The sequence below is a fragment of the Plantibacter lichenum genome (genome assembly GCF_050587525.1).
In the GTDB taxonomy this organism is placed as follows: Bacteria; Actinomycetota; Actinomycetes; order Actinomycetales; family Microbacteriaceae; genus Plantibacter.
In genome coordinates this window covers 113,957-161,500 of the sequence record NZ_JBOBFT010000011.1, presented here as the reverse complement: position 1 = coordinate 161,500, position 47,544 = coordinate 113,957, and the positions used below count along the sequence as shown (strand labels likewise).

44 protein-coding genes are annotated in these 47,544 nt (G+C 68.4%); 18 read left to right on the top strand and 26 right to left on the bottom strand.

All coding sequences use genetic code 11. The features are described 5' to 3' along the window. A partial coding sequence (locus ACQ3HB_RS15710) for an HNH endonuclease signature motif containing protein (protein ID WP_430921191.1) occupies positions 1-1,285 on the top strand: 1,285 nt, incomplete at its 5' end. Between the two features lie 113 nt (positions 1,286-1,398). On the opposite strand, the gene ACQ3HB_RS15705 is transcribed toward ACQ3HB_RS15710, so the two are convergent. Then, positions 1,399-1,704: an ArsR/SmtB family transcription factor gene (locus ACQ3HB_RS15705; protein ID WP_430921189.1), complete on the bottom strand. Its 306-nt coding sequence runs from the start codon at positions 1,702-1,704 to the stop codon at positions 1,399-1,401. A 156-nt stretch (positions 1,705-1,860) separates the two neighbouring features. Here ACQ3HB_RS15705 and ACQ3HB_RS15700 point away from each other — a divergent pair, with 156 nt between their 5' ends. Further along, positions 1,861-3,114 (top strand): MFS transporter, encoded by a 1,254-nt coding sequence (locus tag ACQ3HB_RS15700; RefSeq protein WP_430921187.1) that lies wholly within the window; start codon positions 1,861-1,863, stop codon positions 3,112-3,114. A gap of 48 nt (positions 3,115-3,162) precedes the next feature. Here the strand turns inward: ACQ3HB_RS15700 and ACQ3HB_RS15695 are convergent, their stop codons facing one another. Further along, the gene (locus tag ACQ3HB_RS15695; RefSeq protein ID WP_430921185.1) at positions 3,163-3,600 is read right to left on the bottom strand and encodes a GNAT family N-acetyltransferase; all 438 of its coding nucleotides are present in this window, start codon (positions 3,598-3,600) and stop codon (positions 3,163-3,165) included. Between the two features lie 151 nt (positions 3,601-3,751). Between ACQ3HB_RS15695 and ACQ3HB_RS15690 the strand changes: the two genes are divergently transcribed. Beyond that, positions 3,752-4,438, top strand: coding sequence for a TMEM175 family protein (locus ACQ3HB_RS15690; protein ID WP_430921183.1), 687 nt, complete (start codon positions 3,752-3,754; stop codon positions 4,436-4,438). Between the two features lie 28 nt (positions 4,439-4,466). On the opposite strand, the gene ACQ3HB_RS15685 is transcribed toward ACQ3HB_RS15690, so the two are convergent. After that, on the bottom strand, positions 4,467-4,847 hold the full coding sequence (locus tag ACQ3HB_RS15685) for a DUF4406 domain-containing protein (RefSeq protein ID WP_430921182.1): 381 nt from the start codon (positions 4,845-4,847) through the stop codon (positions 4,467-4,469). A gap of 47 nt (positions 4,848-4,894) precedes the next feature. Here ACQ3HB_RS15685 and ACQ3HB_RS15680 point away from each other — a divergent pair, with 47 nt between their 5' ends. Continuing rightward, a complete protein-coding gene (locus ACQ3HB_RS15680) occupies positions 4,895-5,653 on the top strand; it encodes a DeoR/GlpR family DNA-binding transcription regulator (protein ID WP_430921180.1) in 759 nt (252 codons plus the stop codon). Between the two features lie 46 nt (positions 5,654-5,699). On the opposite strand, the gene ACQ3HB_RS15675 is transcribed toward ACQ3HB_RS15680, so the two are convergent. Next, entirely contained in the window at positions 5,700-6,302 is a 603-nt protein-coding gene (locus ACQ3HB_RS15675) for a dihydrofolate reductase family protein (RefSeq protein ID WP_430921178.1), read from the bottom strand. Next, on the bottom strand, positions 6,299-7,138 hold the full coding sequence (locus tag ACQ3HB_RS15670; RefSeq protein WP_430921176.1) for an NAD-dependent epimerase/dehydratase family protein: 840 nt from the start codon (positions 7,136-7,138) through the stop codon (positions 6,299-6,301). The genes ACQ3HB_RS15675 and ACQ3HB_RS15670 overlap by 4 nt, the downstream gene beginning before the upstream one ends. A gap of 172 nt (positions 7,139-7,310) precedes the next feature. On the opposite strand from ACQ3HB_RS15670, the gene ACQ3HB_RS15665 reads away from it, so the two are divergent. The 6 genes from ACQ3HB_RS15665 (at position 7,311) to ACQ3HB_RS15640 (ending at position 14,202) form a co-directional block, all read left to right on the top strand. Continuing rightward, a complete protein-coding gene (locus ACQ3HB_RS15665) occupies positions 7,311-8,480 on the top strand; it encodes an ROK family transcriptional regulator (protein ID WP_430921174.1) in 1,170 nt (389 codons plus the stop codon). 157 nt (positions 8,481-8,637) lie between these two features. After that, positions 8,638-9,963, top strand: a complete 1,326-nt coding sequence (locus ACQ3HB_RS15660; protein ID WP_430921173.1) for an ABC transporter substrate-binding protein — start codon at positions 8,638-8,640, stop codon at positions 9,961-9,963. After that, the gene (locus ACQ3HB_RS15655) at positions 9,960-10,979 is read left to right on the top strand and encodes a carbohydrate ABC transporter permease (protein ID WP_430921171.1); all 1,020 of its coding nucleotides are present in this window, start codon (positions 9,960-9,962) and stop codon (positions 10,977-10,979) included. The genes ACQ3HB_RS15660 and ACQ3HB_RS15655 overlap by 4 nt, the downstream gene beginning before the upstream one ends. Positions 10,980-10,982: 3 nt before the next feature. Continuing rightward, complete coding sequence (locus ACQ3HB_RS15650; RefSeq protein ID WP_430921169.1) at positions 10,983-11,882, top strand: carbohydrate ABC transporter permease; 900 nt, start codon at positions 10,983-10,985, stop codon at positions 11,880-11,882. Then, on the top strand, positions 11,879-13,135 hold the full coding sequence (locus tag ACQ3HB_RS15645; protein WP_430921168.1) for a 6-phospho-beta-glucosidase: 1,257 nt from the start codon (positions 11,879-11,881) through the stop codon (positions 13,133-13,135). The genes ACQ3HB_RS15650 and ACQ3HB_RS15645 overlap by 4 nt, the downstream gene beginning before the upstream one ends. Continuing rightward, positions 13,126-14,202: an N-acetylglucosamine kinase gene (locus ACQ3HB_RS15640; RefSeq protein WP_430921167.1), complete on the top strand. Its 1,077-nt coding sequence runs from the start codon at positions 13,126-13,128 to the stop codon at positions 14,200-14,202. The genes ACQ3HB_RS15645 and ACQ3HB_RS15640 overlap by 10 nt, the downstream gene beginning before the upstream one ends. Here the strand turns inward: ACQ3HB_RS15640 and ACQ3HB_RS15635 are convergent. Both ACQ3HB_RS15635 and ACQ3HB_RS15630 read right to left on the bottom strand, forming a co-directional pair. Continuing rightward, entirely contained in the window at positions 14,183-15,121 is a 939-nt protein-coding gene (locus ACQ3HB_RS15635) for a hypothetical protein (protein WP_430921166.1), read from the bottom strand. The two genes, ACQ3HB_RS15640 and ACQ3HB_RS15635, sit on opposite strands and share 20 nt — an antisense overlap. A gap of 77 nt (positions 15,122-15,198) precedes the next feature. After that, on the bottom strand, positions 15,199-16,218 hold the full coding sequence (locus ACQ3HB_RS15630) for an alpha/beta fold hydrolase (RefSeq protein ID WP_430921164.1): 1,020 nt from the start codon (positions 16,216-16,218) through the stop codon (positions 15,199-15,201). 200 nt (positions 16,219-16,418) lie between these two features. On the opposite strand from ACQ3HB_RS15630, the gene ACQ3HB_RS15625 reads away from it, so the two are divergent. Then, on the top strand, positions 16,419-18,227 hold the full coding sequence (locus ACQ3HB_RS15625; RefSeq protein WP_430921163.1) for a DEAD/DEAH box helicase: 1,809 nt from the start codon (positions 16,419-16,421) through the stop codon (positions 18,225-18,227). 107 nt (positions 18,228-18,334) lie between these two features. Here ACQ3HB_RS15625 and sigJ read toward each other — a convergent pair whose 3' ends face one another. Both sigJ and ACQ3HB_RS15615 read right to left on the bottom strand, forming a co-directional pair. Continuing rightward, positions 18,335-19,315: an RNA polymerase sigma factor SigJ gene (gene sigJ / locus ACQ3HB_RS15620; protein ID WP_430921161.1), complete on the bottom strand. Its 981-nt coding sequence runs from the start codon at positions 19,313-19,315 to the stop codon at positions 18,335-18,337. Between the two features lie 14 nt (positions 19,316-19,329). Then, positions 19,330-20,070, bottom strand: a complete 741-nt coding sequence (locus tag ACQ3HB_RS15615) for an SDR family oxidoreductase (protein WP_430921159.1) — start codon at positions 20,068-20,070, stop codon at positions 19,330-19,332. A gap of 157 nt (positions 20,071-20,227) precedes the next feature. Here ACQ3HB_RS15615 and ACQ3HB_RS15610 point away from each other — a divergent pair, with 157 nt between their 5' ends. Next, positions 20,228-21,859 carry an amidohydrolase gene (locus tag ACQ3HB_RS15610; protein WP_430921157.1) on the top strand — a complete coding sequence of 544 codons (1,632 nt, stop codon included), beginning with the start codon at positions 20,228-20,230 and terminating at the stop codon, positions 21,857-21,859. Between the two features lie 4 nt (positions 21,860-21,863). On the opposite strand, the gene ACQ3HB_RS15605 is transcribed toward ACQ3HB_RS15610, so the two are convergent. Beyond that, a complete protein-coding gene (locus ACQ3HB_RS15605) occupies positions 21,864-22,763 on the bottom strand; it encodes an Lrp/AsnC family transcriptional regulator (RefSeq protein ID WP_430921156.1) in 900 nt (299 codons plus the stop codon). A 272-nt stretch (positions 22,764-23,035) separates the two neighbouring features. On the opposite strand from ACQ3HB_RS15605, the gene ACQ3HB_RS15600 reads away from it, so the two are divergent. The 4 genes from ACQ3HB_RS15600 (at position 23,036) to ACQ3HB_RS15585 (ending at position 27,708) form a co-directional block, all read left to right on the top strand. Beyond that, entirely contained in the window at positions 23,036-24,709 is a 1,674-nt protein-coding gene (locus tag ACQ3HB_RS15600) for an amidohydrolase (RefSeq protein WP_430921155.1), read from the top strand. A 139-nt stretch (positions 24,710-24,848) separates the two neighbouring features. Beyond that, positions 24,849-26,201 (top strand): MFS transporter, encoded by a 1,353-nt coding sequence (locus ACQ3HB_RS15595; protein WP_430921154.1) that lies wholly within the window; start codon positions 24,849-24,851, stop codon positions 26,199-26,201. A 2-nt stretch (positions 26,202-26,203) separates the two neighbouring features. Continuing rightward, positions 26,204-27,190: an agmatinase gene (gene speB / locus ACQ3HB_RS15590; RefSeq protein WP_430921201.1), complete on the top strand. Its 987-nt coding sequence runs from the start codon at positions 26,204-26,206 to the stop codon at positions 27,188-27,190. Between the two features lie 77 nt (positions 27,191-27,267). Continuing rightward, positions 27,268-27,708, top strand: coding sequence for a hypothetical protein (locus tag ACQ3HB_RS15585; RefSeq protein ID WP_430921152.1), 441 nt, complete (start codon positions 27,268-27,270; stop codon positions 27,706-27,708). A gap of 55 nt (positions 27,709-27,763) precedes the next feature. On the opposite strand, the gene ACQ3HB_RS15580 is transcribed toward ACQ3HB_RS15585, so the two are convergent. The 3 genes from ACQ3HB_RS15580 to ACQ3HB_RS15570 all read right to left on the bottom strand — a co-directional run bounded on the left by ACQ3HB_RS15580 (position 27,764) and on the right by ACQ3HB_RS15570 (position 31,092). Continuing rightward, positions 27,764-29,539, bottom strand: a complete 1,776-nt coding sequence (locus ACQ3HB_RS15580) for a ParB-like protein (protein WP_430921150.1) — start codon at positions 29,537-29,539, stop codon at positions 27,764-27,766. A 160-nt stretch (positions 29,540-29,699) separates the two neighbouring features. Continuing rightward, positions 29,700-30,098 carry a phage holin family protein gene (locus ACQ3HB_RS15575; RefSeq protein WP_430921149.1) on the bottom strand — a complete coding sequence of 133 codons (399 nt, stop codon included), beginning with the start codon at positions 30,096-30,098 and terminating at the stop codon, positions 29,700-29,702. A 163-nt stretch (positions 30,099-30,261) separates the two neighbouring features. After that, positions 30,262-31,092 (bottom strand): SDR family NAD(P)-dependent oxidoreductase, encoded by an 831-nt coding sequence (locus ACQ3HB_RS15570; RefSeq protein ID WP_430921148.1) that lies wholly within the window; start codon positions 31,090-31,092, stop codon positions 30,262-30,264. Positions 31,093-31,432: 340 nt separating this feature from the next. Between ACQ3HB_RS15570 and ACQ3HB_RS15565 the strand changes: the two genes are divergently transcribed. After that, positions 31,433-31,918 (top strand): SRPBCC family protein, encoded by a 486-nt coding sequence (locus ACQ3HB_RS15565; protein ID WP_430921147.1) that lies wholly within the window; start codon positions 31,433-31,435, stop codon positions 31,916-31,918. A gap of 91 nt (positions 31,919-32,009) precedes the next feature. On the opposite strand, the gene ACQ3HB_RS15560 is transcribed toward ACQ3HB_RS15565, so the two are convergent. The 3 genes from ACQ3HB_RS15560 to ACQ3HB_RS15550 are packed head-to-tail and all read right to left on the bottom strand — an operon-like array spanning position 32,010 to position 34,830. Further along, positions 32,010-32,852, bottom strand: a complete 843-nt coding sequence (locus tag ACQ3HB_RS15560; protein ID WP_430921146.1) for a siderophore-interacting protein — start codon at positions 32,850-32,852, stop codon at positions 32,010-32,012. Then, on the bottom strand, positions 32,852-33,781 hold the full coding sequence (locus ACQ3HB_RS15555) for a helix-turn-helix domain-containing protein (protein WP_430921145.1): 930 nt from the start codon (positions 33,779-33,781) through the stop codon (positions 32,852-32,854). Before ACQ3HB_RS15555 ends, ACQ3HB_RS15560 begins: the two co-directional genes overlap by 1 nt. Positions 33,782-33,831: 50 nt before the next feature. Then, positions 33,832-34,830, bottom strand: a complete 999-nt coding sequence (locus ACQ3HB_RS15550) for an ABC transporter substrate-binding protein (protein WP_430921143.1) — start codon at positions 34,828-34,830, stop codon at positions 33,832-33,834. 409 nt (positions 34,831-35,239) lie between these two features. On the opposite strand from ACQ3HB_RS15550, the gene ACQ3HB_RS15545 reads away from it, so the two are divergent. Continuing rightward, on the top strand, positions 35,240-36,208 hold the full coding sequence (locus ACQ3HB_RS15545; RefSeq protein WP_430921142.1) for an alpha/beta fold hydrolase: 969 nt from the start codon (positions 35,240-35,242) through the stop codon (positions 36,206-36,208). A 20-nt stretch (positions 36,209-36,228) separates the two neighbouring features. Here the strand turns inward: ACQ3HB_RS15545 and ACQ3HB_RS15540 are convergent, their stop codons facing one another. The 10 genes from ACQ3HB_RS15540 to ACQ3HB_RS15495 form a co-directional block, all read right to left on the bottom strand. Next, entirely contained in the window at positions 36,229-36,768 is a 540-nt protein-coding gene (locus tag ACQ3HB_RS15540) for a hypothetical protein (protein WP_430921140.1), read from the bottom strand. 10 nt (positions 36,769-36,778) lie between these two features. Next, positions 36,779-37,945 carry a C45 family autoproteolytic acyltransferase/hydrolase gene (locus ACQ3HB_RS15535; protein WP_430921139.1) on the bottom strand — a complete coding sequence of 389 codons (1,167 nt, stop codon included), beginning with the start codon at positions 37,943-37,945 and terminating at the stop codon, positions 36,779-36,781. Next, positions 37,942-38,613 carry an FMN-binding negative transcriptional regulator gene (locus tag ACQ3HB_RS15530; RefSeq protein WP_430921137.1) on the bottom strand — a complete coding sequence of 224 codons (672 nt, stop codon included), beginning with the start codon at positions 38,611-38,613 and terminating at the stop codon, positions 37,942-37,944. Before ACQ3HB_RS15530 ends, ACQ3HB_RS15535 begins: the two co-directional genes overlap by 4 nt. Before the next feature lie 2 nt (positions 38,614-38,615). Then, a complete protein-coding gene (locus tag ACQ3HB_RS15525; RefSeq protein WP_430921199.1) occupies positions 38,616-39,632 on the bottom strand; it encodes a P1 family peptidase in 1,017 nt (338 codons plus the stop codon). Positions 39,633-39,705: 73 nt separating this feature from the next. Next, positions 39,706-40,338 carry an ATP-binding cassette domain-containing protein gene (locus tag ACQ3HB_RS15520; protein ID WP_430921197.1) on the bottom strand — a complete coding sequence of 211 codons (633 nt, stop codon included), beginning with the start codon at positions 40,336-40,338 and terminating at the stop codon, positions 39,706-39,708. Next, positions 40,247-41,545, bottom strand: coding sequence for an ABC transporter ATP-binding protein (locus tag ACQ3HB_RS15515; RefSeq protein ID WP_430921135.1), 1,299 nt, complete (start codon positions 41,543-41,545; stop codon positions 40,247-40,249). Before ACQ3HB_RS15515 ends, ACQ3HB_RS15520 begins: the two co-directional genes overlap by 92 nt. Further along, complete coding sequence (locus ACQ3HB_RS15510) at positions 41,542-42,420, bottom strand: ABC transporter permease (protein ID WP_430921133.1); 879 nt, start codon at positions 42,418-42,420, stop codon at positions 41,542-41,544. Before ACQ3HB_RS15510 ends, ACQ3HB_RS15515 begins: the two co-directional genes overlap by 4 nt. Then, positions 42,417-43,382 (bottom strand): ABC transporter permease, encoded by a 966-nt coding sequence (locus tag ACQ3HB_RS15505; RefSeq protein WP_430921131.1) that lies wholly within the window; start codon positions 43,380-43,382, stop codon positions 42,417-42,419. Before ACQ3HB_RS15505 ends, ACQ3HB_RS15510 begins: the two co-directional genes overlap by 4 nt. A gap of 43 nt (positions 43,383-43,425) precedes the next feature. Next, positions 43,426-45,036, bottom strand: coding sequence for an ABC transporter substrate-binding protein (locus ACQ3HB_RS15500; RefSeq protein WP_430921130.1), 1,611 nt, complete (start codon positions 45,034-45,036; stop codon positions 43,426-43,428). A gap of 241 nt (positions 45,037-45,277) precedes the next feature. Continuing rightward, on the bottom strand, positions 45,278-47,299 hold the full coding sequence (locus ACQ3HB_RS15495) for a primary-amine oxidase (RefSeq protein WP_430921128.1): 2,022 nt from the start codon (positions 47,297-47,299) through the stop codon (positions 45,278-45,280). Between the last annotated feature and the right edge of the window lie 245 nt (positions 47,300-47,544).

Genomic DNA, 47,544 nt, shown 5'->3' with positions numbered 1-47,544 from the left:
GACTGCCGCCTACAACCGCCTCGCCGCCCTCACTGCGAACACCCAGCGCCGTGGTGATGTTCGGACGCGTGCGCAGTTGATGGTCGACAACGCCCAGAGCCTCCTCCTCTACGGTGTCACGGCGTCCTCCGGCCCTCCAGCCACGGTCGCGGCACCCGAGTCGGCTTCCTCCACCGCGGCGGATGATGAGGTCCCGACCTGGGCGGCACGGTCAGTACCAGCCCGTGGAGCCGCATCCATGGACGACGGGGCAACCACACCGACACAGAGCATGGACCGTCTGAACCGTCGCCCCCAGCCCATCCAACCGACCCAGCCAGTCCAGACGACCCAGCCAGTCCAGACGACCCAGCCAGTCCAGGCGACCCACCCAGTCCAGACGACCGAGCCGGTCCAGGCGTCCGAGCCGGTCCAGATGATCGAGCCGACCCAGGTGACCGAGCCGACCCAGGTGACCGAGCTGGCCCGGATGACCGCGCCTGTCCGAACGGGCGGGCTCCTGCAGAGCGCCGATCCCGTCCAAGCAGCCGAGTCGTCCCCGAGCATCAAGCCCCGCACCGCGACCCGTCCACTGCCGAGCATTGAGGACATCACGGAAGGCATCATCCCCACCGTGCATGTCACGGTCCCGGTGATGACGATCCTTGGCCACGAGCACCAACCAGGTTCCCTCGAAGGCTACGGTCCCATCGACCCGGAGACCGCGGTCAGGCTGAGCGTGCACGCGAAGTCCTTCACCCGGATCCTCACCCACCCTGAGACCGGGGCGGTCCTCTCGGTGAGTCGAGAACGATACGTGCCACCCGCGGACATGAAACGAGCCCTCGCGATCCGAGACACCCACTGCCGAGCACCGGGCTGCAACCGCCTCGCGAAGGGATGCGAACTCGACCACACGGTCCCGTGGTCGGAGGGAGGTGAAACGAACGTGGGCAACCTTGCGCACCTGTGTCCGAAGCATCACCACCTCAAACACGACACCAACTGGTCCCTCAAGCCGGGTCCGGATGGTGCGCTCACCTGGATCAGTCCGAGCGGCCAGGTATTCACCACGGAACCCGATCCTCCGGACTGGTACCCCCTCGAACCCGACCGGAAGCTGACGAAGACGCAGCCGGTCACTGAGCCTGTCGAAGTGTGGACGCTCCGGATCCGTGAACCCTTCCCTTCGACAAGCTCAGGGGCCGGCCCCACCCGGTCACTGAGCTTGTCGAAGTGCGGACGACCCGGATCCGTGGGGTCAACCCTTCGACAGACTCAGGGACCGGACGGCCCCGGTCACTGAGCCTGTCGAAGTGGAGACAGTCAGGATCCGTGGCTCCCGCCCTTCGACAGGCCCAGAGACCCGACCACCATCTCGGCGTTCCCGGTCGGGAAAACTCCGTCAGATCAAGGCACTCACGGCAGCAGCAGGACGTCGATGAGCCCGGGGAAGCGTTCGTCGAGTTCCGCACGACGCAACTGGATCGCATGCGTCCGCCCGGACACGATCGTCCGCGTCACACCGACCTCACGCAGCGTCTTGAAATGGTAGGCGAGCGCGGATTTCTGCAGCTCGAACCCCCACTCCGCCGTGCCCTTGGCGTGCGGTTGGCCGTCGGCGAGCACACGAACGATCTCCAAACGGACGGGATCGGCCACGGCGCGGAGGATGGTCACCAGTTCGACATCGGCCATGTCCGGAACGGGATACGTGTCAGTCATGGTGCACCGCGCTTTCGTCGGAGTCGGAGTGGAGGATCGGGACAGGGTGGGGGCGGGATCACGACGGGAAGGAACAGAACCCGCAGCAACGGCGTTCAGGAACATCGAACGTCACAAACAGTTCAAATTACTTTGAACAGTGCTAGGTTCAATCGTATGAGATCTGTTGAACAATCGTACTCCGCTCCGCGGCTGTACCCCCGATTGGCCGTTCTGGCCGCTGGACTCTTCGTCGTCGGGACCAACGCCTTCGTGATCGCAGGACTTCTGCCCTCGATCGCAGCGACGCTCGGCGTGCACGCGGGCGACGTCAGCTACTCGATCACCTTCTACTCCATCGTCGTCGCGGTCGCAGCACCGGCGATCTCGATCCTCCTCCCGCGCCTCTCGCGCACGACGCTCATGGCGACCGGCATGGTGCTCGTCGCCATCGGCACTCTGATCGCCGCAGCGGCGCCCGATCTCCTCGCATTCACGGTGGGCCGGATCCTTGCCGCTCTCGGTGGCGCAGCGATCGTGCCCGCAGCGACCGCCGCAGCAGCAGCACTCGCACCCGCGGAACGACGAGGGAAAGCGATGGCCTTCGTGGCGATCGGCTTCGCTGCCTCGACTGCATTCGGCGCACCGCTCGGCACGGCCATCGCCGGCGTCGGCAGCTGGCGCCTGCCGCTCTTCGCCCTCGCGGGACTCGCAGCACTCGTGGCGGTCACCGTGAGCCTCTTCGTCCGGAACGTCCCACTCGGCGAGCCCATCTCCATCCGCCGACGCTTCGCGATCCTCCGCGACCCCCGGATGCTCCTGACGCTCGCATCGACGACGCTCGTCGTCTGCGGCTTCAACACCGTCTACATCTTCAGTTCGACCGTGACGCACACGACGACGGGCGGTTCCGCCTCGCTCCTCGCGATCCTGCTGCTCGCATTCGGCGTCGCAGGCATCGGTGGCAATCTCATCGCCGGCCCCCTGATCGACCGCTTCGGCAACCGGATCGTCGCAACGGTGTTCCACGGAGCCCAGGTGGTACTGCTCGCCGTCCTGCCGTTCGTACTCGGCAGTTTCGTGGACACCGTTATCCTGTTCGCACTGTGGGGCGTGACCGCGAACGCGGCCCAGCTGCCGATCCAACACCGACTCGTCGAGATCGATCCACTGACATCCGGCATCGCGCTCTCCTGGAACTCGACGGCGATGTACATCGGTATCGCCCTGGCACCGCCACTCGGGTCCGTCGCGGTCGGTTTCGGTGGCGGCGGGTTCCTCGTGCCGATCTTCGGAGCGATCGCCCTGGCCCTCGCGCTAGCAGCGTTCCACATCGGCGCGTGGCGGCGGCCAGCGCCGCGGGCGATCGCAGGAGTCGCGATTGCGGGAGCGCCGGTCGCCGCCGCGGAGTCGACTACCCCAGTGCTCTGACCATCACATCAGGCCGTTGCCCTGGCCATCAGCCCAGTGCCCTGACCATCAGGAGCGTGGGTCCCTCCCAGTCGAGGCCCTCGAACTCCTGCACGGGCACGAACCCGACCCGGCGGTAGAAGGCTCGGGTCGCCGCGTAGGCCTCGTCCTGTAGCTCGGTCCGACCGTGTGCACGCTGAGCAGTTGGATGCCGTCACGAGTTACGGCTTCGACGATGGCCTCGATGAGGACCCGACCGGCGCCGCGACCCCGATGGTCCGCGTGGACGGCGAGGAGCTCGATCTCAGCAGACTCGGGGAACCGGCGCACGACGAGCCCGACACCGACAACGACATCACCGGCCAGCACGAGGTACGACTCCTGGGTTCGTGCACTCTCGACGTACTCGAGGAGGGACTCCTCGATGCCGAACCACGCGGGCAACGACCGCAGGATGCGCTCGACGGCGCCGGCATCGTTTCGATGCTCGATGCGATAGTCGACCATGCATTCGAGTCAAGCAGTCACCGACGCGAGGACCGTCCGCGACACCCGGATGTGCGATCCGCGGGACTCGGCCGCGCGATCTGCGAGACTCGGCCGCGCGATCTGCGAGACTCGGGCCTGACGAACACTCGTCAGTCAGGAGGCATCAGGCATGTCGACGAACGACGACACGGCAGCACAGGCGGGACCTGCAGAACGTGCAGGATCTGCCGGACCACACCACCAGAGCATCGGGAGACTGATCGGCTTCACCGACGCCGTCGTGGCCATCGCGATCACCCTGATCGTGCTGCCGCTCGTGGATTCAGCGCGATCCTCGACATCGGGAACAGCCCTCGACTTCCTGATCGACAACGCCCTGAACCTGTTCGCAGCCGCTCTCAGCTTCGTGGTGATCGCCTCGTTCTGGAGGGATCACCACCGCCTCTACCGCTACGTGACAGGATCGAACGCCCTGCTCGTCAACGCGAACCTGCTGTGGCTCGCGGGCATCGTCTTCCTTCCGCTGCCGACGATCCTGATCGTCGACTCCCCCGGCCACGACCCCGTCGCGGCGGGCCTCTACATCGGCACCATCCTGCTCACGGAGATCGCCGTCCGTCTGCAGGAGCTCGTCATCGTGCGCTGCGAACTCCTGCCGCCGGAACGGCAGCCGGACCGTCGATCGGTGCGAGCGGACTGGATCACGGTCGGCCTGACGTTCGCAGCATTGCTCGTCACGCTCTTCATCCCGCAGACGGGGCTCTACCCGCTCCTGATCGTGCTGCTCGCGCGCCCGATCAACTGGCTCGTCCGCCGGCGCACCCCTGCGGAGGACGAGCGCCGGCGGATCCTGTGAGCGAACGGATGGCGGGCTGACGCGCGCCCTACGCGACGGGCGCCGTCACACCGGGAACATCCTCGAGCGCCGTGTACACCGGGATGCCGCGCTTCCGGGCGATCTCGACGTCCTGATCCGCTCCCTTCGACGCACCTGGCAGCCGCAGTACGGCATCGCATCGCTCGAGGAGTCGCTCGGCCGTCGGGTACATCACGTCCGCCGCGAGCGGGTCCGACAGTTCGGTCACGCCAGCGCTCGACAGGACGGGCAACGCCACCCACTCGCCGATCATCGGGAGGTGCCCGGCACGGAAGAGTGGCCACGCGGCCTCCTCGAGACGGGACAGGTTCTTCTGCAGGCGTTCGGGTTCGTCGTTGGTTCCGGAACGGTACGGGCCGGCGATCAGGATCATGAGTGAAGTGGTCATATTCAGCAGACTAGGGCATAATCATGCATGACTCGGAAGGAACGTGAATGTTCACTACGGAACGACACGCACTACTGCTCGAACGACTCCGCCGCGACGGCAAGCTCGTCGCGAAGGACGTCGCACGCGAACTCGACGTCTCGGAAGACACCATCCGCCGTGACCTCCGGGAGCTGGCGTCCGCTGGACTCTGCCAGCGCGTCTACGGGGGCGCCGTTCCCGCCTCGCCCGCGACCTCGCCCTACGAGGTGCGGACAACGCTCGAACCGGAGAGCAAGGCCCGGGTCGCGAAACGAGCCGCCGAACTCATCGAGCCGGGCAGCACCGTGATCCTCGACGGCGGGACGACGACACTCGCCGTCGTCGCAGCTCTCGACCCGGGACTGCAGTGCACGATCATCACCCACAGCCCCACGATCGCCGTCGCACTCATGCCTCACGAGCTCATCGACGTCTACCTCATCGGCGGGACACTCTTCAGACACTCGGCCGTCACGAGCGGCGCCGCAGCGCTCGAAGCGACAGCAGGCCTCTCAGCGGACCTGTTCCTGCTCGGCGTCACGGGCATCCACCCGACAGAGGGGCTGACCACCGGCGATGCCGACGAAGCCGCGATGAAACGAGCCCTCGCACGACGCGCAGCCGATACCTACGTCCTCGGCAGCCGGGAGAAGATCGGCGCGGCATCGAGGTATCTCGTGCTGCCGCTCGACGGTGTCACGGGAATCGTGACGGACGCGTCGGCTGATGATCCGACGATCACAGAACTCGTCGAACGATCGGCGCCACTCCTGTTCGCGCCGTGACGCGCGTCAGCACGTGGTGACGCGCGTCAGCGACCCGTGACACGCGTCAACGCACGACGTCGTATCGGGCGTGCGTGAGGCCGTTCGCCGAGACGCCCGTCGCCTGCAAGGAGAGCTGGCGGTCATGGTCGAGGGCGCCGAAGAGCGGCAGACCGGCGCCGAGCAGCACGGGCACATGCGTGATCGTCAGCTCGTCGATGAGATCGGCGGCGAGGAACGACTGGATCACGCGTCCGCCATCGATGTACGCACCTCGGGACCCTGCGTCAGTGAGCGCGCGAACGGCACCGGCGACGGATCGAACGACGCTCACCCGCTCGTCGACGTCCTCGGCGAGCGTCGTGCTGAGCACGACGACGCGGTGATCCGGGTAGGGCCAGCCGTCGAAGCCGAGCACGGTCTCGTACGTCGTCCGCCCCATGACGATGTGATCGACGCTCGCCATGAACGATTCGTAGCCGCCCACCTCCTCGCCGTGCAGCGGAGCGGGATGCGTCACGTCCTCGCGCGGGTTCGTGAGCCAGGCGATGTCGCCGTCGGGCCGGGCGATGAAGCCGTCGAGGCTCGTAGCGATGAAGACGCGTCCGCGCCACGTTCGCTCGGTCTGGAAGCGGGACGGGTCTGTGTCGATGCGAGAGGGGTCGGTCATGGTGCGGTGGCTCCAGGGGTGTTGTGCGATTGCATGCGGTCGAGGGAATATGCGGGTGACGCGAAGACGCCGCCCTGAGGAACGCCTGCCGGGACGGTGCCGAGATCTCCGAAGTCGGCAGCGTCGTCGACCGGCACGAAACCGATCGCCTCGCCCTCGGCGAGGCTCCACCAGCGGTCGCGATTGCGCGAGACCGCATAGAAGACGGCGTGCTGCACGGCCGTGGACATCGCAGCGTCGAACGCCCGGAGGGCGTCGCCATGGCTCAGCCAGGTGTGCGATTCGCGCGCGGTGGTGGGCCGCTCCTCGTAGCTGCCGATGCGGAGGCCGATCGTGCTGAGCCCGAACTTGTCCGTGTACACCTGACAGAGCGCCTCGCCCGCCACCTTCGAGACGCCGTAGAAACCGTCAGGGCGTGGGGGCATGGACGGGTCCACCGTCACGGACTCCGGGTACGAACCAGTCAACCGATTGCTGCTCGCGAAGACGACGCGGCCGACGCCTGCACGACGAGCAGCTTCGAGCACGTGGTAGGTCCCGACGATGTTGACCTCGGCCAAATCGTGGAAGTCGGCTTCATCGGCGAAGCCGCCCAGATGGATGACGCCGACGCAGCCGGCGAAGGCTGCTTCGAGTGCAGCGAGGTCGCGGACGTCGGCTCGGACGGTGCGATCGTTCGGACCGGCGGGATTCGCGTCGACGAGGTCGAGTGAGACGAGCGGCACCCCTCTGCTCGCGAGATGCGCCCGAAGCGCCCGGCCGATGCTTCCCGCGGCACCCGTGACGCACCACGTGCCCGCGCTGTCAGGTGTTCTCCCGGCTGTGTCGTTCCCCATGCCATCAACCCTATGGGGTGCCTCTGACATCGGTCGTTCGCGCGGATTTCGAGCGAATCCGGCTCCATCCCTTGACTCCACCCGAGGACGCTTCTACAGTCTCGTTAATCGATAGGTAACTTCCTAGTCGATTCGACGAGAGCATCGTCCCCCGAAACACAGAGGAGCGACCATGGCCGCATCAGGCAGTCCGAGCGTCCTGCGGGTCATCAACGACCGCGCAGCCCTCGAAGCGCTCGTGCAGCAGCCCGTCGTGTCCCGATCGCAACTCGAAACGCTCGTCGGGCTCTCGAAGCCCGCGACCGCACAACTCCTCACCCGCCTCGAACAGGTCGGCCTCGTGGAACGCGCCGGGCTCCGCGATGAGGGTCCTGGACCCCGCGCCCAGCTGTGGCAGCTGAAAGCGGATGCCGCCTACACGGCCGGCGTCGACGTGACTCGCAGCGGCATCGACGTCGGCATCGCAGACCTCCGCGGCACGATCGTCGCAGAGTCCTTCGTCCACACGAGCGACGCCCTCGACCGACCCGCAGACGCACTCCTGGAGGCGCTCACGACGGCGTGCGGCGCACTCGGCATCGATCCGGCAGCACTCGCGCACATCTCGATCGGCCTGCCCGGAGCCGTCGACACCGTGTCAGGCGAACTCCGCTACGCCTCGGAACTGCCGGCCTGGAATGGCTTCGACCTCCGCACGTTCCTCGACGGACGTCTGGACGTCCCGGTCACGGTCGAGAACGACGTCAACCTCGTCGCCCTCAACGAGATGTCCCAGGGCGTCGCACAGGGGATCGACGACTTCGTCCTGCTCTGGATGTCGGAACGAGGGCTCGGCTCGTCGGTCATCGTGGGCGGCGAACTCGTCCGTGGAGCAACCAGGGGTGCCGGCGAGATCGGCTTCGCCCTCGTCCCCGACCTCGCGCAGACCGGTTCCATCGGCCCTGGGCGCTTCGGTGATCTCCTCTCGAACGCGGCCATCGTCGCTCTCGCCGAGTCGCACGGGATCGAAGCGACCGGGCCGATCGATGCGCTCGAACAGAGCCTCGCGGATCCCACGAGCGGGTTCGCCACAGACCTCGCGCGCCGCGTCTCCGGCGGACTCGCGGCAGTCGTCAGCATCCTCGATCCGGAGCTCATCGTGATCGACGGCGACATCGGCGTCGCTGGCGGAGAACCGTTCTGCCGACTCGTGAGCGAAGCGCTCGCCCTCATCGTGGAACCGCGTGTGCCGCTCGTCCCAGGGCGAGCCGACGTGAGTTCAGTCCGCGCAGGGGCAGTTCAAGCTGCCCTCGTGCCCGCCCGCGAGCGCTCGTTCGCGGCCGGCTCAGTCCTCGAACACTGACCTCGACCCGCACCGACCCCGACCCGCACTCAGCTGCATCCCCACGACCGTGGTCTCCGACCACAGGCCGTCATCAGTCGTACCACAGCCCCACCAGCACCAGCCCCACCCGCACGATCCGACAGAGAGCATTCCAACACCCCCGACTGGAGTACCGATGAAGAGACTCATTCCCACCATCGCCCTCGTGGCGACAGCCACCATCGCCCTGAGCGCCTGTTCCGGAGGAGCCGCGTCGTCGACATCGTTGTCGCCAGCGCCCGGCGACGACGAGAAGATCACCCTGACCGTCTGGAGCGGCTTCGCCGACAAGGAGCTCGACGTGATCGACGGCGCCCTCGCAGGCTTCCACAAACTGCACCCCAACATCACGATCACGAGCGAGGGCAGCCAGGACGACGACAAGATATCGCAGGCGATCCGGGGTGGAACGGCACCGGACGTCGCCATCTCGAGCAACGCCAACGCACTCGGCCAGTACTGCAAGTCCGGCGCGTTCCAGGACCTCGGCGGCTACGTCAAGCGCGACGACGTGGACCTCAAACAGATCCCGCAGGCCGTCCTCGACTACACCGAGTACCAGGGCGTGCGCTGTTCGATGCCGCTCCTCGCCGACGACTACGGCCTGTACTACAACAAGGACCTCTTCGCCAAGGCAGGCATCACCGATCCGCCGAAGACAATGAGCGAGCTCAAGGACGCGGCCGAGAAGCTCACCGAGTTCAACGCAGACGGCACCATCAAGGTCGCAGGGTTCGTCCCGACGATCGGCTTCTACAACAACCGCCTCGACGTCTGGGCGCCGCAGTTCGGCGCGGATTGGCAGGACAAGGACGGGACGTCGAGTCTCGCGACGAGCACCGGATGGAAGGACCTCTTCACCTGGCAGAAGGACATGACGGACTTCTACGGTCAGGACAAGCTCACGGCCTTCACCGCGGCGGCCGGCCAGAAGTACTCGGCCGACAACGCCTTCCAGACCGGACAGGTCGCGATGATGTTCGACGGCGAGTTCCGGACCGGATTCATCGACTCGCAAGCGCCGGACATCGAGTACGGTACCGCTCCCCTGCCCGTCACCGACGACCTCGTCGACGCCTACGGCGGCAGCAACATCGGCGGCAACGTCATCGGGATCCCGAAGGGCGCCAAGAACGCCGGGGCCGCCTGGGAGCTCATCAAATACCTGACGACGGAGACGGCACCGCTCGTCGAGCTCGCCAACGGCCTGAAGAACGTCCCGACGACCCTCGACGCCCTGAAGTCCCCCGACCTCGCATTCACTGGAACGCTCGCACCGTTCCTCGACATCTTCAGCAATGAGCACTCCTCGTCGCTCCCGACGACGGCGAACGGCGGGGCCTTCCTCAAGACTGCGAGCGACTTCGCGGTGAAGTGGCAGACGGGCGGCGTCAGCGATCTGAAGGCCGGCCTCGCGGAGGTCGACACACAGATCACCAACGGGAACGCGCTCAAACAATGACCACGTCACTCTCCGCAGCACCCGGAACGTCGGCGCCCCACCTCGGGGCGCCGGCGGGCCGGCCCCGCGTCCCCGCCAAGCGCCGCTCAGGTGCAGCAGCTCGTCGCAACCGGTGGGTCGTCCTCGCGTTCATGTCACCGTGGGTCATCGGCTTCGGCGTCTTCTTCGCCTACCCGCTCCTCGCGACAGTGTTCTACTCCTTCACGAGCTACGACCTCATCAACGAACCGGTCTTCGTCGGAATCCAGAACTACGTGTTCATGTTCACGCAGGATCCACTCATCTGGGTATCGATCCGGAACACCGTGTACCTCGTGGTCGCGATCACGGTCGGTCGGGTGGTCTACGGGCTCCTGACCGCGATGGTGCTCACCAAGATCAAGCGGGGCTCCGGCGTCTTCCGGACCCTCTTCTACCTCCCGGCACTCGCTCCGCCGGTCGCTGCGGCCCTCGCGTTCGTCTTCCTCTTCAACCCAGGCACCGGACCCGTCAACCAGTTCCTCGCGGTCTTCGGCATCAAGGGGCCGCTGTGGTTCAACGATCCGGCACTCGCGAAGCCGGCGCTGACCGTCCTGGCGCTCTGGGCGTCCGGCGAGATCATGGTCATTCTCCTGGCCGCACTGCTCGACGTGCCAGCCGACTACTACGAGGCCGCCGCGCTCGACGGGGCAGGAGCGTTCACCCGGTTCTGGCACATCACGCTGCCTTCCATCTCGCCCGTGCTGCTCTTCGCCATCATCAACTCGATCATCGTCGGGCTCCAATACTTCACCGAGGCTGTGGTCGCCGGCGCGGTCGCCTCCGGCTCCTCGGACGCTGTGGGGAACATCGCCTCCCTCGGCTACCCCGACAACTCGACCCTCACGTTCCCGATGTGGCTCTACGAGCAGGGATTCCACTCCTACAACATGGGCTACGCCTCGACCATGGCGATTGTGCTGTTCATCGTTTCCGCCGCTTTCACGATCATCCTCGTCCGACGCATGCGCGTCTCGGGCGTCGGAGAGGAGGACTGAGTCATGACCTCGACCGTCCTGGAACGCCCGGCCTCCCCCATGGCCCGGCTTCCCCGCCGCAAGCGGACGCCCCGCGTCGTCGCCCGCCAGGCGCTCGCCTGGATCGGCCTCCACGCCGTGGCCGTCGCGATGGCGATCGGCTTCATCGCCCCCATCGTCTTCGTGCTACTGACCGCGCTCATGAGCGATCAGCAGGCGCTCACGAAGGACCTCTGGCCACGCGAGTGGCACTGGGAGAACTTCGCGGACGTCTTCCAGAAGGCGCCCATGCTCGGCTACTTCGGCCGGAGCCTCTTCTACTCGGTCACGGCGACCGCGGCGATGCTCCTCTCGAGTGTGCCCATCGCCTACGGCCTCGCGAAGCTCAAGTGGAAGGGCCGCACGTGGGCGTTCTACCTCGTGATCGTCGCCATGATGCTCCCGCCACAGGTCATCGCCGTCCCGATGTACGTCATGTGGGCGAAAGCCGGGCTGACCGGCACCCTCTGGCCGCTCATCCTGCCGAACCTGTTCGGCGACGCGTTCAGCATCTTCCTGCTCCGCCAGTTCCTCGTGGCGATCCCGCAGTCCTACATCGATTCTGCACGCCTCGACGGCGCATCGGAGCTCGGTGTGCTGATGCGCGTCGTCGTCCCGATGGCTCGTCCAGGCATCGCGGCGGCGGGTCTCTTCATGTTCCTGCGCACCTGGAACGACTACTTCGGCCCGCTGCTCTACACGGGTGAGAACCGTGACAACTGGACGTTGTCGCTTGGGCTCGCAGCGTTCCGCAGCACCCACCAAGTCCAATGGAACCTCACGATGGCGGCCACCGTGCTCGTGATGATCCCCGTCATCGTGCTGTTCTTCTTCGCCCAGAAATCGTTCATCGAAGGAATCAAATTGTCAGGAGTCAAAGGATGAAGTTGACGGTCGTCGGCGGAGGATCGACATACACCCCCGAACTGATCGACGGACTGCTCGAGATGTCCGAGTCGTTCACGATCGACGAGATCGCGCTGATGGACACGGACCCGGAACGGCTCGAGGTCGTCGGGGCGTTCGCCAGGCGCATGGTCGCAGCCGCAGGCAGAACGACGGTCATCACAACGACGGACGATCTCGCGCGCGCCGTGGACGGTGCCGCCGCGGTCCTCATCCAGTTGCGCGTCGGCGGACAGTCGACGCGATTGTCCGATGAGACCTTCCCGCACGGGTGCGGGTGCATCGGTCAGGAGACGACGGGTGCCGGCGGCTTCGCGAAGGCGCTTCGGACCGTCCCCGTCGTCCTCGACATCGCGGACCGGGTCCGTTCCCTCGCGGGTGACCAGACCTGGATCGTGGACTTCACGAATCCGGTCGGCATCGTGACGAGAGGGCTCCTCGAAGCCGGCCATCGCGCGGTCGGGCTGTGCAACGTCGCCATCAACTTCGAACGGAACTTCGCGGGCGTGCTCGACGTCGCGCCGGAGCGAGTACGGTTGCGGCACGTGGGCCTCAACCACCTGAGCTGGGAGACCGCGGTACTCGTCGACGGCGTCGATCGTCTGCCGGAGCTCATCGATACACGGATCGACGACCTCGCCTCGGTGTTCCGCATCACGCCGGAGCACCTCCGGCTACAGAACGCCGTTCCGTCGTACTACCTGCACTACTACTACGCCCATAACGACGTGTTCCGCGACCAGCAACGGGAACCGGCCAGGGCAGAGGTCGTGATGGGCGTCGAACGCGAGCTCCTCGAGGTCTACCGGGACGAGTTCGTCACCACCAAGCCGGCGCAACTCCAGGAGCGCGGCGGACGCTACTACTCCCTCGCGGCCATCCAGCTCGTCGCATCGCTCCTTCAGGACAGGGGCGACGTGCAGGTCGTCAACGTGCGCAACAACGGCACGCTCCCGTTCCTTCCGGACGACGCCGTCATCGAAGCGGCGTCCCGCATCGGCTCGGCGGGCCCCGCGCCGTTGCCGATCGGTCGGGTCGACCGGTCGATGGAAGGCTTGATCGCGCATGTGTCCGCGTACGAGGAGCTCGCGCTCGACGCGGCCGTCAACGGCGGGCGCGACCGCGTCGTGAAGGCGATGCTCGCGCACCCCCTGATCGGCCAGTACGAACTCGCCGAAGGCCTCGCGGACCGTCTGCTCGCCGAGAACGCGAGGTTCCTGCCGTGGGCGTAGGCCTGGCAGACGGCGCCCGGACCGGCACGACAGAGGGCGGGCCCGACACACCGGCGCACGGTCCGAACGTCCTCATCGCGATCGACGGGGGTAACAGCAAGACCGACGTCGCCATCGCGACGATGGAGGGCGAACTGCTCGCGAGGCGACGTGGTCCCGGATACTCCCCGCACGTCTCCGGCGTCCAGGATGCCGTCACGGGCTTGGAAGGGCTCGTCCGCGACGCGCTGAGCGACGCAGGAGTCCCGTTCGGATCAATGAGGATCCTGCACACCGCCGCGTACCTCGCCGGTGTCGATCTGGCACGCGAGCAACGCGAGATGCACTCGGCGATCCTCGCGCGCGGCTGGTCGCCATCGGCCACCGTCGACAACGACACCTTCGCGCTCCTGCGCCTCGGCACGACCGAGGGGCTCGGCGTGGCCGTCGTCTGCGGCGCCGGGATCAACTGCGTCGGCGCGAACGACCGCGAGCTCGTCCGCTTCCCATCTCTCGGGCCGATCTCGGGCGACTGGGGCGGCGGACTGCAGCTGGGCGTCGAGGCGATGTCGGCGGCGGCCCGCGAGGCGGATGGACGGGGCGAGGCGACGGCGCTCACGGGAGTGGTCCTCGATCACTTCGGCGCCGCGCGAGTGATCGATGTCGTCGAACGCCTCCACTTCGGCGAGCTCGCCACAACGCGACTCGGCGAGCTGAGTCCTGCCGTCTTCACCGCGGCGGAACACGGCGATGCGGTCGCGAACCGTCTGGTCGAACGGCTGGCGGACGAGGTCGCGGACTACGCGATCGCGGCGGCCGTCCGTCTCGGCGTCGCTGACGGCAGCGGCGATGGCGGCACTGCCGGCAGCGTTCCCGACACGGTCCCGGTCGTCCTCGGTGGCGGCGTGCTCGCGGCGCGGCGTCCGCTCTTCACCTCGCTCGTCGAATCGCGCATCCGCAGCCGGGTGCCGCACGTCGAGTTCCGCTACGTGACTGACGCGCCGATCCTCGGCGCCGTGCTGCTCGGGCTCGACCACTTGGGCCGGACTGTGGAACGCGGCGCCCTGCTCACACCGGGTGGACGATGAGCGCACGCTCGGCGGCGGAACCGGCAGGCACGGCGATCTCGATCTCCGCGGCGTCGATGCGGAGGACGACGATCGACACTCCCAGATAGCGAGGGTGCTCCCGCACGGTGATCTCATCGATCCGATCGAGCGACAGGATCGTGTGCGCCCGCGACAGCACGGGAGCACCACCGCGGACGAGCCACTCCTTCCGCGCGAAGACGTGGAGTTCGAGCTCGGTGCGGCAGAGCAGGACACCGTGGAGCGTCATCGGATACAGGGTGTGCAGCGTCCGAGCGATCCCGCCGGCACGCGGCACGAGCTTCGTCCGACCGTTCGCCGCAAGCAATCGCATCCCAGGCTCTCGACGACTGAGGTCCCGGAACGCCGTCACGAACATGACGTCCTGCCTGCCGAGGTCGTCCATCCCGAGGACCGCCGGCACCTCGACCATCGGGACGGGAAGCCGAGCAGCAGAGGGGAAGGCCCGCACGGATCGCTGCCGGTGCTCGCGCATGACGTCGACGAGCGTCGCGATGGCGGCCTCCGACGATCCGCTGAACGGCACGGAGAACGTCCCGCCGTCGAACGTGCGGATACTCAGGCGTCCGTCCAGCAGATCGACCTGGCTCGTGATGGCGGCGATCGTCCCGTACGGGATCGCCGACTCGACGTAAGCGGTGCCCGTGCTCGGAGCATCCGTACGGCTGAGCACGACGAGCCGATCACGCGAAGCGACGAGCAGGTGGTCGTACAGGTCCATGGAGGGCAACGCATCGCGTCGGCTGATGTTCCGCGGCACCTTCAGGACGAGGGTCGAGCGCGAGAAGTCGAGCGGGTAGTCGCGGTACAGCCGCGGCACCTCGCTTGCGTCGTGGACGGTGTCCACCCACGGTCCGAAGGCGTCGAATTCGGCCGTACTCGCGAAATCTCGAGTCATGTGGTGAGCCTACGCCGGGCCGGGACGCGTGCGGCCCCTATCCCGCTGTGATCTGTGCTATCCCACTGTGATCTGTGCTATCCCACTGTGATCTGGGCGAGCACGGCGGCAGGACGCTCGACGGCCGCGAAATGACCCGCGCCCTCGAGACGGATCTCCTGGAAGTCCGCGATGCGCTCGGCGAACGCCGCGGCGTCCCCATCGCCCACGAACACGTCGTGCTCACCGCGGAGGGAACGGACCGGGCACGTGATCGCCGCCCACCGATGATCGTCGTACGCCGCGGCCGCCCGACAGGCGAGTCCGAACGACACCGGCCGCACCTCGGCGGCGAGCGCCACGAGCACGCTCTCGTCGATGTCGGCCGGACGGACGAAGAGCGGCGACGCGAGCCACCGCAGCAGTCGGACGCGCTGCAGCCAGCCGACGACCGCGATGCCGCGCTGCCCTGGGAGGCCGCTCGTACCGTTCCCACGACCTCCGCCGAACGGAGCAATGGCCCGCATCGCGACGAGCATCCCGAGGAACCACGGCAGGCGCCGACCTCCCCGGAGCGGCTCGCGGATCGTCTCGAGGACGGCACGTCCCGTTCCGGAGACGAGGTCGACGGAGAGCGTCGCCCGAGGGGCGCGCGCGGCGAGGTCGAGCGCGATGAACCCGCCGAGCGAATGTCCGATGACCCGCCAGCTCGTGTAGCCGAGGGCACGGGCGACCTCTTCCACGACGGCGCCCATGACCTCAACGGTCACGGTGCCGGTATCGGTCACGGTGCCGGTATCGGTGCCGGTATCGGTGAGCACCGGCAGAGCGCTCTCGCCCCAGCCGGGCAGGTCGAGCGCGACGACGTCGGTGAGCGGTGTGCCCGCATCGTCAGACGCCTGCAGGAGCGGCGTCCAGGTCGTCCACGATCCCGCTGCGCCGTGCAGGAGGATCGTGGCGGGTGCACCGGCGTCTGGAGCGGTTCGTCCCGTGCGGACGACGACCGGACCGAAGGCCGTGTCGACGACGACCCGACGCAAGTTGAGGCTCGCCGCATCACTCGAGATCGGGTACGGCGAGTACGTCTCCCCCACGCGCACGCCCACATCTGTTCCCATACGGGGTCTTCGGAGCGGAAGGGGCGTCGGATGGGCTGCTCGATCGGAGATCGACCTCTCGGATCCGAGACGGGATCTCGCACGCACATCCGTTCAGAAACGCCTGATTTCCGCGGAAAACGGCCCTCCGGCGCGCTCGACGAGCGGCCGTCGATCATTTCGCGACCAGACTCCCCAGCTCGACGGACTACCGTTAGAGTATGACGCCTCCTGATACGACAGTCCCCACCGAGGCAGACACTGCCCCTGTTACGCAAACATTCACCGAGCTCGGCCTCGATGACGCAGTACTCAAAGCTCTCAAGGACGTCGGTTACGAAACCCCCTCGGCCATCCAGGCCGCCACCATTCCTCCGCTGCTCGCCGGACGCGACGTCGTCGGACTCGCCCAGACGGGCACCGGCAAGACCGCCGCATTCGCGCTCCCGATCCTCTCCCGCCTCGACCTCTCGCAGAAGACGCCGCAGGCCCTCGTGCTCGCACCGACGCGCGAACTCGCGCTCCAGGTCTGCGAAGCGTTCGAGAAGTACGCCGCACACCTGCGCAACGTGCATGTCCTCCCCGTCTACGGTGGCCAGGGCTACGGCACGCAGCTGTCCGCGCTCCGTCGTGGCGTCCACATCGTCGTCGGCACCCCCGGCCGCATCATGGACCACCTCGCCAAGGGCACCCTCGATCTGTCCGAGCTCAAGTACCTCGTGCTCGACGAAGCAGACGAGATGCTCAAGATGGGCTTCGCGGAAGACGTCGAGACGATCCTCGCCGACACCCCCGAGGACAAGCAGGTCGCCCTGTTCTCCGCGACCATGCCCGCGCAGATCCGCCGCATCTCCAAGAAGTACCTGCACGATCCCGAAGAGATCACGGTCAAGAACAAGACCACGACCTCCGCGAACACGACGCAGCGCTACCTCATGGTCTCCTACCCGCAGAAGGTCGACGCGCTCACCCGCATCCTCGAGGTCGAGAACTTCGAGGGCATGATCGTCTTCACGCGCACGAAGAACGAGACCGAGACGCTCGCCGAGAAGCTCCGCGCACGCGGCTACTCGGCTGCCGCCATCAACGGCGACGTCGCCCAGGTGCAGCGCGAGCGCACCGTCAACCAGCTGAAGGCCGGCAAGCTCGACATCCTCGTCGCCACCGACGTCGCAGCGCGCGGCCTCGACGTCGAGCGCATCAGCCACGTCGTCAACTACGACATCCCGATCGACACCGAGTCCTACGTGCACCGCATCGGACGCACGGGTCGCGCCGGCCGCAGCGGCCAGGCGATCAGCTTCGTCACGCCTCGCGAACGCCACCTGCTCAAGGCGATCGAAAAGGCAACCCGCCAGCCGCTCACGCAGATGCAGCTGCCGAGCGTCGACGACGTCAACGCGACGCGCCTCACGCGCTTCGACGACGCCATCACCGAAGCGCTCAGCCAGACCGAGCGCATCGAGACATTCCGCGACATCATCGGCCACTACGTCTCGCACCACGACGTCCCGGAAGCCGATGTCGCAGCGGCACTCGCCGTCGTCGCCCAAGGCGAGACGCCCCTCCTGCTGTCAGCGGAGGACGCTCGTGCACAGCGCTTCGAGCGCGAGGAGCGCGACCGCAGCGACCGGGCCGACCGCGCGGGTCGCGGCGACCGTCGTGATGACCGCGGCGACCGCGGTGCCTCGCGCAGCGAGCGTCCCGAGCGTCGCGTCCGCCCCTCCGGCGGTGCAGGCCTCGTGTCGTACCGCATCGCCGTCGGCAAGCGTCAGAAGGTCGAACCGCGTCAGATCGTCGGCGCGCTCGCCAACGAGGGCGGCCTCAGCCGTGAGGACTTCGGCGCCATCCAGATCCGTCCGGACTTCTCGCTCGTCGAGTTGCCCGCGAACCTGGGCGACGACGTCCTCGCCAAGCTCGAGACCACCCGCATCGGCGGCAAGCTCATCGAGCTGCGCCCCGATCGCGGCGGCCCCGCACGTCGCGACGACGGCGACGAGCGTCCGGCACGTCGCCCGCGCACGTACTGAGCGAGCGCTGCGCGAGCAGCTGAACATGACGAAGACCGTCCGGCAGTCGCCGGGCGGTCTTCGTCGTCTCGATCGGAACCGGCAGCGTCAGCGCGCGTCAGCGCGCGTCAGCGCGCGTCGAACTTCACGAGCTTCTCCGGGTTCCGGACGAGGAAGACGCTCGTGATGACACCGTCGCTCGTATCGATCGCGACGAGGGCGAGCGGTTCGCCCTCACGGAGGGACAACACGGCCGGCAGCCCGTTGACCTCGACGACCTCGTACGTGGCGCCCTGCCCGAACCGCTCGCTGATCCCGAGCAGGAAGCGTGCGACGTTCTCGCCGCCGGCCACAGGTCGACGCGCTGCGTTGACGACGCCGCCGCCGTCGGCCGTCGCGACGGCGTCTCCGGAGAGCAGCTGCTCGAGCGCTTCGAGATCGCCGCGTTGCGCCGCCGCCATGAACGCCGCGAGGAGGCGGGTGTGTTCTCCGGTCCCTGAGCCTGCGCCGGGCCCTGAGCCTGCACCGGTCCCTGAGCCTGTCGAAGGGCCAGCAGCACCGGAGGCACCGGCCAACTGCACCCGCGCCCGCCTCGCCAGCTGCCTGGCGTTCGCCTCGCTCGTCTCGAGGACCTCGGCGATCCGACGGAACGGATAGTCGAACGCCTCCCGCAGCACGATGACAGCGCGCTCGGTCGGCGTCAAGCGCTCGAGCAGCACGAGCACGGCGAGACTCAACGCTTCGGAACGCTCCGCCCCGAGCAACGGATCCTCGGTCGTCGCGACGGGCTCGGGCAACCACGGACCCACGTACTGCTCACGCCTCGCATACGCGGACGTCGCCGCGTTGATCGCGAGCCTCGTCGTGGTGGTGGCGAGGAACGCAGCAGGCTCGCGGACGACGGAACGATCCGTCGTCTGCCACCGCACCCAGGCCTCCTGCACGACGTCCTCGGCATCGGCGACCGTCCCGAGCATGCGGTACGCGATCCCGAACAACCGACCGCGCACGCTGCTGAACTCGGCAGTGCCGTCGGTGAGCGCCGCGTCGTCAGTGAATGCAGTGCCGTCGGTGAAAGCAGTGCCGTCGGTCAGTACTGGCTCGGCCACGGCATCCTCCACGATCATCGACGGGTCGTCTCCTGAAGATACTCCTCGAACGTCCCCGTGCCGTACGGCGCCCCCGGGACGAGGTCGGCACCGGCGTCGTAGGCCGCGGAGAGCTTGCCCGGCAGCCGGAAGTCGACGAACGCGCGCCGCCCACCCGTCGCGCGCCGCCACATCGCGTGCAGCTCGCGTGCCGTGAGCTGCTCCGGACCGCCGATGTCCTCGACCATCCCCCGCGGCGCCCCGACGGCGAGCTCGGCGAGCCGCACCCCGACCTCCTCGACCGCGATCGGCTGGAACCGCCACCTCGGCGACACGATCACGGGACTGAACCGTTGCGCGGTGAAGAACCGCTCCACGAAGGAGTGGAACTGCGTCGCACGTTGGATCGTCACCGGCACCCGCGAGCCCTGCACGAGCTGCTCGATCCGCAACCGGTCCCGGTAGAAGCCGAGCGGTATCCGATCGATGCCGACGATCGAGATGAGGACGAGATGGCCGACGCCCGCCTGCTCGGCGGCAGCGACGAGTCGACGTGCGAGATCGATGTCCTTCGAACCGTTGCTCGTCGCCGCGTGCACGACCGTGTCGACGCCGTCGAGCGCCTCCGCGAGCCCGTGACCCGTCGCGAGATCGACGGCGACCGCCCCGGGCCCTCCCGAACGGGTGAGGCCACGGGCATCGTGTCCCACTGCTCGCAACGCCTCGATCGTCGGTCGTCCGAGCTGCCCGCTCGATCCGGTCACCAGAATCGTCATGTGGTCCTCCCTGTTGCTGTCGTCGTTCGACGGATGTGTCCGGGCATGCGCCCACAGCTGTGACCGTGCAGCACGGCGATTCGTGACAGACGCGGCGAACGACTGCCATCATGAGTCTGGGGGCAACAGCTGTCGTTGACCCGGATTCGGGGGAACCATGGTCGCGACGATCTACTCGGGGACGTTCATCACGATGGACGAGGACCGTCCGGAAGGCGAGGCGATGCTCGTCGTCGACGACCGGATCGTCGCGATCGGCGCCCTGCAGGACGTTCATGCCGCCGCCCCGGACGACGCGATCCACACGCCCCTCGACGGCTGGGTGCTGCCCGGCCTCGTCGAGCCGCACGGCCACCCCACCAACTCGGCCGTCTTCCTCTCCGAGGACACCCTCGACATCAGGCCCGTCACCCTCGCGAGGGCCGACGAGGTCATGCACGCCCTCGGGGAAGCGATCGCGGCGGGCCCGGAGACCCTCTTCGCCAACGGCTGGGACCCGCTCCTGCAGCGCGGCCTCGAGACGCCCGATCGCGCATCGCTCGACCGCCTGGCCGGGCCGATCCCGCTCGTCATCCTCCACAACTCCGGCCACTCGGCCTACTTCAACTCCGCCGCAGCGGCCCTCGCCGGCATCGATCGCACCACGCCGGACCCGCCGGGAGCGTCGTACGGACGCGACGCGAGCGGCGAGCTGAACGGCATCGCGTTCGAGACGGCCGCGGTGACCCGGCTCGTGATGCCCGTGGCGGCGAAGGCGTTCGGCGACTTCGGACGCATCTTCGCCGAGCACTGCGCCGACCTCAATCGACGCGGGTACACGACCGTGAGCGACCTCGGCTGGGATCCGTCCCTCGCGCCGGCCATCGCGGCGGTGCGGGCGAACGGCGGCCTCACGATCCGCCTCCGCCTCTACGCGATGTCCAAGCCCGGCGTGCTGCCCTCCGAACGGCCGGACGAACGCCCGGACAACGCCGGCGATGGAACCGGCGGCGAGGACGCTCTCGTCCGCCAGGTGGGCGTGAAGACGTGGTCGGACGGATCGCCGTGGGTCGGCAACATCGCCACGACCTTCCCCTACCTCGATACGGCCGCGACGCGAGCGATCGGCCTGGAACCACACCACATCGGCACTGCGAACTTCTCCCGCGAGCAGCTCATCGACATCGGCGACCCGCACGCGGCGGCAGGCTGGCAACTGGCCTGCCACGCGCACGGAGACCGGGCGATCTCCGACACCCTCGACGCGTACGAGGAGCTCATCACGCGGCACGACCTCGTCGACCACCGGTTCCGCCTCGAACACGTCGGCGCGATGACACCGGCGCAGTTCGAGCGCGCAGCAGCACTCGGCGTCACGACGAGCGTGTTCGTCGACCACCTGTACTACTGGGGCGATGTACTCGTCGACGACCTCTTCGGCGAGGAGCACGGCGCCGCGTGGGCCGACGCAGGTGCGGCGTTCGCGGCAGGCATCCGAGCGACCTTCCACAACGACGGCTGGGTGACGCCGAACGAACCGTTCAGGAACATGTCGGTCGCGATGACGAGGCGCACGCGCTCCGGACGACGTCTCGACCGCGGCACGGTCGTCGACCGAGCCGACGCCCTGCGAGCGCACACCTCGAACGCGGCCTGGCAGGTGCGCAGCGACCACGAGATCGGCGCGCTCCGCCCAGGCCTCTTCGCGGACTTCATCACGGTCGACCGCGACCCGAGGACCGCCGATCCAGAACTCCTCGCCCACACGGTCGTGACGAGCACGTACCTGGGCGGTGCGCGGGTGGCGTGAGCAGTCAGGGCCGCGACGGCAACGGCCACTCGTAGCGCTCTTTGACGACCTCGAGGTGCACCCAGGTCTCCAGACGGACGACGTCGTCGAGCCCTTTGAGCGAGTCGATGACGTCGTGCAGTCCGAGGACGGAATCGGCCGAGACCGTCGCAACGAGGTCGAAGCGGCCGATCGTGCGCGCGATGAACTCCACGCCGCGCAGTCCACGCAATCCCGCGATCGCCCTCGCCCCCTCGCCATGGATGTTGATCCCCACGCCGGCCGCAGCCTTGGCGCTCCGGAGGCGCCGGTTGAGCACCGGCCCGATCCGCACGACCTGCTGCTCCACGAGCGCCGTCACCCGGCTGCGGACCGCACTCGGCGAGAGCCCGACCCGCTCCGCCAACTCGCGATAGCTCACCCGCCCGTCCTCCTGCAGCGCCTTCATGAGCTCGATGTCCGTGCGATCGATCCTGAGGCCATCCGGCAACGGTTTCGCCGGCATGAAGATCCCGGTGACGACGTCGACGTAGAGGAGTGTGTTGACGGCGACGACGCCGGGGAGTCCGCGGATCACGGCGACCGTCGCGTAGAGCTCGCGCTGGTCGGGCAACCGCAACTCCACGACGAGATCGTGCTCACCGCTGACCGATGAGACGAAGACTGCGGCTCGCAGCGCCACGAGCGCCGGGATCGTGTCGCTCGCCGGTCCGGCCGTGTGGATGGAGACGTGCGCGTAGGCCTGCAGGCCCAGGAACTCCGGATGCACCGCTGCCACCACGCGCACCGCTTCGGTATCGATGAGCGCGTTCACCCGCGCCGCGACGACGGCCCGACTGATGCCGATCCGCTCCGCCAGTTCGCTGTAGCTGGCGCGCCCGTCCTGCTGGAGCAGTTCGAGGAGTCGTTCGTCGAGGTCAGGCATGGTGCTCCTCCGGTCTGCGGGCGCGGTCTGGTCGATGTGCCTCGCCGGACCGAATTACCCGAAAGAAGTATCTGTGCACGGCAAACGACATATCGAGCGTCGCATGAGCGATTCTTGAACCTCATGTGATGCTTTTGCACTCTATCGCAACACATCGCTCGCTGAGGGGATCACTGCGCTGTTGATCTGGTTGCGAGCGCCGTCGGAAGCGCGTAGCTTCCCCATCAGCCACCGCCGCGACGACGCGGCCCACAGCCCCGAGGAGCTCCCCCATGCGCAAACTCCACGACAACGAACGGTCCGTGCTCGACAGCCGCCCGATCGTCCTCGTCCCCACCGGCCTGCACACCCTGGACGACAGCATCAGCGGAGCGGCCGTGCTCGTCTACGGTTCACGAATCGCCGCGGTCGGCACACTCGAGGAGTGCACGACCGAGGCAGCTCGCCTGAGCGGTGCCGAACCGGAGATCCGCGAGCTCGACGGCGTCCTCGTCCCCGGGTTCGTCGACCCGCACGCCCACCCCCTCATGTACGGGCAGATGCTCAGCTGGGTCGACTGCGGCCCGGAGCACGCGTCGAGCATTCCTGAGATCGTCGCGCTGCTGAGCGAAGCAGCAGCGCGGACGCCCGCCGGTCAGCCGGTCCGCGGCTACGGCTACGAGCACCGCAACCTCGCCGAGCAGCGCCACCCCACCCGCTTCGAGCTCGACGAGGTGAGCCCCGACCGCGAGGTCTACCTCATGAACGCGAGCGGTCACGGCGGGGTCGTCAACAGCCACACTCTCGCCGCGGCCGGCGTCACACGCGAGACCCCGGACCCCGACGGCGGCGTCTTCTTCCGCGACGCCGACGGCGAACTCACGGGCGAACTGTCCGATGCCGCCTGCAACATCCTCACGGGAGTGAGCGGTGTGAAGATCGGTCACCACGGCCCCAACTTCCACCTGCAGGACGAGCCGGAGGAGCACCTCAGGCAGCTCCGTGTGGCACAGGAGCGGTTCCTCCAGGGCGGCGTGACCACGATCGGCGACGCGCAGGTCACCAAGCGCGAGTTCGACATGTACCTCCGGCTCGCCGAAACCGGCGAGCTGCGGACCCGCGTCAGCATGTACCTGCTGTCGCATCTGCTCGACCAGGCACTCGAGATGGGCCTGCACGGCGCCTTCGGCAACTCCCATCTGTCCTTCGGTGGCATCAAGTTCTACGCGGACGGCACCCTCGGCGGCTGGACCGCGTACTTCCCCGACGGGTACGTGGGCGACCCGTGCCGCACCGGTCAGCTGTACCACGACCCCGCCGACTACGCCGAGCTCATCGCCCGCGCACACGCCGCCGGCCTCCAGACCGCGACCCACGCGCAATCGCCCACCGCGATCGCGATGGTCATCGATGCGATCCGCGCCGCGCAGGAGGCCGAGCCGCGTTCCGACGCGCGCCACCGCATCGAGCACTGCGGACTGCCGTCCGAGGAGCAGATCGCCGAGATGCGCGAGCTGCGGATCCACCCTGTGAACCAGCCGCAGCACTACTTCAACTGGGGCGAGGGCGTCACGGACGCCGTCGGCACGCCGGGCGAGCGCTTCAACCCGCTCGGCGAGTTCATCGAGGCGGGCGTGCCGGTCACCCTCAGCTCGGACGCGCCCGTCGCGGAGCCGAAGCCGCTCGAAGCCATCCAGGCCGCCGTCACCCGCGTCACGCGCCGCGGCCACCAGCTCGGCTCCGACGCACTCCGCATCAGCGCCCGCGATGCGTTGCTCGGCCACACCCTCCAGGGTGCGATCGCGCTCGGCCGCGAGGACGAGATCGGCACCATCACCCCCGGCAAGCGCGCCGACTTCGCGCTCCTCGCCGCCGACCCGCTCACCGCGGAGCCCGCCACGATCGCTTCGATCCCCGTCCACGAGACATGGGTCGACGGAATCCGCCAGTATCGACTCGCGGACTGATCAGCGCCACCCCTGAACCATCCCATCCGGTTCACCCACGCAAACCGCACCACCCGCACCATCGCACCACCCGCACCAGCGCCCCACTCGCACCAGCACATCCCCCATCGTCCGCAGCAGCATCCAGGAGGACCCCGCAATGACGCACGATCCCCGCACCGAAACCCTGCACGCGCAGACCACGAGAGCCAGGAAGGCCGGGTTCGCCGCCTTCGTCGGCACGACCATCGAGTGGTACGACTTCTACGTCTACGCCACGGCGGCGAGCCTCGTCTTCGGCTCGGTGTTCTTCCCGGAGTCCACCGACCGACTGACGGGCATCGCGGCAGCCTTCGCGACCTACGCCGTCGGCTTCTTCGCCCGCCCCATCGGCGGCATCATCTTCGGCCACATCGGTGACCGCATCGGCCGGAAGACCGCCCTCGTTGTCACCCTCACGATGATGGGCGCCGCGACCTTCCTCGTCGGCTGCCTGCCCGGCTACGCGTCCATCGGAGCATGGGCTCCCGTCCTGCTCGTGGTCCTCCGCTTCGTGCAGGGCCTCGCCGTCGGCGGTGAGTGGGGCGGCGCCGTCCTCATGGCCGTCGAGCACGCGCCCGCGGACAAGAAGACCTTCTACGGCGGCTTCGCGCAGGCCGGGAACCCCGCCGGCGCGCTCCTCGCGACCGGCCTCTTCAGCCTCATCTCGCTCGGCGGCACCGAGTTCATGCTCGAGTGGGGCTGGCGCATCCCGTTCTTCGCCTCCGCCGTCCTCATCATCGTCGGCCTCATCGTCCGGATGAAGGTCGAGGAGTCGCCCGTGTTCACGGAGAGCATCGCGACGGTCAAGGCCGCGGATCAGCCCGTCCCGATCGCCTACGCGATCCGCACCAACTGGAAGAGCATCCTCCTCGGCATCTGCGTCCTCCCCGTGGCGATCGGCGGGTACTACCTCGTCACGACGTTCGCCACCGCCTACGCGACCGATCCGAGCGTCGGCCTGTCCGAGAGCGTCGTCCTGAACGCCCTGAGCGTCGCGGCGTTCGTGGAGCTCGTCGTCACCCTGGGAGCGGCGTGGCTCGGCGATCGCTTCGGCCGGAAACGGGTCGTCGGCATCGGTCTCATCGCGGTCGCCGCGTTCGCAGCGCCGCAGTTCCTGCTCCTCAGCAGCGGCAACGTCGTCCTGATCTTCCTCATCTTCATCCTCATGCGCCTCGCGATGACCGCCACGTACGGCCCCATCGCGACCGTCCTCTCGCAGATGTTCCGCCCGCAGGCCCGCTACACGAGCATCTCGCTCGCCTACCAGCTCTCCGGGGCGATCTTCGGTGGTCTCTCGCCCCTCGTCTCGACGCTCATGTTCCAGGCGACGGGGAGCATCGTGCCCGTCATCCTGCTGCTCGTCGGCATGTGCGCGCTGAGCCTCGTGTGCCTCATCGCGGCGCCGCAGTACGTCGATGAGGCGGACGGCGAGACCGTGCTCGACCCGGCGGCAGTGCAGGGGCGGGTGTGACGATGGAGGACGACAAGCGCGTGGGAGCGGTCGGAGGTGTCGGAGCGGTCGGACCTGTCGGCCCCGTCGATGCGAGCGTCGTTCCCCGGTTCGCCGGCATCGCGACCTTCGCCCGGCTCCCCCGCGCCGAGGACGTCGAACGGGCCGACATCGCAGTGCTCGGAGCGCCCTTCGACGGCGGCGTGAGCTACCGGCCGGGCGCCCGGTTCGGGCCGGCGCACGTCCGCGAGGCGTCACGGCTGCTCAGGCCGTACAACCCGGCCCAGGACGTCGAACCGTTCGGCGCTCAACAGGTGGTGGACGCGGGCGACATCGCGATCAACCCGTTCGACCTCGATGAGGCCGTCCGAGAGATCGAACTCGCGGCGGCTTCGCTCACCACCGGTGGCACGCGGCTCGTCACGATCGGCGGCGACCACACGATCGCGCTGCCGCTCCTCAGGAACGTCGCCGCGCAGCACGGACCCGTCGCCGTCCTGCACTTCGACGCCCACCTCGACACCTGGGACACCTACTTCGGCGCCCCGATCACCCACGGGACCCCATTCCGTCGGGCGTCGGAGGAGGGCCTCATCGATCTCGAAGCGAGTCTGCACGTTGGCATCCGCGGACCGCTCTACTCGCGAGACGACCTGCGCGACGACGAACGGCTCGGCTTCGCCGTGATCTCGAGCATCGACCTCGAGACCGACGGCCTGCCGCGGGCGATCGAACGGATGCTCACCCGGCTCGGCGACCGGCCCGTGTACCTGTCGATCGACATCGACGTGCTCGATCCCGCGCACGCGCCGGGAACCGGCACGCCGGAGCCGGGCGGGCTGACGAGTCGCGAACTCCTCGCGATGATCCGTGCCCTGGCCGGAACACGGCTGGTGGGGGCCGACGTCGTGGAGGTCTCCCCCGCCTACGACCACGCGCAGCTCACGGCCATCGCCGCGTCCCACGCCGTCTACGAGATCCTCTCCGCGATGGCGCCGCGGGAGCGCTAGCGGGGCGCCATTGCTGATCGGGGGCGGCGGACGCGACGAGCCTGTCACGTCCGCCGCTCCTGCATGGTCTCAGCAGCATGACCATCACGATCCGCATCGCCCTCGCGATCCTCTTCCTCAACGAACTCGTCGTCGGCGCCTGGAACGCCGTCGCCCCGGAGAGCTTCTACACCTCGTTCCCCACGGTCGACCTCACCCCGCCCTTCAGCGAGCACTACGCACGCGACTTCGGCGGGGCGACGCTCGGTGTCGCACTGCTCCTCGGCATCGCGCTCGTCGTGCCGCGGACCCACTTCGTCCTCCCGGCCGCGCTCGCCTACTCGCTGTTCGCCGTGCCGCACTTCTTCTTCCACCTCGCGCACCTCGACCACGCGACCGGCGGCCAGGCGATCTTCCTCACGACGGCGAACGCGATCGTCGCCTTCCTCGGGATCGGCATCGTGGTGCTCGCCGTGATCGGCGAGCGACGGAGCAGGCGCTCGACGACTGAGGCCACGACAGACGAGCGCCCCGCCTGACGTGCAGACGGGGCGCTCGGTGATCGCGTGTTCTTCGCGTGGGTGATCCGGATCGCTAGCGCTCCGCACCCTCTCGGCGACGGAAGACGAGCACCGTCCCCGCACCTGCGACGAGGAACGCGATGCCGATCCACACGGCTCCGACCCCGTCGAAACCGGTCGAGGCGAGACCGGACGTGGCGCCAGAGGAGACAGGCGTCGCGGAGGCCGTCGGGCCGGGCGTCGTCGTCGGATCAGCGGCGACCGTGATGTCACTCGACGACACCTCGGCGCCGTTGATCAGGACGACAATCGAGTGGGTGCCGGCCGGCGTGGACGCCGGGATGGTCGCCCGCAGCGTGAAGCGGCCCTGCGCGTCGGTGTCCGCCGTTCCGATGTGCTGCGGCGCTGAGTGGATCTCGACGGCGAAGCCCTTCGTCGAGGTCGCGAAACCCGTGCCGGTGACCGTGATCGACCCGCCGGCCCGCAGCGAACCGGTGACCTGGATCGATCCCTTGACCGTTCCGGGATCGACCGGTGCCGGAGCGACGACGACGGGAGCGGAGGCCGCGGACGGAGCCGACGAACCGATCGCGTTGATCGCCGTGACCGTGACAGCGTACGGACCGGTCGCGAGGTTCGTGAAGTCGTGGCTCGTCACGTTCGCGCCGACGGCGACCGCGCTGGCACCGTTCAGCGACAGCGTGTAGCCGCTGATCGCCGAGCCGCCGTCTGCCGGAGCCGTCCAGGACACCGAGACGGTCGAACCGTTCGCGGTCGCGGTCGGAGCCGCGGGGGTGGCGGGGACCGTCGCCACGGGCAGGGTCGCTTTGTAGGCCAGTACGTAAGCGAGCTTGCCCGGCTTCGCCTCCGAGTACGGCGCGGAGAGCTTCGCGAACTCACCCTTCGTGGCCGCCTTGCCGTCGTTCCAGGCTTGCAACGCTCCGAGATCGGCCGCCGTGAAGCCACTGTCGATGACCGTCGCGGGGTCGATCGACGTCTGCTTCTGGGTCATCGCCTTGACCGTCGCGATGTAGCTCGCGAGGTCGTTGCTGTTCCACGTGCCGAGATCGATCGGCTTCGCGTCGCGGATCCACGATCCCCAGTAGAACTCCTGGAACGGCAGACTGCCGGCGCTGTAGCCGATGTCACGCCCGAAGTAGAGGAGGCTGCGGTATGGATCGTTCTGGAAGTTCGCGAGGCCGACGCTCTTCGGGAGCTGGTCCGGCGTGATCGGGTTCCCCTGGACGTCGCGCAACCAGTCCCACTTGTTCGCCGCCATCGTGGTCCAGAACGTCGCCGTGTCGAGCACGCTCAGGTTGCCGAGCACGCGCAGGCGCACGTGCAGGTTCGGGCCGCCGTCCGGCGTCTCGAAGAACGACGTCAGCGTGTGGTGGCCGTCGGTCAGATAGAGGGCGCCGCCCGGGCCGATCACGACCGTCTTCATGGGGGCGATGCTGTCCACGGTCTCGGAGCCGACCGGGACCGTGCACGTGAAGGACGCGGGGTCGGCGAGCGTGGACGCCGCGGTCGCGGATGCCGCTTGCACCTGTCCGTTGGCCTCGCACCAATCGTCGAACTTCTTGTTGATCGCGTCCTTGCCGAGCGTGTAGCGGCCGAGCTTGTAGTACACCTCGTCGTAGCCGAGGGACGGCTGGGTCGGCAGGACGTCGCCGATGCGGACGTCGACGAGGTCGCCGGCCTTCGCGTTGAGGTAGTCGGGCGCCGGCGCTGCGTCGGCGACGAGGGGCGCGGCCTGGACGACTCCCGCCGAGGCGAGCGAGGCGCCCGCGAGCAGGGCGACGACGAGCGCCGACCAGCTCGCGCGACGGACGGAGGGGTTCACGGTCACGGAGGTTCCTTCACGGACGGGTGTTGCGCGGCTGGTTCTGGAACCGCAGGGGCATGCGGTTGCCGGAACGAGCTTGCTGCCGACGAGTGTCCGGTTCCGGATCCGTCGGTAGCCGCAAAGGAAACGCCAGGTGAACGGTGGGCTGCGGCGGCGCGGAGATCTACGGAGCGGGGTTCGCCTTGCGGTTCTTGATCCTGTCCTTCAGGAAGATCGCCCCCAGGATCCAACCGCCGAGCGCGGTGACGATCCAGACGACGAGGGGCGCGAGGACCCAGGCGAGCACGTCGTGGAGCGTGATGCCGCCGGGGAAGAGCGAAGCGATGAACAGGGCGACGAGTGTGGAGACGAGCCCGATGCCACCGAGGATCGGCGCGGCGTACTGACGGGCGATGTTGAAGATGAACGGCGACAGGATCGCTTGAGCCACCGTGAACACCACGACGGCGATGATGAACCCGGAGATCGTGATCGACACGCCGGGGATGACCCACGCCGCGATCAAGAGACCGATGGCGGCGGTTCCGAGGTTGATGAGGGTTCTGATCAGAAATCGAATCACGGTTGGTTCCCCCACCATCGCACGCGCTGCCTGTCGGCGAGCCGTCTGCTCGCCCGCCCCAATCCTACTGATCCCCCGCCTCAGCCCGCGAGGGGTCGCACACGCACAGTGCAGGCGCCTCCGGACTGTGCGTTCGTGCCCCCTCGCGGGCAGCCGGTGCCGGTCAGGGGCGGTCCCCGGACGAACGACGGTCGTAGAGCAGCATGCTGAGACCGGCGTCGACCGTGACCGTCTGACCCGCGACCGCCCACGACGCGTCGGACAGGAGGAACGCTGCCACCTCGCCGATGTCCCGCGGGATCACCGCCCGCTCGAGCACCTGCTGGGTGGCACTGTGATCGTGGATCCACGCGACCGGATCGTCCGAGGCGATGCCGTACCGATCGGCCACGCGCTCATCGAACACGGCGCCGGGAGCGACGCCGTTGCAGCGGATGCCGTGGACGCCGAGCTCCGCGGCGAAACCCCGCGTGAGCCCCTCGACCGCGCCCTTCGCCCCCGCGTACAACCCGAACCGGTTCTGGGTGTGCGTCGCGTGCACCGAGGACACGTTCACGATGGCGCCGCCGCCGCCCTCCGCGATCCGATGCGTGACGAACGCGCGCGTCATCAGCCAGAGGCCCTTCACATCGATCGCGTAGAGGTGGTCGAACTCCTCCTCCGTCGCGAGATGGGCGGGTGTGCGCAGACCGATGCCGGCGTTGTTGACGAGGCCGTCCACCCGGCCGTGCCGATCGATCGCAGCGTGGACGATCGCCTCGACGTCAGCGGCGCGGGTGATGTCTCCCGGCGCGAGCACTGCATCGGGGAATCGGGCCGATGCCGCGGCGAGCGCATCGGGCGTCGCATCGTTCACGACGAGGAGGGCGCCAGCGGCCTGCACGGCCTCCGCGACTCCCCCGCCGACACCGTGCCCGCCCGCGCCCGTCACGATGACGACCTTGCCGTCGAGGCGACCGGTTGCGTGTTCGGATGCGTGTTCGGATGCGTTCATGCGACTCCTCTCGCGGAAGCGCCGTCGCCTCCTCGTCCACTCTGCCCGTGCCCCTCCCCTGTGGCTAGCCCTTCTCCCGGCCCGTCCGCCGACTCCCCCATCCCAACCCATTTCTGCCGAGGGGTCCCAACTTGCGGGTGTTGGCGTCTCGCACCCGCAGTTTGCGACCCCTCGGCGGAAGGGTGGAGGGGTGGAGGGGCCTTGACCGGGGGTGGGTGGGGAGGGATGGTGGGGAGGGATGGTGGGGAGGGATGGTGGGGAGGGTGGGCGAGGTGCGAGGCGGCGGCAGGAGAGCAGGCATGACAGCAGGCGGTCAGGACAACAGGGAGGAGCGCAGCACATGAGCGAGGCGACGAAGCGAGTCGATCGAGGGAGCCGGCTGATCGGAGCATCAGCCGCGGACGTGTACGCGGCGATGATCGAACCGGAGCAGCTGGAGGCGTGGCTGCCACCGGACGGGATGCTCGGGACGCTGGAACGCTTCGACCCGTGGCCGGGAGGCGGCTACCGGATGGTGCTGACCTACGTGGATGCGGCGACGAGCCCGGGCAAGTCATCCGCGTCGACGGACGTCACGGAGGCCGAGTTCGTCGAGATCGTGCCGGAGGAGCGGATCGTGCAACGCGTCGTGTTCGCGTCCGACGATCCGCGCTTCGCCGGAACGATGACGATGACCTGGCGGCTCGAACCGGAGGGCGACGGCACCCTCGTCACGATCGAGGCGACCGACGTCCCGCCCGGCATCTCCCCCGCTGACCATGCCACCGGCATCGCATCGTCCCTCGCGAATCTCGCCCACCACCTCGCCACCCCCGACCCCGCATAGCCCGCGAGGTGTCACACATTGTGGGTGTGGAGGCCCCGACACCCACAATGTGCGCCCCCTCGCGAGCTGAGGAGGCCAGGATGCCTGGAGGTCAGGACTGCTCGAAATGGCCGGTGTGGCCGGCGGTCCAGTAGCCGATGGCGTGGTGCCGGTTGCGCGGCAGGCCACGGACCGTGCGGAGGTGTCTGCGGATCGACCGGCTGACGGCCGCCTCGCACGCGACCCACGCGTACCCGGGCGTCTCCGGCAGCTCGAGCGCCTCGACGGCACTGAGCAGCGCACTCGGCGCGAGCCCGAGACCGGAGCCGTGCAACCAGGTGATCTGCACGTCGCCGACCGTCTCGAACGTCTGCTCGTCGGCAGCCGTCGACACCTCGACGATCGCGTGGACCCGTGCCCCGGAGGGCAATTCCTCGATGATCCGGCCGAGCCCCGGCAGTCCTGTGGCGTCGGCCACGAGCAGCTGCCACTCGGCATCCGAGGGAGCGTCGTAGTAGGAGCTCGAATCGCCGCTCACGAACACACCGAGCACATGACCCGGCTCGGCACGCATCGCCCACTCCGCAGCGAGGCCGCCCTCATGGACGACGAAGTCGATCGTGAACGACCGCCCCGCATCCGCGACCGAACGGACCGTGTAGTGGCGCCACGGCGGGGAATCCTCCGGATCCGGTTCGTGGTCGTCGCCGTGATCGTGCGAGTGGTCGTTGTGCTCATGCTCATCATGATCGTCGGCACGCCCGTACTCCGGACGGTTGAAGTACTCGATGCGAGCGACGCTCTCACCAGGGAACGGGAACGCGAGGTCGATGCGCTCGTCACCTCTGCCGTCGTCGAACCACCGCCAGTCGCCGACGGCCTCCAGCTGGACGCGGACCATGTTCGGGGTCAGTCGTCGCGCGCTCACGACGCGTGCCGGTTCGCAGAACGCCATTACTCGATGCTCCCCGTGTTGTGGACGACATGGCCGAGGCCGACGTGCGCGCCCCGCTTGAACGATTGGAAGTAGGCGGCCGGGGCGTGCCCGGTCGTCCGTGTGAAGAGGTCGATGAAAGCGCTCCGATTCGAGTAGCCGAGGTTGCGTGCGACCGCGGCGACGGGCATCCCCGCGGCGATGTCGATGAGTGCGGCGCGTATCCGCACGAGGATCCGCCACTGGGTGAGGGTCGAGCCGGTCTCGCGCAGGAAACCGCGCGAGAGCGTCCGGGTGCTGATCCGCAGCGATTCCGCCCATTCCGTGGACGTGCGGTCGTCGGACGGGTTCGCGATGATCGCGTCGGCGACCTCCCGCAGGGCCGGATCCGTGGGCAGGCGGATGGTGAGCGATGCCGTCTCGACGGGCATCAGGAGGTCGACGGTGAGCGCTTGCAACCGCAATCGCCGCTCCTCGGGCATCTCCACGGTCTTGTTGTGCAGCATGAGCTCGCGTACGACGCCCGTCAGGCTGATGCCCGTCACGCCCACCCACGCGACCGCCATCCGCTCCGGGTGGAAATAGGTGATGGAGAGGAGCGAACCGCTGTCCGCCGTGACGCGGTGCACCGTTCCGGCCGGCACCCAGATGCCGAGGCCGGGCGCGACCATCCAGAACTGTTCGTCGGCTTCGACCGTGACCGTGCCGCTCTCCGACCAGATGAGGCAGTGCTCCCGATGCGCGTGCTCGGACCACTCCTCCGGAATGAGGCTCTTGTACGTGCCCGTCGACAGGATCCACGGAGCTTCGAGGAGCCACGGGACGTCGTCGACGGCGGGGTGCACGATGCCGCGCACGGGCTGCGCGGGTGGCACGGGCCGAGCGGGCGCGCTGAGCCGCGACGTGTTGAGCACGTTGCGCAGCGCGCGCGATTCTGGTGCGATGGTCATGTTGAGGATTCCTCGGGGACGATTCGGACGATTTGGACGGCTCGGACGGCTCAGCCCTTCGCGCTCAGTGGCTTGAGGACATCGGCTTCCACGCGGTCGAGCCACTCGAGGGCACTGGCGTAGTCGGTGACGGTGCTGTAGACCCAGTACATGTTGTCCGCGGTGACGGCGGGCAGCTGCGAGAAGAGCGGAGCATCCTTGACGGCCGTGATCGTGGCGTTCAGTGATCCGTCGGCGTCCGCGGGCGCCACGATGACGTCGGCTTCGCCGAGGACGGTCGTGGTGAGTTCTCCGGAGATGAATTCGAAGCCGTTCGCGTTCGATTCGGGTACACCCGGAGCGAGTGTCGCACCGAGGTCCTTGAACCAGAGCGCCCCGAGGACGCCCGTCGGGTAGAGGATCGAGAAGCCGTCCGCGGTCTCGCCTTCGGAGACGCCCGCCCACCGTTTGCCGGTGAGAACGCTGCTGTAGGTGGTGGTGATCTCCTTCGCGCGCTCGTCGTACTGACCGGCGAGCGTGTCGAATGCAGCGGACTTGTTCACCGCATCGGCGACGCCTGTGCCGATCGTGCGCCAATCGCCTCCGTAGTCGGCGGAGAAGATCGTAGTCGGTGCGATGGCGGAGAGCTTCTTGTAAAGCTCGTCGTCGATCTCGAGGGCGTCGCCGACGATGAGGTCCGGCTTGGCCGCAGCGACCGATTCGAGGTCGAGGGAGAAGAACGCTCCGATGGTCGGGATGCCCTTCACGTAGGCCGTGGCATCGGGCGTGAACTGCCCGACGTAGGCACTGTAGTCCTGCACGCCGACGGGCTTCACCCCGATTGAGCGGAGCTGCCACGGCGTGTCGTAGGACACGGCGACGACGCGCTTCGGAGCGACCGGAACGTCGATGTCGCCGTAGTGCGTCTCAACCGCGCGGGTCTCTCCGGAGACTGTTCCCGATGCGGCGGAGCCGGACGAGGAGCAGCCGCTCAGGCCGAGGCCGAGGGCGGCGGCAGTGGCGACGATCGCGAGCGTGATCGAACGGAGATGCGGTCGGGGAAACACCATGGAGGAACTTTCTGAGGGCGTGAAACGAGCGATCCGCTCGGGTTAGGGTTGCCTATCCTCATCAAGCGTAGGGGATCCACTCTCGTCCGGTTCGACACGATGGTGCGGTAACTGGACACGCCCTGCCGGACACACTCTGGTCGACACGCCCGAACGGCGCCCGGCCGGGCCTGTGAACCCGCACGATCCAGGCTTTGACCAGCGGGTGTTGGCTAAGGTGGAAGGAATCCCAGGTGGGCACGATGCGCCTTCACTGACTGCACACCGGGATTCGGAACGCCACGACGGTCGTGTCTTCGGCCGGCGACGCGTGCGTCCACGCCCGGAGAGATCGCCGCCACGGCATCACTCAGCAGCTCGTCGCGCCTGTGGAACGCGGTCCTCGGCGAGCCGACACAACGGAATGAACATGAAGAAATTTCTGAAGGTAACGCTCATCACCATCGGCAGCATCGTCGCCGTCATCGCCCTCGTTCTGGCGACCACGTCCATCGTGAACGTCGTGGCCAGCAACTCGGAAGCGTCGGCCATCAAGCCCTACGGCGAACGCGTTCCCGTCGACGGCAAGCAGATGAACGTCGCCATCTCCGGCGATGGCGACCAGACCGTCGTCCTCATCCCCGGCTTCGGCACCTCGTCGCCGACCCTCGACTTCTCGCTGCTCGTCAAGGAGCTCGAACCGACGAACCGCGTGGTCGTCGTCGAACCCTTCGGCTACGGTCTGAGCGATCCGACCGACACCGAGCGCACCACGGCGAACATCGTCCGTGAGATCCACGAGGCGCTCCAGTACCTGCAGATCGACCGCTACGTGCTCATGGGCCACTCGATCGCCGGGATCTACGGCCTCGACTACGTCAACCAGTACCGCGACGAGGTCACGGCCTTCGTCGGCATCGACAGCAGCGTGCCGACCCAGCCGAACATGGACACGGAGTTCCCGATCGGCGCGATGCAGACCGCGAAGTCCCTCGGCCTCCTGCGACTGCTCGCGGACATGGGCGGCGACGCGTACGCCGACAGTGGCTTCGACGAAGCGACCAAAGAGCAGATGAAGATGTTCGCCAACAAGAACTCGATGACCTCCACCTACGGCGACGAGATGGCGCACATCGGCTCCAACTTCAAGAACTCCCAGTCGCTGTCGTTCCCGAAGGACCTGCCCATCCTCGAATTCATCGTCGACCCCGACACGGTCAAGGGCTGGACGAAGCTCCACGAGGAACAGGTCGCAAGCGTCGACCACGGCGAGCTCGTGCACCTGGAGGGCGACCACTACCTCCACCACACGCAGTCCAAGGCGATCGCGGACACGTTCGCGACGTTCATGGCGGAGCTGCCGCAGCAGGCGGACGCACAGGCGCAGGCGGCTCAGTAGCTCGCTCGGCACGAGCACCGTCAGGCAGGGTGGAGCGCAGCCGCACCGATCATCGCAGCGGTGCCGGCGGCCATGCAGCACGGTTCGAGGGCTGCGCGCCACCGTGCTGACGAACGAGTGGGCGGCGCCGCGCGCGGACGACGGAGCACCACGACCGTGAGCACGAGGTATGCGACGAGGAGGCCGATGGCGAGCGGAGCCTGGCCGCCTGACGTGTGATGGAGAGCGCCCGGTGCCGCCGTCGCATGCGCCGAGGAGCCGAACACGCCCATGAGCACGGCCGCCATCACGAGCGAGGAGGCGGCCCGATGCAGCCGCATGGACGCGTCCAGCCGACCGACCGATGCCATGATCGCCGTCGCGACGAGGAGCACGAACCACATGTGGGCCGGGAGCAGTCCGAGCGATGCGGCGTGGTCGATCATGCACGCGGACATCACCACGCCGCTGAGGAGCGCGCCCGCCGTCCGTCCGGACGCGTGGGCGGCTCCCCAGGCAGTTCCCGAGACCGTCGCGGCAGCGGCCACCGCCATGATCACCGCTCCGAGCGGCTCGAGCACGGCTGCCTACTCACGCGTCGAAGGTGCGCCAGCCGTCGCGGCTCACCTCGGCCGGGCTCGCCGCCTGATAGCCGAGCGAAGCGGCGTCGACGTCGATCGTGACGCTGAGCTTGGTCTCCCAACGGAGGTGCTCGGGATCCTCGGCGCGCGGGCTGAGGCAGACCGGTGACGCGCCGACCGTCTCCCCGTCGGCACCCGGAGATCCGGCCCGGACGGCCGTGCCGAACGACGCGACCCGGTCGACGTCATCGGGCTCCGCCGCGAGCTCGCCATTGGCGATGAGGAAGTCATACCGTTCCTTCGTCGAGCTGCGGTAGGCGGACGTCTCCCCCGCGGCGAGCGCCTCGTCGAGGAAGTGGTTCGTGTGTACGAGGGTCCGCCCAGGAACGGCGCGGAGCACGGCGAGCCCGGCCGGACTGATCTCGATCGAGGCCGCGACAGGCATGCTGTCGGCGGTCCCGCGCGTGACGACCGTCATCACGGTGGATGCCGCGACGGGGAGTTCCCGGGCGATCGCCACCGCTTCGTCGACGGTCGAGGCGCGGTCGAGGATCGCGCGCGCGACGAGGTGCACGGGCAGACCGGGGTCGGTGCGGGTGTCAGTTGCAGGGTCGGCGCCATCCGGAACAGCGCCTCCACCATCGCTGCCGTGGTGCAGGATGTTGAAGTGCAGGCCGAGCCCGCGCGTGTTCACTCCGATCTTCGCGAGCTGGCCGAACTCCGTGAACGTCGCGACGCGCGTCCCGTCCTCCCCCGGGAAGGCACGCAGGACCGTGTCGTTGGAGAGTGTGTCGTGCCAGTCCCAGGTCTGCATCGTGCGGGGACGGCTGCCGTCCGACGGCACGTGCACGGCGGTCGAGCACTCCCCGGGACCGACCGGCTGCAGCATCGCCATGATCTCGGTGCGCGCGTTGAGGGCCATGAGCTGCCAGGGCGCGAGGGAGGCCGCACGTGCGGTGGCCTCGAGTTCGACGGCGAGCGCCGGCGTCCAGGCGGCAGCGGCGTCGAGCGATCGCTCCGCCACCGCCCGGTACCGGGGTTCGGAGATGCCGAAGGCCGTGAACATCGCGAGGTACTCGGCGAGTGCCGCGTGGAGGTGCGGCGCGGCGAACGTTCCGAACGCTTCGCCTCGGCGCGCGGGATCGCGTTCACTGCTCCGCCAGGTGTGGATCCTCATCGCGCGCTCCGTTCCGTGGTCGTCGTCCGCACGACGCCACCGCCCTCGATGAGGCTCGCGACGTCGCCGTACGGGCAGCCGCGGGCCCGTGACGCGTCCGCGACCCGCTCGCGCACATCGGTCGGCATGTCCTGACTGAGCTTGAAGACGGCCCGCTGCTCGACGACGTGCAGGCGGAAACCGACGACGTGTTCGACGATCCGCTCGAAGGTGGGGATGGAGGCGTGCATGTCCCATTGGACGTCCTCGAGGCCTTCGAGCGCGGTGACCGTGTCGCTGACGATGCGCAGGCAGTCCTCACGCGATTCCAGGAGTTCGAGCCGGGCGGTGAGGTGGACGGCCGTGTAGTCCCAGGTCGGGACGGCGGGCTCGTAGCCGTAGGCGGTGGGCGAGACGTAGTCGTGCGGTCCGGAGAAGACCAGCAGGACGTTGCGGTCCGGGCTGAAGCTCCGCCATTGCGGGTTCGCCCGTGCGATGTGGCCGTACAGCGTCTGCCCGACGAACCCGCCCTCCGGACGGGGAGACGCGGGATCGAGGATGACGGGCGTGTGTGTCGCGATCGGCACGCCGTCCTCCCCCGTCGAGATGACGAGCGCGAAGGGATGCTCCGCGACGAGCGATACGACCTCGGCGTCCGACGGCGCGAGGTACTTCGGGAACTCGTGCACGGCTACTCCGCCGCGCTCAGCACGGCGTCCCAGGCCGCTTCGCTCGCGATGGCGCCGATCGCCGTCGCGTTGACCGAGAGCCCGCCGTGACGGGACGACTGATCGACGGGGAGTTCGAGTTCGTCGGTCGTGAGGGCGAAGAGCGTGTCGCCGTCGAGCGCCGTGTGGAAGGGCTGGATCGCACGGTGCATCGAGCTGTGCACCTGGATCGCGAACTGGTCGAGTTCCCGATCGGTGAGGGCGACGTTCGTGACGACGGCCGTGATCGTCGTGTTGCCGGCGGTCGATGCGGGGAAGTCGTGCTCGGCGAGCGCGAGCGCGTAGTCCTCGGTGGGGTGGCGTCTCGTCCCGGTCTCGCGGTCGAAGTTGCCGCGCACGATCCGACCGTCGCGGTCGACGATGACGCCGTAGGGGTTGACGATCGTGACGACGAGGACCTTGACGTCGCCCACCTGGCGGAAGGCCGCTCCTTGCCCGGTGAACTCGGTGCGCGCGTATTCGACCTTGCCGGCCGATGCGGAGGCGCCGCCGCCCACCCGGCCGAGGCGGATCGTGTCGGGGCTCGCCGCTTCGAGGGCGGCCGCTCCGAGCGCGGCATCCGGGTAGACCGAGTTCTCACGGACGGAGAGGTCGTAGATGATGGCTCCGGAGACGAGCTGGAGCTCGGCGAAGCTCGCCCGGTTGTCGACGCGGTGCAGCAGCGCCGCGGACACGCCGGCAGCGGCGCTCAGCCCGTAGACGGAACCGCCCGCGAGGCAGATCGCGTGGTTGAACGAGTACGCGCCGCTCACACCCGTCGCCCCGCCTCTGGCGTCGACGGCGGTCCGTGCGCCCTTCGGCACGGAGATGACGGTCGCGCCGGTCGGCCCGGCCGCGTATTCGGCGGTGCCGACGAGGACGCCTGGGAAGTCGTACTCGAGGGTCGCGCGGCCGGGCGCGAAGCTCGGTTCGAGGAGGAAGTCGGGGTTGGAACCGCGCGCCCCGAAGGCGCTCGGGGTGGTCAGGCGGTGGTCTGTCATGGTCACGGTGTTGCTCCTGAGGAGGTCGGTGTTCTGTGGTGCGGATGCATGGATCGAACGAGGCGGAGAGAGCTCAGCCCGTGAGTTCGCGGAACAGCTGCTGCGAGTACGGATGCGAGGGCTGCTGGTAGAACGCGGCGGTCGGGGCGAGTTCGACGATGCGACCCGTCTGCATGACGGCGACGCGATGCGAGACGTAGCGGACGGCCGCGAGATCGTGCGAGATGAAGAGCGCTGCGAAGCCGTATTCGCTCTGCAGGTCCCTGATGAGGTTGAGGATCTGCGCCTGCACGGAGACGTCGAGGGCGCTCACGGCCTCGTCGAAGAGGATGAACGAGGGATGCGTCACGAGCGCGCGTGCGACGCTCACCCGCTGGCGTTGGCCGCCGGACAGCTCGTGCGGACGGCGCGAGGCGTAGGACTCCGGGAGGCCCACGTCGGCGAGCATCGCGAGGGCCCGCTGTTCGTTGCCTGCGTTCCGGCGCCCTTCAGTGACGAGGAGCGGTTCGATGACGGAGTCGAGCACTCGCATCCGCGGATCGAGCGCCCACTGCGGGTGCTGGAGGACCGCCTGCACACGCCCGGCCCGCGACCGGAGGCTGCGCCCGAGCGGTTCACCGTGGAAGCGCACGGCTCCCGCGTCGACGTGCTGCAGTCCGAGTGCGACCGCCCCCGTCGTGGATTTGCCGGAACCCGACTCGCCCACGAGCCCGAGCGTCTCGCCCGGCGCGATCGCGAAGGACACGTCGTCCATCGCGACGACGGATCCTCGCCCGGATCCCCACCCGGTGGAGAACGCGACACGGACGCCGTCGAGTTCGATGGTGGGTGTCTGCGGGGTCATGACCGGATCCTTTCGAGGTGCACGATCGGCGCCCCCCCGCGCGTTCGGCGGCGACGAGTTCCTCGGTACGGAGGCACAGGCTCTCTCGGGGAGCCCCGTCGATCGTGATCGGCACGGGCGTCGGCCGGGTGGTGCGGCACTCGTCGAGCGCCACCGGGCAGCGGTCCACGAAGGCGCAGCCGTGCGCGGCCTCGTGGAGCACAGGCGGCGTGCCCGCGATCGTGAGCAGTCGCTCCCCCATCGCCACCCGACTGGGGTCGGTGCTCGCGAGCGCCGACGAGTACGGGTGCACGGGGTGTGCGAGCACGTCGCGCGCGGGTCCGTGCTCGACGACCCGGCCCGCGTACATCACGGCGATCTCGTCGCACCAGCGGGACACGGCCGGCAGATCGTGGCTGAGCCAGAGGATCGTCGTGCCATTCGCCTCGGCCTCGTCGAACATGAGGCCGATCACTCCCTCCCGGACCTGGCTGTCGAGGGCTGCCGTGGGCTCGTCCGCGATGAGGATGCGCGGCTTCCTGCACATCGCGATGGCGATCGAGATGCGCTGCGCCATCCCACCGGACACCTGGTGCGGGTAGAGGCGGAGGACGCGCTCGGGATCTGCGATCTGCATCCGGCCGAGGAGCGCTGCCTGAGCCCGTCGCCCGGCCTCCTGACCGGTGAGGCGCAGGACGAGCGCGAGCTGACGGCCGATGCGCATCGTGGGGTCGAGCGACCCGATGGGGTCCTGCGGCACGAAGCCCAGGACGGAGCGACGGATCGCACGGATCCCGGCGGTGTCGAGCGAGGCGACGTCGATCCCGTCGACGCGCACCGTTCCGCGTTCGAGCACTGCGGCGTCCGGCTGGAGCCTCCCGATGAGGGACGCGAGCGTCGACTTACCCGAACCGGACTCGCCCACGACGGCGACGCTCGTCCCCGGCTCGATGACGAGGGTCGCGCCGTCGAGGCCGCGTACCCGTCGGTCGCCGGCCACGAAGTCGAGCGCGACGTCGTCGATCTCGAGGGCGGGCGTGGTTCCCGTCCGTCCCGTGTCCGCGGAAGCGGCGCGCTGAACGATGGTCATGAGAGGCTCCTCGTCTCGCGGGGTTCGAAGGCGTCGCGGAGGCTGTCCCCGATGAGGTTGACGGACAGGATCGCGACGACGAGCACGATGCCGGGGGCGAGCAGCAGCCACGGGGCCTTCGTCATGTAGAGCATCCCCTGCTGGATGAGCAGGCCGAGCGATGCCTCCGGCACCTGCACGCCGAAGCCGAGGAAGCTGAGGCCGCCTTCGACGAGGATCGCGACGGAGAGCGCGTAGCTCGCCTGCACGGCGATCGTCCCGGCGATGTTCGGCAGCAGGTGCCGGACGAACACGTGCGGGGTGCGGAGCCCGCTGATGCGCGCGGAGAGGACGAAGTCGCGCGAAGCGATCTGTTTCGTCGCGATCCGCACCATCCGGGTCATGAGGGGGATCGTGATGATGACGATGCTCACGATGGCGGCGACGCGCCCTGGACCGATGATCGCGGAGACGAGGATCGCGAGGACGAGCGCCGGGAACGCGTAGAGGACGTCGACGACGCGCATGACCGCTTCGTTCGCAGCCCCGCTCGAGTAGCCGGACACCATGCCGAGGATCGTGGAGATCGTGCCGGACACGACGACGGCGATGAGCGAGAGCAGGAGGGTCGTCCAGACGCCCTCCAGGAGCCGCGGTAGGAGCGAACGGCCGAGGTTGTCGGTCCCGAGCGGCCACGCGGCCGACGGCGGTTGGAAACGGGGCCCGACGGTGGCGCTCGTCGAGCCGGCGAACCCGGTGAGGACGGACGCCGCGGCGAGCACGATGAGGACGAGGAGCACGGCCCCGGCGACCGTCAGCACGGCGTCCGCACGGAGAGCGGTGCGGAAGCCCGGGCGTTTGGCGGGCCGGAGCACCCGGATGCGAGCGGTGGTCACGAGGACGCTCCCTTCGCGGCGAGGCGCGGATCGAGCAGATTGGACAGGAGGTCGATGAGGAGGCTCGTGACGATGAAGACGACCGCCGCGAGGAGCACGCTCGCCTGGATGATCGCGTAGTCGCGGCGACCGAGCGCCGTCACGAGGTACGAGCCCATGCCGGGGATGTTGAAGATCGATTCGACGATGACGGTGCCGCCGAGGAGCGTCGCGACGATCGTCGCGACCACCGTCAGCACGGGAGCGGCGGCGTTCCGAGCCACGTGGTACCGAACGATCTGCCAGGGCGACTCGCCTCGTGCGACGGCCGCGGCGATGTGGGGCTCCACGAGCACGTTCATGACCGCGTCCCGCGTGTTCCTGGCGGTCACGGCGACGCACGCGACCGAGAGCACGACCGTCGGGAGGAGCAGGGAGCCGAAGTACGCCGCCGGATCCGCGTCGAGGCTCGCGAAGCCGCCGATCCGGAGGCCGACGGCGGCACTCGACACCACGAACACGACGACACCGCCGAGCACGAACTCGGGGATGCTGATGCCGAGCGCGCTCACGATCCGCCCTGCCGTACCCGCAGCGCGGTCCTTCGACCGCAGCGCCGAATACGCGCCGAGCGGAATGCCGACGACGAGCGTCACGATGATCGCGAGGAGGGCGATCGTCGCGGTCACCGGCATCCGCGCTGCGAACTCGTCGGTCACGGAGACGTTCGAGACGAAGGACACCCCGAAGTCGCCGCGCACCGCATCACCCAGCCAGCGGAGGTACTGGACCACGACGTTGTCGTCGAGGCCGAACTTCGCCACTGCCTCGGCCCGCTGCGCCGGCGACGCGAGCGGCCCGAGCACGAGGTCCGCGTAGTCGCCCGGGAGCAGGCGGACCGATCCGAAGATGAGGATCGACACCCCCAGCACGGTGAGCGCGGCGACGAGGATCCTCCTCACCGACCACAGGACGACTCTCATGGTGTTCCTCTCGACGACTGACGGCTCGGCTCGGACGCGACGGCTATTCGGCGGCCCGGAAGGCGGACACGTTGCGCAGGAAGTTGCCGTAGCCCTCCGCGCTCGTGATCGTGGGGCTCAGCGTGTCGGTGCGGTAGCCGATGATCGACGGGCGCAGGACGAGCGGCACCATCTCGCTCTGCTCGTCGGCGGCCCGGCAGAGCTCGGTGAAGACGGCGGCGCGATCCTTGCCGGCCGGCGCCGCGTAGCCGTCGGCGATGAAGCCGTTCAGCTCATCGGATCCCGACATGAAGACCGAGGAGAAGCCCGCGACGGCCGGATTCCACCACGTGCTGACCATCGACGGGTCCGCGTACCCGGCGAACCAGCTGAGCGCGAGGTCGAAGGAGGACGGGTCGGCGTAGACGCGGGCGGAGTAGCTCGCGTAATCGAGCTGTTCGATCTTCACCGTGACACCGATCTCGGCGAGGTTCTGCTGCATGACCTGGGCGATCTCCGCGAGGACGGGCTCGTCCGTGTAGGTGATGAGGTCGAGGGAGAGACCACCGATGCCGTCGATCACGGCCTTCGCCTCGGCGGTCGTCGCTGTGGCGGAGGGCAGCTTCGTCGGGTCGCACGAGTCCGGCAGCGGCGAGGGGGTCACTCCCGTGAGTTCCGTACTGCCGCCGAAGACGAGCTGGTTGATCGCGTCCCGGTCGACGGCGGTGTTGATGGCGAAGCGGACCTGCTGGTCGGCGAGCGCCTCGTTCCCGGACTTCGAGTTGATCATGAGGTAGTGGAAGTCGGTGTTCTGCTGGTTGAGCACCGAGACGTCCTTCGCGCCGCTGAGCGCGTCGGCCGAGTCGACCGAGTTGAGAACGGCGAAGTCGGCGCTGCCCTCGCGGAGCGCAGCGACGCGGGTCGTCTCGTCACCGACGATGTCCATGCGGAGCTTCGAGAAGCCGAGCTCGGCCGCCTTCGGGTTGTGCGTGTTCGGTTCGAACGTCCAGTTCTCGTCCTGGCGGTGGCCTGTGACGACGAGGGGGCCGGTGCCGAGCATCTGGGTCGTGATGTCGACCGAACCGTCGTTGATCTCCGTCATCGGGAGGATCGCCGCGGGCGTGTTGGCGAGGGCTGCAAGGAAGGGCGTGTGCGGCTCTGCGAGTTTCACGGTGACCTCGTCCTCACCGGTCGCCTCGACGGAGGCGATCGTGCCGAGCTGGCCCGTCCACACGGTCGGCGTGCTGATGAGGCGCTGCAGTGAGCCGACCACGTCGTCGGCGGTCATGTCGCGTCCGTTGGAGAAGGTCGCCTTCGTGTCGAGGTGGAAGACGTACTCCGTGTCGCTCGGCGTCTCCCAGCTCGTGGCGAGGCCGGGCTTCGGCTGGAGGTGTTCATCCATCGTGACGAGCGTCTCGTAGGAGAGCGACTCGATCATCCAGGTGCGGGCCGTCGTCGCGGCCTGCGGGTCGAGGCCGCCTGCTTCGGCGGTGTCGTAGTCCACCTGGACCACGAGCTCGCCGCCCGTGCCGAACGAGTCGTCGGCGACGGCGAGGAAGCCGGGGGCCGCTTCGTCGCGGGACGCCCCCGTGCTCGTGGATGAGGCGGTACAGCCCGTGAGGGCGATGGCGACGACGGCTGCCGCCGCGAGTGCGGCGTTTCGTGTGTGGTGCATGTCGAGAGGCTCCTCTCGGGATGCGAACGATCCCGGGTCTGTCTTCATCGGTCAGGTCGGGTGGTGCGGTGGCGCCGGTGGTGATGGGGGTGGGGTGGGGGGGTGCTGGGTAGCGAAACGTGGAGGTGCAGAAGAACGGATTATGAGTGCCGGAACGTTCCGGCATTGGTGGAACAGTACCCCTCGGTCCGGACCCGATCAAGGTCCGGAGCGAGGCGAAACACGAACGTAACGAAAGCGTTCACTCGCCGTGATGTTCGTGCGCCGTGTGCGCTTCGTGGGCGCACGCGCAGGCGGAACCGGACGCACTCGCCGGCACGTCGAGCGTCGGGTTGCGGTCGAAGAAGTTGTCCGGCTTCAAAACGAACCCTGTCGTGTCGACGGGCATGATCGGCCAGTCCTCCGTGCGCGGGAAATGCGTCAGGCCGAAGGTGTGCCAGAGCACGATGTCCTCGCCGTCGATGCTCGTCCCCTCGGTCAGGTAGGACGGCAGACCGCCCTCACCGGGGCTCTGGTTCACGATCGTCCCGGCCGGGTAACGCTCCTCCGGGTCGTAGGCGGTCACCCACAGGTGCTCGGTGGCGAAGCGGGCTCGGGAGGCGATGACGGAGTCGGGGTGCGCCATGAGCGTCGGCCGACCCTCCGGTCGCAGCACGTAGGAGACGGGCTGCCCGAGTCGGTTGGTCGACTCCGTGTTGGAGATCCGCCACGTGCGGTCCACGAGGTTGTCGGCTCGTCGACGACCGTCGGGTTCCGTCGCGAGCCTCGTCGCGGTGAAGCCGATCGCGTTGCCGTACGGGTTGTCCGGCCCCATCGGCACGGGCGTCACATCGACCTCGTCGACGGCGTTCACGACGCCGTCCACAGCCATGTCCAGGCGTGCGCAGAAGAGGTGCTGATGGTACGGCGCGGCCAGGCCGGGCGCGAGTTCGGAGGACCATCGGCTCGTCCGCTCGTCGTATGCGGCGGTGAACACGATGCCCGTCGCCTTCGCCTCGAACTCGATCGTGCCGTCGAGGTACAGATACCAGTAGAAGCCGTAGTCGTAGTTGCCGACCGTGACGAAGAACGAGATGACGAGCCTCCGCTGCCTGCGGACGTCGGACGAGCCGGTGAACTGCTCGGTGTGCTTCCAGAGGACTCCGGCGTCCTCCTCGTGGATGCAGATCGCGTGCTTCAGGATGCGCGTCTCGCCGAGGGAGTCGCCGAGCGCGACATCGAGGTACGTGATGTCTCCCACGCAGTCGCAGCCGAGTTCGAGCGAGTTCACGAGACGGCCGAGGAGGTACTCCCCCGTGTCGAAGTAGTTCTGCCAGAACCGCACGGGTCCGGGGTCGCCGTAGGGCACGAGCATCTCGGCGATGGACGCGCGGTGGATGATCGGACGCAGACGGCCGTCGTCCTCGAAGCCGAGCTGGTGCAGCAGGAGCCCCTCGCGCATGTCGTAGCCGAGGCGCAGCTGCCATTTCTCCCAGGTGAGCACGTCGCCGTCGAACGAGAAGCTCGGCCCTTCCGGCTGCTCGATCACGATCGGCCGTTGCGTCGTGCGCTCCGGCCCGAAGGTTCCGGGCACGTGGTAGTCGCCGCTCTCCTCGGGGATCGGGACGACGCCCGTGTCGATGACCTGCGTCACCCGACGGCCGCCGAGGTCGACGTAGGCGACGAGGCCGTCGACGGGGTGCGCCCACGGCAGGGAGTTCGGCGTGGGCTGGTGGTGCCCGAGGATGCGGGCCATGCGGGCGCCGGACTCGCCCTCGATCGGGTAGGTCCCGGAGCTGAGCGCGGCGAGCGCGACCGTCGACGGATCGTCGATGCCGCGGAGCGCGAGGGCGTCCCGCCACCGCTCGTCGGCCGCGATGAGCTCCCGGATGAGCTCGTGGTCCTCCTTGAGGAGCGGCACCTGGCCGATGAGGGCCGCGTCGAGCTCGGTGCTGGAGACGATCTCGCGGCCGACGACGTCGACGAGGAGTTCCGTGGAGATTCGCGCGTCGCGATCGATGAGCTGCACGCGGGCCCGGCGGGTAAGCGGGTCGCCCGGCGACCAGGCGAGGACGTCGAGCTTGTGCGGCTCGTCGAGGCCGATGTAGGCGATGCGGGCGGAGTCCACGAGGAGCCCGGCTTCACGCAGGACCTCGGCGGCGACCTCGAGCTCGGTCCGTGAGAGCGAGGACAGGGGGTGATCGGCACGGGCACCGAGGATGCTGTCCTCGGTGCGGATCGCGATGGTCGCCTGGTCGGTCGGGGCGGCGCACTGGCAGCTCACGTGGTCTCCGTTTCGGGGTGGTCGTACGGGTGGTCGCTTGGGTGGTCGAGGGATCCGATCGCTCCGTCGGTCGTGCTTGCCGGAACGTTCCGGCAAACCTACAACGCGCCACCCGATCCGGCAAGACCAAATCTGCCGAGGGGTCGCAACGTGCGGGTGTTCGCGCCGCGCACCCACAATTCGCGACCCCTCGGCAGCAGAAGCGCCGGCGGACCGGATCGTTCCGGCAACCATGCGGCTAGACT

Coding starts and splice junctions, on each gene's coding strand:
- ACQ3HB_RS15705 (WP_430921189.1), bottom strand. CDS start 1,704: ATGACTGACACGTATCCCGTTCCGGACATGGCCGATGTCGAACTGGTG.
- ACQ3HB_RS15700 (WP_430921187.1), top strand. CDS start 1,861: ATGAGATCTGTTGAACAATCGTACTCCGCTCCGCGGCTGTACCCCCGA.
- ACQ3HB_RS15695 (WP_430921185.1), bottom strand. CDS start 3,600: ATGGTCGACTATCGCATCGAGCATCGAAACGATGCCGGCGCCGTCGAG.
- ACQ3HB_RS15690 (WP_430921183.1), top strand. CDS start 3,752: ATGTCGACGAACGACGACACGGCAGCACAGGCGGGACCTGCAGAACGT.
- ACQ3HB_RS15685 (WP_430921182.1), bottom strand. CDS start 4,847: ATGACCACTTCACTCATGATCCTGATCGCCGGCCCGTACCGTTCCGGA.
- ACQ3HB_RS15680 (WP_430921180.1), top strand. CDS start 4,895: ATGTTCACTACGGAACGACACGCACTACTGCTCGAACGACTCCGCCGC.
- ACQ3HB_RS15675 (WP_430921178.1), bottom strand. CDS start 6,302: ATGACCGACCCCTCTCGCATCGACACAGACCCGTCCCGCTTCCAGACC.
- ACQ3HB_RS15670 (WP_430921176.1), bottom strand. CDS start 7,138: ATGGGGAACGACACAGCCGGGAGAACACCTGACAGCGCGGGCACGTGG.
- ACQ3HB_RS15665 (WP_430921174.1), top strand. CDS start 7,311: ATGGCCGCATCAGGCAGTCCGAGCGTCCTGCGGGTCATCAACGACCGC.
- ACQ3HB_RS15660 (WP_430921173.1), top strand. CDS start 8,638: ATGAAGAGACTCATTCCCACCATCGCCCTCGTGGCGACAGCCACCATC.
- ACQ3HB_RS15655 (WP_430921171.1), top strand. CDS start 9,960: ATGACCACGTCACTCTCCGCAGCACCCGGAACGTCGGCGCCCCACCTC.
- ACQ3HB_RS15650 (WP_430921169.1), top strand. CDS start 10,983: ATGACCTCGACCGTCCTGGAACGCCCGGCCTCCCCCATGGCCCGGCTT.
- ACQ3HB_RS15645 (WP_430921168.1), top strand. CDS start 11,879: ATGAAGTTGACGGTCGTCGGCGGAGGATCGACATACACCCCCGAACTG.
- ACQ3HB_RS15635 (WP_430921166.1), bottom strand. CDS start 15,121: ATGACTCGAGATTTCGCGAGTACGGCCGAATTCGACGCCTTCGGACCG.
- ACQ3HB_RS15630 (WP_430921164.1), bottom strand. CDS start 16,218: ATGGGAACAGATGTGGGCGTGCGCGTGGGGGAGACGTACTCGCCGTAC.
- ACQ3HB_RS15625 (WP_430921163.1), top strand. CDS start 16,419: ATGACGCCTCCTGATACGACAGTCCCCACCGAGGCAGACACTGCCCCT.
- ACQ3HB_RS15615 (WP_430921159.1), bottom strand. CDS start 20,070: ATGACGATTCTGGTGACCGGATCGAGCGGGCAGCTCGGACGACCGACG.
- ACQ3HB_RS15610 (WP_430921157.1), top strand. CDS start 20,228: ATGGTCGCGACGATCTACTCGGGGACGTTCATCACGATGGACGAGGAC.
- ACQ3HB_RS15605 (WP_430921156.1), bottom strand. CDS start 22,763: ATGCCTGACCTCGACGAACGACTCCTCGAACTGCTCCAGCAGGACGGG.
- ACQ3HB_RS15600 (WP_430921155.1), top strand. CDS start 23,036: ATGCGCAAACTCCACGACAACGAACGGTCCGTGCTCGACAGCCGCCCG.
- ACQ3HB_RS15595 (WP_430921154.1), top strand. CDS start 24,849: ATGACGCACGATCCCCGCACCGAAACCCTGCACGCGCAGACCACGAGA.
- speB (WP_430921201.1), top strand. CDS start 26,204: ATGGAGGACGACAAGCGCGTGGGAGCGGTCGGAGGTGTCGGAGCGGTC.
- ACQ3HB_RS15585 (WP_430921152.1), top strand. CDS start 27,268: ATGACCATCACGATCCGCATCGCCCTCGCGATCCTCTTCCTCAACGAA.
- ACQ3HB_RS15570 (WP_430921148.1), bottom strand. CDS start 31,092: ATGAACGCATCCGAACACGCATCCGAACACGCAACCGGTCGCCTCGAC.
- ACQ3HB_RS15565 (WP_430921147.1), top strand. CDS start 31,433: ATGAGCGAGGCGACGAAGCGAGTCGATCGAGGGAGCCGGCTGATCGGA.
- ACQ3HB_RS15560 (WP_430921146.1), bottom strand. CDS start 32,852: ATGGCGTTCTGCGAACCGGCACGCGTCGTGAGCGCGCGACGACTGACC.
- ACQ3HB_RS15555 (WP_430921145.1), bottom strand. CDS start 33,781: ATGACCATCGCACCAGAATCGCGCGCGCTGCGCAACGTGCTCAACACG.
- ACQ3HB_RS15550 (WP_430921143.1), bottom strand. CDS start 34,830: ATGGTGTTTCCCCGACCGCATCTCCGTTCGATCACGCTCGCGATCGTC.
- ACQ3HB_RS15545 (WP_430921142.1), top strand. CDS start 35,240: ATGAAGAAATTTCTGAAGGTAACGCTCATCACCATCGGCAGCATCGTC.
- ACQ3HB_RS15535 (WP_430921139.1), bottom strand. CDS start 37,945: ATGAGGATCCACACCTGGCGGAGCAGTGAACGCGATCCCGCGCGCCGA.
- ACQ3HB_RS15525 (WP_430921199.1), bottom strand. CDS start 39,632: ATGACAGACCACCGCCTGACCACCCCGAGCGCCTTCGGGGCGCGCGGT.
- ACQ3HB_RS15515 (WP_430921135.1), bottom strand. CDS start 41,545: ATGACCATCGTTCAGCGCGCCGCTTCCGCGGACACGGGACGGACGGGA.
- ACQ3HB_RS15505 (WP_430921131.1), bottom strand. CDS start 43,382: ATGAGAGTCGTCCTGTGGTCGGTGAGGAGGATCCTCGTCGCCGCGCTC.
- ACQ3HB_RS15500 (WP_430921130.1), bottom strand. CDS start 45,036: ATGCACCACACACGAAACGCCGCACTCGCGGCGGCAGCCGTCGTCGCC.